The organism is uncultured Bacteroides sp., assembly GCF_958445495.1.
Taxonomy (GTDB): domain Bacteria; phylum Bacteroidota; class Bacteroidia; order Bacteroidales; family Bacteroidaceae; genus Bacteroides.
This window is the reverse complement of record NZ_CAUCSQ010000039.1, coordinates 1-40,518: the sequence shown is the minus strand read 5'-3', so window position 1 is coordinate 40,518 and position 40,518 is coordinate 1. Positions and strand designations below refer to the sequence as shown.

The following is a 40,518-nucleotide window of genomic DNA, read 5'->3' as shown; positions in this document are numbered from 1 at the left end:
CCGCTACTGCCACTCGCCAGGCTTATAAATTTTACTTTCATGTTTTATCCTCTTTTTTAAAATGCAAAATGCCGCCAACTTTTACGGCAAAGTGACGGCAAATATACGTAAAAAAGGAGATATTTATCGAGAAGATTTCTTCTTTTTGTCGATGGATTCGGTGATTTTCGCAAATAACAGCAATGCGACAGCAGCAATCAATCCGATAGCAGCAAAATAATACCATATATAATGTGCGTTCACGCTAGCAGCCTCCCACGCGGCATGCGTTTCGAATAAAGCAGGATCAGGACAATATTCGGTCAATAAAATCCCGGCCAACCCGAAACCAAAGATAGAAGACAGAAAAGAATGCAAATGGCTGAATCCCAAATACATTCCCTCTTCACCTTTAGGAGCCTGCAAAGAGAAATATTCCAGATAGCGCGGCGAAATAAAACATTCGGCAAGCGCTTGGACAATAATACCTGCAACCATCATGAGAGTGATATTGCTCATTCCTGCAACCATGTCATTCCCCAACAAATTACCACAGGCCATCAATAAAGCTGAGACAGGAATTAAGAACATACCGACATTCATTGAAGTAATCGCACTGCGTTTCGCCATTAAACGTGTTATAAAACTGACACAGCATACCACGACAAAAGGATTCACATTGGCAATCCAACCGGGCTTTGCCGTTTCGCCGGCCATACGGATAACATATTTGGGCATAGTAGCATAAAGTTGCTGCTGAACCATCCAGAACCCGGTGACAATCAAAATAAGAATCAACAAACGCCAATTAGTGATTATCCGCATAAATCCCTGTCCTATTTCACGCAGGCTTTTCCCTTCTCCGGCCGTATGTGCAGACCTGTAGAGAAAAATAACAGCAAGCAAAGCAATAACTGTCATCGTCCCGGAAAAATAGTTAATATAAATATACGCCTGTTCACCGATTATATTCCGTAAAGGGTCAATAACAGTCTTACCGGTGAAAGCGCCGATATTAACCATCATGTAAAATATCGAATACCCGCGTGCGCGTGTCGCCTCCGTTGTCTCCTTAGCCACAGAAGCGGAAATAATGGATTTTATAAAAGAGCCTCCCACCATAAGCACAAACAAGACAGGAACGATAAGCCACCGGATGTGGCTATCGGGCAAACCGGTGAACCGAGTGACAGCACCATAACTTACCAACCCCGCCGTTTCCAGTAATGTAGGCAATATGCCCAATCCCAGATATCCGGCAGACAATAATGAAAAAGCTATAATCATTGATTTCCGGAAACCTATCTTATCCGCGTACGCACCGGAGAAAATAGGGAGCAAATACAATCCTCCGGAAAAAAGTCCCGAAATCATACTTGCTTCAAAATCGTTAAAACCTAAAATAGAAGATAGATAAATAGTGAGAACGATAAAAACGGCATAATATGCCATACGTTCAAACAGTTCGACTGTGCTGCTGACCCAAAAAGCTTTTGTAAAGCCTTTCGCAGCATGCTGAGGGGAATTGTTCATGGATTTATACTTTTTATTAAAATGTTAATTCAACACAAAGATACGTTTTTTTGGCATACTGTCCGTATCTTTGCCTAAAATTAGGTATTTATAAATTATGATTATAGCTGTTGATTTTGACGGAACGATTGTAGAACATCGCTATCCGCGTATCGGTGAGGAAATTCCGTTTGCTGTTGAAACATTGAAATTGTTGCAACAAGAGAAACATCGTTTGATATTGTGGAGCGTGCGAGAAGGTGAATTGCTGGACGAAGCAGTGGAATGGTGCAGAGCCAGAGGGTTGGAATTTTATGCGGTGAATAAAGATTATCCGGAAGAGCAGAAAGACCATCAGGGTTTTTCCCGAAAACTAAAAGCCGATTTATTCATCGACGACCGCAATCTGGGCGGTTTGCCCGATTGGGGAGTTATCTATGAAATGGTTAAAGAGAAAAAGACATTTGCAGATATATACAGCCAGAATGAGAAACCTCCTTTGAAGAAAAAGAAAAAATGGCTGCCTTTTTAGATACTATATCAGCGAAACCATTACGTCCCGATAGACAAACAACGGTACGTTAGCAGTTATATGCCTTACCGTTACGTTACTCTGCCAATTTCTATCTCCCCTGAATGAACATATTTTTATAATTAACAGTCAACCGTTTGAACGATAAAATAAAATCACAACCCAAAGAACCCGACATCAGTTGATTTGTTTTTGAATTGGATTTTGCCACATCAATATTATACAAAACGACAGGACTTCCCGCAACAGTAAAACTGAATTCAGGCAGAGTAACAACTTTGAACTCGGAAATACCGCCAAACCCTCCCCTTTGTGAAGCATGTTCCTCCAAGCCGGCTACGGCTTCCGGAAATTGTTCAAAAAAATAAGAGCCGAGATTGGATTTCACATTACCAGAATCGAAAATAACATCGAAAGATTTTCCTTCGTATCCGATTCTGACATGCGGAGTGTTTGATGCCAGATACATATTGGGCCGGCTATCGCTTATCTCCGACGGAAAAATAAACGAACCCGATTCATTATCTATAATGACTTCCTGAACATCCCTGATGAAATGATATCCGAGTACCCCACTGTATGAAAATACGGAATCCAACCGAGAATCCGGAGGAGCCACCATAAAGACAGGATGATGATACGTCATTTCGCCAATTCTCAATGAATCGGCAGTTGCAAGTTTCACGAAACCTATAGCCGAACCGGAAACCGGTATAGAGTCAGATACAATCTTCAGCCCAACCTCTTCCGCATACTTTTCAGTGACAAAATTACCGAAAGAACATCCCGTATCAAAAATAAAATCTTTAACCACTCCGTTTACTTCAACCGGTATATAAATATGATGGCCTTTACCGACAGAATCAACCTTCATCGGTACGACAACATTACGGTCAGGCCTTGATAAATACGGAACAGGAACATCAGCAAGCGACTTGCCGACACGTTCAATGAATATAAAGCTATAAAGGGATTCAAACGGCAAAACATCTTTGAAAGAATTTACAAGACCTTCACCGGCTTTCCCAGCTTCCGCATACCGGCCGAGGTTAAGCAAATTCATTGCACGTATGGAAGCTATGCCAAGCGAAGTCTCAGTCCCCAACTCCTCTTGATGAAACTGCAATAAGCTATCCATCGCCGTAGCTGCGACTTCAAGCTTGTTAAATCCGATAGCAAGTTGATTTTTTGCAACCAAATGTAACACATCTATACTCACAGAATCTTTGAGCTTCGGATATTCTTCCATCAACAAAAAGAGATCATTCTTATTCAATATCTCTCCCAGTTGCACGTCTGCCTGAGTCTGCGCACACACCCTATGACCGGCAAAAAATGAAACTGAAAAAAGTAAAGTAAGTATAATCTTAATATTCATGCTTTCTTATTTTATACTTATCATTTATTCCCCGTTCATCTTATGCCCGCTATATAACCACTGAGAAACATTCTATTATGATTTTTCTCCTTCCCATTTTTCCCTGAATGCCCATAATTGATCTATAGTCGGATGAAATGTAGGATTTTCCCAGTTTCTGGAAATCATCGTTATTAAAGATTCCAGATAAAGTTTACCATTGATTATGGTAGTACATTTGTCTATCTTGTATTTCCCGGTCGGATAATTTTGGGTTTCAAGCATTCTTTTTCCCCAATTCAGCAATTCCTGAACCGATTCACTATCATAAGTATGTTGTACCATTTTTTCATATTTTTCCACAAAGATACGAAGTTTATTAATTTACGGATAAAACTGTTTGCGTATTTTTCATTACTCATACATTAAATTATCCAATCTCCACAGCCGTATGTCAACACACAACAATTCCAAAAACAAACGAATCTGCAAACAAAACCCGAATATTCTACGTTTAAAAAGTAAACTTAAAAAAAGAATGACTTATGATTTATAGCTTTTTATTCCCCACAAAACCAACTGCTACCAAAATTTCCTTACTCCTATTAGTAGTACGCATAATTTTCGGGATACTATTAATGAACCACGGCATACAAAAATGGAGTAACTACCAAGAACTGTCAACAGCATTTCCCGACCCGTTAAACATAGGAAGTCCTTTATCCCTCGGACTCGCGGTTTTCGGCGAACTCGTCTGTTCAATGGCATTCATTGCGGGTTTCCTATACCGTCTTGCAATGCTTCCGATGATATTCACAATGGCAGTAGCCTTTTTTGTGATTCATGCAAATGACCCGTTTGCAGCCAAAGAGCTGGCTTTTGTTTATTTAACCCTATTCATATTAATGTATATTACCGGTCCGGGCAAGTTCTCAATAGACCATATCATAGGTAACGAATTACAACGAAGAAAACCCAAATGACACAAAAATTTAAAATGATGACCTTAATTAACTGAAAAATACTATATTTGCATACATAACAGAGATATTACAAACATTTTTATTAATTAAAAACATTACGACATGAAAAGAGAGAAACTTTCTTTAGTTGCAGCAGTGCTACTCAGTGGCAGTTTATTATTCAGTTCTTGTGTAGGTTCATTCGGATTATTCAACCGCTTATCATCTTGGAACCAGTCAATCGGAAGCAAATTCGTAAACGAACTCGTATTCCTCGCATTCAACATCATTCCGATTTATGGAGTATCTTACCTGGCAGATGCCCTAGTTATCAATTCCATTGAATTCTGGAGCGGTTCCAATCCGATGGCTAATATAGGCGACGTAAAAAAAGTAAAAGGAGAAAACGGCAATTACATGGTAAAAACACTGGAAAACGGCTACTCTATTACTAAAGAAGGCGAGACAGCTTCTATGGATTTGATTTACAATAAAGAAGCCAATACATGGAATGTAGTTGCAAACGGCGAAAGCGCGGAACTCATAAAAATGAACAATGACGGTACTGCCGATTTGTTCCTGCCCAACAGCGAAAAAATGAATGTAACTTTAGATGCCCAAGGTATGATGGCAGCCCGCCAGGCTACCATGAGCAATCTCATGTTTGCAGCCCGCTAATAATAAAAAAAAGAATATATAACAGGTTATATCGAAACAAAGAGAATGCATGATAACAGCCAATCTATTCAGATATAACCTGTTATTTTCATCATTCCCGCCATACTGTTTTCCATACTATGAACAAAATACTCACACTGGCTCTTTTAACGGCAACATGCATTTGTTTATCGTGTCGGAAACGGAATCCTCAAACCCAACCGGAACAAACCGCCGTCAATTTCTGTGAAACATTCTACAATCTCAACTATCCGGCTGCCAAAGAATGGAGCACTCCCTCCTTCCTGCCCTACCTCAGCTTTCTGGCCTCCAACATCAGCCAGGCTCATTTAGACCAACTCAAAGGACAGGAAACCGCCACAGCCTCCGTCATAGCATCGAGTGAGATTACTCCCCGCTCCGAAACGGTAACCATAATCTGCCAAATAAACAATGCGCTTACCGTCAATCCGATTGATGGAGAAATAAAAAGAATATCTTCCCTGCAAGACACCCTTCGCCTGCTAAAAGAAAATGACAAATGGCTGGTCAGAAAGGATATCCCACAGCAAAATGAAAGGCGAAATCACGACTGAACTTGGGATGGATAATGGGAAAATGCTCCTTCTTGGTATTAAAAACAGGATTAACAGCTTTCATACCCCCGTCAAAACGAAGAATGAAAAAGTCCAAATCAAGCCGAAGCCCCAATCCGTAAGCTACCGCAATCTGTTTATAAAACCTGTTAAACTTAAAAACGCCTCCCGGCTGATTCGCATAATCCCGGATAGTCCAGATATTACCGGCATCGATAAAAGCAGCTCCCTGAAATTTCCAAAACAGCTTACTCCGATACTCAATACTGGCATCCAGCTTAATATCTCCGGACTGGTCCAACAGATTGCCGTTACCGGGAAAAGCCCCCGGCCCCAAATCACGTACACTCCATCCGCGGACACTATTAGCCCCCCCTGAAAAATACTGTTTCTCGAACGGAATCGTTTTTGCATTGCCGTAAGGAATAGCTATTCCTATACCGGCATGAAATGCAAAAGAGTTCCGGTGATCGATTCTTATATTTTTTGCAAAATCGAACTCCCCCTTTACATATTGAGCATAAGGAATACCGAGAATGGCATATTCCCCGTTGGCATTCTTCCGGATATTTGTAATCTTAGACAATGCATACATTATATTCCCGGCAGATTCAAAATTAAAACGGATAGAATATGAATTAGTGGCAATCGTATTGTTTACGACAGAACCACCTACACTGTTGTAATTATAACTATACCCCATATTTATAATCAACCGGTCCTGATAGTTATATTGCAAAATATGGTTTTGCCCCTTATTAATATAATCTTCCTTAAACCTTTCGGAAATTCGAGGTAAATAAAGGAAACCGATATTAATCAAATCAATGCGGTGCTGTATCTTCTGGCGTTGCGTCCATTTATAACTCCAGTTGGCGGAAGCCATCGTACGCAGGAACTCCGGACGCAACTGATAATTATACTGCAATCCGAATTCCGTAGTAGCCCTGATTTTCCGTTTAAAATCAGAAGAAAGGAAAGGAAATAGAAAATTGGGGAAATTGATACTTGTCTCTACGCCGTACTCCGTATAGTTGTTATTGGAATAACCCGCCTGAAGCCCGGAAATGACCTCATAAGCACCGCGGAACTTAATCATAAAAGTTTCTGAACCGCGAAAAAGGTTCCGGTTTTGGAAAGTCACGGAAGCCGCCGCTCCCAAGTCGCCGGCCGAATTGGTCCCTTCCACCTCGAAAGCCATAGACTTATGCTTGCTTTTAGTCAACATCACATAACAGTCAAGCTTTGCAGAATCTCCCGCCTGCGTCTCAACAAAACGGATATTAGTATATTTCAATGCCGACAACCGCCCGAAACTGGAATATGTCTGCTGGATATCATGCTCATTATACAAATCGCCGGGAGCAAAACGGAGATTATCCACAAGAACTTTAGGACGCAGATAAAGCTTATCTTTATAATAAATCGGAAAACCGTTATAATGCACAGAATCATTAACCTCTATGCTGCTCAATGCGGAAGACTGCAAAACATCATAATCCGTAATAAAATTGATTTTATTAATCCAATATTGCGGATGCGTCGTCGATGAATCGTTCACATGCACCTTGTAAGGATGCAGATGCTGTGTCAAATCGACCTTGTAGGTATTGCGTACAGTGTCCGCCGTATAACCTATATAATCCTTATTGAATTTATAATAACCATTCCTGAGCAACTTGTCCGTAATCCGTTGCCTCTCCGCATCCAGCACGTTTACATCAAAATACATATTCTCTTTCAACAAACTTCTTGCCGAATCCTGTTTCAGAAGAGAGGCGATTTTAGAATCACCGATATCATGCTTTATAGACTGGACGATATACGGCTTTCCTGCCGTTACGTCATAATACAGTTTTATTTTCTTCTTTTTCACCTTGGTCGAGCGTTTGACCGTCGCCGCCATATATCCCATGTTACGCACGGCTTTTGTGATTTCCTCCTCAGAACGTCTCGCCTCTTCTTCATTGTATATCACAGGAGCATCCCCTATCCTTCTCAGAAATTTATTCCCCCACTTAGTAGAGTCCCGTCCCGAAAGATTATAAACATACAACTGTGTCTTAATCAGGCTAAACCATTTAGCATTAGGATTCTGGCGAACATACATCCGCAAAGACGAAGGCCGGATATTTTTTTGGTCCGTACGAATCTTTACTTCATCCAACAAATACGAACCGTCCGGCACAAACTTTGTGGCAGTACACGAAGCCAGTGACAGGATAGCGGCAGAAGCAAGTAAGTAAAGAAAATCTCTCCTCATACGGTTTTTACATCGATAGCGCAAAATGCGCTTACAAAGATAAATTATATTTTCTGACGGGAAAAATAAATTAAGAAAAAGAGAGGAAAGTAAGGATAGATTGGAAATATCTTTATAGCTTTGTTGCAAAATTAGATTTATGATACCGTTAAGTAAAAACAAAATAAAATACATCCGCTCACTGGAATTAAAGAAAGTACGTAAGGAGGAACGGGTATTCCTTGCCGAAGGTCCTAAGCTGGTAGGCGATTTGCTCGGTCATTTCCCCTGCCGTTTTCTGGCTGCTACCGACTCCTGGTTAAAAGGGCATCCGAATCTCAAGGCAGACGAAATCGCCGAAATATCTCAAGAAGACCTTTCACGCGCCAGTTTGCTGAAAACCCCGCAAGACGTACTCGCTATTTTTGAGCAACCCCAATATTCCCTGAATCCGGAATCCGTCCGCCATTCCCTTTGTCTGGCATTAGACGATATCCAAGACCCCGGCAACTTGGGAACCATCATCCGCCTGGCCGACTGGTTCGGCATTGAACATGTCATCTGTTCACAAAACACGGTGGACGTTTATAATCCCAAGACAATACAAGCCACTATGGGAGGAATTGCAAGAGTAAAAGTACATTACACCTCTCTCCCCGGTTTCATCCGTTCACTCGACAAAGACATACCGGTATTCGGTACTTTCCTGGACGGAAAAAACATGTATGAACAACCCTTGTCCGCCAACGGGCTGGTTGTCATGGGAAACGAAGGAAACGGCATAGGAAAAGAAGTGGAGAGCCTGATTAATAGAAAACTGTATATCCCCAATTATCCGCAAGGCCGGGAAACAGCCGAATCGCTTAATGTAGCCATAGCTACCGCAGTAATCTGTGCCGAGTTCCGCCGACAGGCTGCATGGAAATAAAATCAAACGGATAGAACAATACGGGAAACAATGCTTCCCCACTTCCACAAAATCCATTGAATGTTTTTTTAAAACATAAAGGAGATTGATTTAAAACAACCGGATGGTTTATTTGAAACACCGGAATGGTTTTAAAAACCATTCCGGTGTTTTTTAAGTCCTCAACCTGGGCGGCAGAGAGTAAGGCAATCACCCCCGGCATCCATTCAACCGACTCGACCTCTTCCGTCAACGGGAATATAGCCCGGACAGTTCCTTCAGCGGTTACCTCTACCACCTGTTGCCTGATAAACCCGACTTCCGGTAAAAACAAATAATGAGATGCAAAACGTTTCATGCCATCCGCAGATTATTGATTCCGGCGCCTTTGCTGTTGCTGCCGGCGTTGATTCATCTGCCGTTCCCTCCTCTGCTCTATCCTTTCCTGCTGGATATGCCGTTCAACCTCAATCTGTTCGGGTTTCTTCTCGCGTTGTGCCTTCGTACGGCGACGGTTCAACTCTTCCGGTGTCAGACGTTGGACTTCATCCTTATTGCCTGCTGCCGGCCTATTACGTAAAGAATCCGCTTTTTCTTTGTCCGAGACCTTCTTCAAAGAATCCCTCTTCAAAGCTTCCGCTTTATTTAAAGAATCACGAACGGCAAATGCGAGCGTATCTCTGCAATGATAGCGAGTCATTGTAAAACGCTCCGCTAACAACGCTCCGCCTTTCTGCTCTCCCAACACCGGATAGTAAATGAAACCTTTTATTTCTTTCATTTGTCCCAAAGTATCCGCAAACAGGCGAATCTGTTGAATACCCGCTCCGGTCACAGTCTTCCAACAGCTAATCGTATCTTTCTCATAAATAACCTGCATCGCCATAGCGACAGCCCTCAAAGAATCCGCAACCAACGGTTCCAAGAAACTGTACCGCACTTCCCACACCAAAGTATCCCGGTCTTTATAATTGGAATCGGTAGGCAAAACAAATGCATACCGGTTATTCATTACCTTACCCGTCAGACGAACCATGCGCTGCCACGGCCAGACATCAATGCTGTCGCCCTGCTTAGTCATTTTCGGCTTCTTATCACGCTTGGCAATCAAATCGCCGACAAGTTCCTGTTCATCTTTCAGACGCTTCTTTACTCTTTCATAAATTTTCGATAAAATCTCCGTGTTACGTGTGTACCAGACCATAGACGAGTCAAAGACAGCCCGTGTTGTCCCGTATTTCTTAAAAACGGCATCAATATATAACGCTTTCTTATAGTTTTCGTTGTAAGGAAGATTGTCTCCCATGGATTTTGCCAGATGATAGTCATATAACAAATTTTCCATCTCCGATTCCGGAATCACATCGCCCGGCCTTTTCACTTTACACCCGGCTACCGCAAGCGCAACCATGCAAATAACACACAGATGAAACCGGAATTTACTTCTCATGGCCCTCAATCTCTTTTTTAGCGCTTTTTTTATCCAATGAATGATAAGACTCATTCAAATACTTACTGTAAAAAAGCAATAAAGCAATGATGCCACAGCTAATGGCAGCATCCGCAAAATTAAAAATCGGGCTGAAAAATATGAAATGTTCCCCGCCGACAAATGGCATCCATGCAGGCCAGTTCGTATCTATGATAGGAAAATAGAACATATCCACTACCTTGCCATAAAACCAGGTAGAATATCCTCCGTTCTCAGGCATGAAACTGGCAACTTGCGAATGAGTGCTTTCATTGAAAATAACTCCATAAAATACACTATCTATGATATTTCCCAAAGCACCGGTCAAAATAAGGGCTACACAAACGATATACCCGGTTTTAAAGCCCTTCTTTATTATTTTATAAAGATACCATCCTATCAATATCACTGCGACAATCCGGAAAGTGGTCAGAAACAACTTGCCGAAAATTTCCATACCGAAAGCCATTCCGTTATTTTCGGTAAAATAAATATAAAACCAGTCTGTCACACGTATGCTTTCGTGCCAGTACATATTCGTCTTTATCCAGATTTTAATCACCTGGTCGATAATCAATACGGAAAAGATAACGGTTAAGGCAACCGTCCCCTTCGTGAATAGTTTCTTCATGTGTACATTATAAATTAAACATAACGAGCTACAAGTGCCGTGCGTAAACATTACGCAGCTACTTGTAGCCCATTACCCGTAGCCTGTCTTGCTATCTATTATTTTTTACCGCTATTTTTAGCCTCGATACTCAATGTAGCATGAGGAACAGCGCGCAAGCGTTCAGCCGGAATCAATTTTCCCGTTTCACGGCAAATGCCGTATGTTTTATTCTCGATACGCACCAAAGCAGCCTGTAATCCCTGGATAAACTTCAACTGCCGTTGCGCCAAACGGGTCGTTTCCTCTTTGGAAAGCGTATTGGCTCCTTCTTCCAACACTTTATACGTGGGTGACGTATCGTCGGTATCATTGCCGTCCAGTCCCATCAGGCTTTTTTTCAACTGTTCATAGTCACGTTGCGCTAATTCCAGTTTCTCCATAATAATGGCACGGAATTCTTCGAGCTCCGCATCCGAATATCTAGTCTTTTCTGCCATAATTTTACATATTTAAAAGGTTAATCGCATATTATTTATAGTATTAGTCTTTTATCACGTTCACAAACAGCGAGAAATCGTCAAAACTAAGCTCCGTACCGTCTTTCACCTCATCTGCAAGTTGAAGGGAGGTTGCCAGAACTTGGTTACAAATATAAGTATTATATTCATTTACCGCATCATCTGTTTGCGTATTTTTCGAGATTGTCACTTTTATTTTGTCAGTAATCTCAAAACCGTTTGATTTACGTATATTTTGTATGCGGTTCACCAATTCACGGGCGATACCTTCCCGACGCAACTCTTCAGTGATGGTAACCTCCAGCGCCACAGTCAGCCTGCCTTCATTGGCAACCAGCCATCCCGGAATATCCTCACTGATAATTTCTACATCCGATATCTCGATAACGGCTTCCGTACCGTTCAGGTCCAATGCATATTTCCCGTTCTTTTCCAGTTCCGCGATTGCCTCTTGCGACAGTTCCGCAACGGCGGCGGCTACGGATTTCATCTGCTTGCCGAATTTCGGTCCTAACTTCTTAAAGTCACACTTCACCTTCTTCACTAACACGCCGGCCGCACCGTCAACGAATTTAATCTCTTTGACATTCACCTCATTCATGATTAAATTCTTCACAGCCTCGATATGTTCTTTCTGTTCCTCGTCCAACACGGGTATCATGATACACTGCAACGGCTGGCGCACTTTAATGTTTACTTTACGGCGTAAGGCCAATACCATGGAAGTAACATCCTGTGCCATCTGCATGCGCGCCTCCAATTCCTTGTTTATCATCTCCTCCCGATATTCCGGGAATTTAGCCAGATGGACGGAAACCACCTTGTCACGTCCTGTCGCCGCAATCAAATCCAGATACAAACGGTCTGCATAGAACGGAGAAATAGGAGCCATCAACTTGGCAACCGTCTCAAGGCAGGTATATAATGTTTGATAAGCGGACAATTTATCTTGTGTAAATTCACCGCCCCAGAAGCGTTTACGATTTAACCGGACGTACCAGTTAGACAAATTGTCATTGACAAAATCAGAAATCAAACGTCCTGCCTTAGTCGGTTCGTATTCGTTATAGCAGGTATCCACTTCTTTTACCAGCGTATTCAATACGGACAGAATCCAGCGGTCGATTTCCGGACGTTCCGCCATCGGCACATCGGCCTCCTTGTATTCAAATCCGTCTACATTGGCATAAAGCGCAAAGAATGAATAAGTGTTGTATAAAGTACCGAAAAACTTACGGCGGACTTCTTCAATACCGTCTACATCAAACTTCAGGTTATCCCACGGAGAAGAATTGGTAATCATATACCAGCGCAACGGGTCGGAACCGTATTTTTCAATCGTACTGAACGGATCGACGGCATTTCCCAAACGTTTGGACATCTTATTGCCGTTTTTATCCAACACCAAGCCGTTAGAAATCACGGCTTTATAAGAAACACTATCAAACACCATCGCAGCGATGGCATGCAACGTGAAGAACCATCCGCGTGTCTGGTCTACTCCTTCCGCTATAAAATCTGCAGGATATACCTGGCGGCCGTCCAATAATTCCTTGTTTTCAAACGGATAGTGAATCTGGGCATAAGGCATAGCGCCCGAATCGAACCAGACATCAATCAGGTCTGTCTCACGTTTCATCGGCTTTCCATCCTTAGACACCAGAATGATATCATCCACATAAGGACGGTGCAAATCTATCTTATCATAATTTTCTTCCGTGTATTCACCCGGAACAAATCCTTTGTCCTTATACGGGTTCGATTTCATGAATCCGGCGGCAACAGCCTTTTCTATTTCATTATAAAGCTCTTCTACGGATTCGATGCACTTTTCGTCCGTATTGTCTTCCGTGCGCCAGATAGGAAGCGGCGTTCCCCAATAGCGCGAACGGCTTAAATTCCAGTCATTCAGGTTTTCCAGCCATTTTCCGAAACGCCCGGTTCCGGTAGATTCAGGTTTCCAGTTGATAGTCTTGTTCAGTTCTATCATACGCTCCTTGCAGGCCGTAGAACGGATAAACCAGCTATCCAAAGGATAATATAACACCGGCTTGTCGGTACGCCAACAATGCGGATAATTGTGAACATGTTTCTCAATCTTGAAAGCCTGCTTGTTGGCTTTCATCATCATACAGAGAACAATATCCAAAGATTCGGCGGCTTGGGCGGCTTTCTCGTCGAATTTCCCGTCTACCGTAAATTGCGGGTCATAAGCATTCTTTACCCATGCCCCCTGGTATTCCCCGTATTTATCCACATCAACGCACTCTTTAACGAATCTTTCGTCCAATTCATCCAGCAAATAGAATTTACCGGTCAAATCTACCATGGGACGGGTTTCACCTTTCCGGTTAATCATGAAAAGCGACGGGATTCCCGCAGCACGTGCCACATAAGCATCATCCGCACCAAACGTCGGCGCGATATGGACAATACCCGTTCCGTCTTCTACCGTGACATAGTCGCCCTGGATTACACGGAATCCTTTATCACTGGCTTTCCACGTTCCGTCTTCAGTTATCTCCACCGGTTTCACCCAAGGAATAAGCTGTTCGTATTCCATGCCGACCAGTTCCGTGCCTTTATATTCGGCAACGACCTTAAACGGAACCAGTTTATCTCCGGGCTTATAATCTTCCAATGCCAAACCGGCGGCTTTCGGATTGAAAAGAGTAGGCAACAGAGCTTTTGCCAGAACAACGGTAACGGGTTCCCCGTTATAAGCGTTGTACGATTGGACAACCACATAGTCAAACTTCGGACCTACGCAAAGCGCCGTATTTGAGGGCAATGTCCAAGGGGTGGTTGTCCATGCCAGGAAATAGGGAGTCCCCCATCCTGTCATTTCCGGTTTGGGATTCTTTATCTTGAACTGGGCAACGACCGTCGTATCCTTCACATCACGATAACATCCCGGCTGATTCAACTCATGAGAACTCAATCCGGTTCCGGCAGCCGGCGAATACGGCTGAATCGTATATCCTTTATATAATAATCCTTTTTTATATAACTGTTTTAAAAGCCACCACAGAGTTTCGATATAACGGTTGTCATAGGTGATATAAGGATGTTTCATATCTACCCAATATCCCATTTGATGGGTCAGGTCTTCCCATTCTTTGGTAAACTTCATCACATCTTTCCGGCAGGCGGCATTATATTCGGCTACGGAGATTTTTTTACCGATATCTTCTTTCGTGATTCCCAACGCCTTTTCCACTCCCAGTTCCACCGGAAGCCCGTGGGTGTCCCATCCGGCTTTACGCTTCACCTGGTAACCTTTCATCGTTTTGTAACGGCAGAATATATCCTTAATGGTACGCGCCATTACATGGTGGATACCCGGCATGCCATTGGCCGAGGGAGGCCCTTCAAAAAACACGAATGAAGGACAGCCGTCACGTTCTGTCATACTCTTGGCGAAAACCTGGTTTTCATCCCACTTCTTCAATACATCTTTGTTTACCTGTGAAAGGTCAAACTGCGAATATTCAGTAAATCTCTTACCCATAGCTATATCTACGATTTTACTTTTACAATTTACAATTTGAGGGGAATCCCCATTTTTAAGGGTGCAAATTTACAAAAACATTTGTTTAATTGAGCAAAAAGCAATGACTTTTAATCAGATTCGTGTGAAGTTAATGATTATAAATGACTGCCGGCATAAACAAAATGAAAAGCCCTTTGTTCTAGTGAAAAATTAAAAGACACTCAGTTATGAATTACAGTATCAGTATTTTATTCAGGGCAATCCCATTGGCAATGGCTATCTTCTGCTTCGGATACGGGGCGTTCATCTATGGTTACGGGGATGCGGGAAACCGCGTCATAGCAGGTCCCGTCGTGTTTTCACTAGGTATGATATGCATTGCGTTATTTTGTACTGCCGCCACCATTATCCGGCAAATCATACATACTTATAATGAAACGGCAAAATACGCTTTACCGGTTATCGGCTACTTGGCAGCCGCATTGACTGTTATCGGCGGAATTTGTATTTTCAGCATGGCTTCTTCTCCCTCCGCTTTCGTTGCAGGCCACGTAATAGCCGGTGTCGGGTTCATTACGGGATGTGTAGCCACTGCCGCGACTTCATCCACCCGGTTTTCTTTGATTCCGGGCAATTCTAAAAGTACAGGAAATAAAGTGCCTGAAGGGGCATTCACATCGGGACAAGAACGGACACTGGAGATTGTCGCGACTGTCATTTCACTCATCGCCTGGATATGGGCATTTGTTTTATTAGGAAACAGCCATGTCCACCCCGCCTATTTTGTTGCAGGACACGTAATGGTAGGCCTTGCATGCATTTGTACCAGCTTAATTGCATTGGTAGCCACCATTGCCCGTCAAATACGCAACGTTTATTCGGAAAAGGAACGCCGCCAGTGGCCGCAGCTAGTTTTGTTAATGGGTTCCGTCTCTTTTATATGGGGGCTTTTTGTCATCTTTGCCGATTCAAACAGCACAAACGGGACTACCGGTTATATCATGCTTGGCCTCGGCTTGGTATGTTACAGCATTTCGAGCAAAGTAATCCTTTTGGCAAAGATATGGAGGCACGAATTCAAATTAGCCAACCGTATTCCGCTAATTCCGGTATTAACGGCATTAGCCTGTTTGTTTCTGGCTGCTTTCGTGTTTGAACTCGCTACTGCACATGCGGATTACTTCATTCCGGCACGTGTATTATCGGGACTCGGAGCCATCTGTTTCACCCTGTTTTCCATCGTCAGTATCCTCGAAAGCGGTACCTCTGGAAAGGGCTGAACAAGGCACTTTGTTGGTTTAAAACCAAGACCCCGTTGGTTTTAAACCAACGAGGGTTTCCTTTAAAAGGAACGGTAGTTTCCTTTTAAAGAAACAAAACACCCCCGTTTTACCTCTTTAGCCGCACTTCATATACATCGTTTCTACGGTCTTTCAGGTTACGGACACTACCGTAAGTATGGAGTTCGTTCAGTAAATCCAAATCGACATCCGATACCAATATCATTTCAGTATTAGGGGTTGCCTCCGCTCTTTTTCCGTCTGTCGGGAAAGCGAAATCGCACGGCGTAAACACGCCTGACTGGGCATACTGGATATCCATATTATGCACACGGGGAAGGTTTCCCACGCTTCCTGCAATGACTACGAAGCATTCATTCTCGATAGCGCGCGCCTGTGCGCAGACACGGACACGGGAATAGGCATTTTGCGTATCCGTCAGGAAAGGCACGAACAATATCTGCATTCCCTGGTCCGCCATCAGGCGGGAAAGTTCCGGGAATTCGACGTCATAACAAATTAAAACGCCAATCTTCGCACAATCCGTATCAAATGTCTGCAACAGTTTACCGCCGCTCAATCCCCAGCTCTTGATTTCGTCCGGAGTGACATGCATCTTTTCATACATTTCATAGGTCCCGTCACGGCGACAGAGGAATCCTACATTATAAAGCAGCCCGTCTTCCTTTACGTATGGCATACTTCCCGTTATGATATTGATATTGTAACTGATTGCCAGATTGATAAACCGTTCCCTAATTTCATCCGTATATTTCGCCAGCCCGCGAATAGCCTGCGATTCGCCCTTATCGTTGTACTTCGACATCAGAGGCGCATTAAAATATTCGGGAAAAAGAACAAAATCGCTTTTGTAATCCGATACCGCATCCACAAAAAACTCGACTTGCTCAAACAGGTCGTCCAATGTCTTGTAACTGCGCATCTGCCATTGTACCAAGCCTACGCGGACGGTAGTTTTCGGATTGATATATTCTTGTGTAGGCGGTTGGTAATAGATGTTGTCCCATTGCAGCAAACAGGCATAATGTTTGGACTCTTCGTCATTCGGCAGATAATTAGTCATTACCTTGCGCACATGGAAATCATTTGATAGCTGAAAGGTAAGCACGGGGTCGTAAATTTCGCGTTGACGTACTCGTTCGATATATTCTTTCGGACGCATTTTATCGGCATATTTATGATAGTTCGGAATGCGTCCTCCGAACATGATGGCTTTCAGATTCAATGTTTCGCAAAGTTCCTTGCGATATTCGTACATACGGCGCGCCAGCCGCAAACCGCGATATCCCGGATGGATGAACACTTCGATGCCGTACAGGATATTCCCTTTGGGATTATGCGTATTGAACGTTTCTTTACCTGTCACCTGGGCATACGTATGGTCGTTCTTTACTTTATCATAATCAACAATAATGGAAAGGGCACAACCTACTATTTTATCGTCAACGACCGTGACAATCTGCCCTTCCGGGAAAATCTTGATTAGCTTCTGAATCTGCTCGCGGGTCCAGAAGACATCGCTTCCGTCAGAATAGACGCGCGTAAACGATTGGGACAGTTGTGCATAATCTTCCATTTGCAGATTGCGTATCTGCACTTTATTAATCTTAATCGGATGTTGTTCCATAATCATACGTGTTTTATAAAAGACGGTGCAAAGGTATAGCTATTCCTTCAATTGTGTTTTCAAACCAAGAAATATTTAACTGGCTTTGTTAAGATATCTTATAACCGGGATGCATGCTTGCCGCTGTTTCTCCGGTCTGCCGCGATGCAGGTTCCGGAGCCATTCATGAAAGAAATACATAAACGATTATGGCACCATGCCATTGGCATGATGCCACAATCCGATAGAATCATGCCAAGATGCCGAAGTCATAATGGCACGACGAAATTATACAAGCCCTTTTTATTTTTTCTTCTTCCAAAGTTTGCTCATATCTTCCAATGTCTTGCCTTTCGTCTCAGGTACCCAACGCCATACAAAAATGGCGGCAATTACACAGATAATCCCGTAAAGGCTATACGCAAACATCGGGCTGAAATCGTATAATGCCGGGAAGGTGGAAGATACGATATAGTTGAATATCCATTGGAAAGCGACAGCGATAGCAACAGCTTTGCCTCGAATGGTGTTCGGGAAGATTTCCGCAATCAATACCCAGCAAATCGGTCCCCATGACATCATGAAGAATGCCGCATATACAATTACCGAGAGTACCGGAACAATGCCTTTAACCGCCATACTGTCACACATCGCCACTGCAAACGCTCCTACGGCCATACCTACGGAACCGATAACCAACAAGGGTTTACGTCCGAAACGGTCTACTGTAAAGATAGCGACTAATGTAAACAGGATATTTACGATACCCATGACTACGGTCTGCATCATACCGCCTCCTTCCGCACCCGCATTCTCAAAAATACGAGGGGCATAATAGAGCACTGCGTTAATGCCGATTGCCTGTTGGAACACGGAAAGCAAAATGCCGATAACAATCACCGCCACCCCATATGTAAAGAGTTTTTCGGTCTTTTCATGGGCGGTAGCTTTTATCTCGTCAAGAATCTCTTTCGCCTTCGTTCTGCCATTAATCTTTTCCAAAATGGAAAATGCCTTTTCTTCCTGTTGTACCAATACCAGATAACGAGGGGTTTTCGGCACAAAGAACAACAATAAACCGAAAAAGGCAGCCGGGAAGGCTTCCGAACCGAACATATAACGCCATCCTTCCTGCACGGTCCACATATCAGATTCCGGACTGACAGACAAGACTCCGGCGGCATCTTTCAGAATGACAGGATTCTGATGGTCGCCCATAATCAGATAATTTACAAAATAGACAACTAACATGCCAAAAATAATGGCAAACTGATTGCACGAGACAAGTGTGCCGCGAATATCTGAAGGGGCTATCTCTGCAATATACATCGGACATACGGCTGAAGCCAGACCTACACCGATACCTCCTAAAATACGATACCAGTTAAATGCAACCAGTAAATCCAAATCCGGTTTTCCATACTCGAAAAATAAAAATTCCGGGTAGTAAGACCCTAATGCCGAAAGGAAGAAAAGTACGGCGGCAAGCCTCAAGGAGTTACGACGCCCCAAACGAGAAGCGAAAACACCGGAAACAGCGCCGCCGAGTACACATCCGATTAATGCACTGGACGAGGTTATTCCGTGCATCACCTTATTATATTGGAAATCTGAGGCTGAAAGGAAAAATGCCTCCAGGCCTTTTTCCGCCCCGGAAATAACTGCCGTATCATATCCGAAAAGCAGCCCGCCCAGAATGGCGACGGAGGTAATCGAATACAGGTAGAGTTTACTACCTTCGTTCGTTGTATTAATCATGGTTATTAAGTAGATAAGTAGTGTGTAGTAGTTGGACAGGATAATAGTAAGGCGATAAAGCTGCAGCTCTACCGCCTTATTACTCGAATTTCAATTAGCAATACATATTCAGGATGGCTTCGTAAAGTTCCTGTTTGCCACTGGTTTGTTTCGGTTCGCCTTTCGTCTTGGCGTAAGCGACAACTTCTTCAAGAGATAATTTGCCTTCTTCGAATTCTTTGCCTTTGCCGCTATCGAACGATGCATAACGGTCGGCCAGCATCTTTTTATACGGAGATTCGTCCAATAAAGCCGCAGCACTTTCCAATGCGCGCGCCATGGCATCCATACCCGCAATATGGGCAATGAAGATATCTTCCAAATCAGTGGAATTACGACGAGTCTTGGCGTCAAAATTCGTTCCGCCGTTACCTAAACCGCCGTTACGGATAATTTGCATCATTGCCTGTGTCAGTTCATAATTATCAATCGGGAACTGGTCTGTATCCCAGCCGTTCTGATAGTCGCCACGGTTAGCGTCAATAGAACCCAGCATGCCATTATCTACAGCTACCGCCAGTTCGTGTTCGAAAGTATGGCCGGCCAGCGTTGCATGGTTTACTTCGATATTTACCTTGAAATCTTTGTCCAGGCCATGGGCTTTCAAGAAACCTATCACTGTTTCCGTATCTGCATCGTATTGATGTTTGGTGGGTTCCATCGGTTTCGGTTCTACAAGGAACGTCCCTTTAAACCCGCGGGCACGGGCATAATCGCGGGCAATAGTCAACATTTGCGCGAGGTGTTCTTTTTCACGTTTCTGGTCTGTATTCAAAAGGGACATATACCCTTCACGTCCACCCCAGAATACATAATTCTGCCCGCCGAGTTCGATAGTTGCATCAATTGCATTTTTTATTTGGACGGCGGCACGGGCCACTACGTCAAAATCCGGATTCGTCGCCGCACCGTTCATATAACGGGCATGGCCGAATACATTAGCAGTGCCCCACAACAGCTTGATACCGGTTTCAGCCTGTTTTTGTTTTGCATAAGCTACGATTTCTTTCATATTGGCTTCATATTCTTCGATGCCGGAGCCTTCGGATATTAAATCCACATCATGGAAACAATAGTATTCAATACCCATTTTCTGCATAAATTCAAACCCTGCATCCATTTTATCTTTTGCGGCTTGCACCGCGTCGGCATTCGCATTCCACGGGAATTTTTTTGTTCCTCCGCCAAACTGGTCGCCTCCTTCGGCACATAAGGTATGCCACCATGCCATAGAGAATTTCAACCAATCTTTCATCTTTTTGCCATTGATTACTTTCTCTGCGTCATAATAACGGAACGCCATAGGATTCTTGCTATCTTTGCCTTCAAATTTAATTTTTTCAATTCCTGGGAAAAATTCTTTTGTTGCCATAATTCTTTTCAATTTTAAATCGGTTATCTATTAATATTGTACTGTCATTATAATCATTCAAATGGAAACGGGATTGCCTCCTTGTCATCCATCGACTTTTCCAAGCGGCACTTCCATCGTGAATATGCATCTGCATATTCCTGATGTCCAGCCATATCCGGTTCTATTACATTTAATTTATCAAGTGTTGCAAACGCCTCATTATTGTCTTTATAGATGCCTGCGCCAATACCTGCACCTTTAGCGGCTCCAACGGAACCGTCCGTATCATAGAGTTCGATTGTGGCTCCCGTCACTCCGGCCAGAGTCTCACGGAACACAGGGCTTAAAAACATATTCGCATGTCCGGCATGGATTTTTTTTACAGGGATTCCCATCTGTTCCATGATATCGATGCCGTATTTGAAAGAGAATACAATGCCTTCCTGTGCAGCACGGATAATGTGTTGTTTACCATGTACATTAAAATCTACTCCGTAAATGCTACAACCTATTTCTTTATTATTCAACATACGTTCAGCCCCATTTCCGAAAGGAAGGATGCTGATGCCTGCACTGCCCACCGGAGCTTTGGAGGCTAACGCATTCATTTCATTATAGGACATTCCTTCGGAAGCGACATTACGCTTTACCCATGAATTAAGAATGCCCGTTCCGTTAATGCAAAGCAATACTCCCAAACGGGTCTGCCGTTCCGAATGGTTCACATGTGCAAACGTATTGACGCGCGACTGACAATCATAATTCACTTCTCCGTTCACACCGTAAACAACCCCTGATGTCCCTGCCGTGGAGGCAATCTCTCCCGGATTGAACACATTTAATGAAAGGGCATTGTTCGGTTGGTCGCCGGCGCGATAGGTTATCGGTGTTCCTTCTTTTAATCCGAGTTCTTCCGCAGCCGCCGCATTCACCCTCCCCTGCTCCGCAAAAGTCGGCTTGATTTCGGCAACCAATGAAGCATCAAATCCGTAATAGTCCATCAGGAAACCGGCTATCCGGTTATTCTTGAAATCCCAGAACATTCCTTCCGAGAGGCCCGAAACTGTCGTACAGATTTCTCCGCTCAGTTTCATAGCGATATAATCTCCCGGCAACATGATTTTATAAATCCGTTCATAGACAGCAGGTTCGTTTTGTTTAATCCAGGCTAATTTGGAAGCTGTAAAATTGCCCGGTGAATTTAATAAATGGGAAAGGCATTTTTCTTCTCCGATGGCCTCAAACGCTTTTTGTCCATAGGGCACAGCACGAGAATCGCACCAGATAATAGAGGGACGCAACACATGCTGCTCTTTATCCACACATACCAGTCCATGCATCTGATAAGAAATGCCAATTGCCTTAATTTCAACGGCATTGATACCGGAATCATTCATAACAGCTTGTGTAGCCAATTTCAGGTTCTCCCACCAACTATCCGGTTCTTGTTCCGCCCACCCGGGATTCACTGCAATAATCTTCGCCTCCGTTTTCGGGAAAAATGCTGATGATACGCATTTACCCGTTTCAGCGTTTACCAGACTCGCCTTCACAGATGAGCTGCCTATGTCATAACCTAATAAAAACATGATAAACTGATTTACTATTACAATTATTTTATTTAATCTTTTTCAATTCTTACCTTGGGCTTCGTTTTCGATATTCCGTATTTATCGCCTTACCTTATTATATATTTTCTTGTCGAATTTATAATAACGTGCAGCGCGGTGGGCTACTCCCTGTTGTTTTTCTTCCAAAGGCACTACATATTCCATCATTGCTATTTTTTTATGGAAATTGCGTACATCCACTGATTTGTCATATACTAACTCAAAAAGAGTCCTCAATTGCGAGGCCGTAAACTTACGCGGAAGCAGTTCGAATAATATGGACGGATTGAATTCTACAAATTGCCGGATATATGTCATCGCTTCTTTGATAATCAGGTTATGGTCGAATGCCAATGTTTTCACTTCTTTCAAAGCTACCCAACAAGCTTGGTGGTCGTCCAGGTTTTTATCTAAAGTCCGGTCTATCTTCACCATTGACAAATAGGCGATTGTCACAATACGTTCCACTTTCGACTGCATCGCCCGTTCCAGCCAACGTACATCTTTGGGATTACTCGTCCTGTTTTTGGAACCGAATGCTTTAAATTGCATCAGATTTACATTTTTAAGACCTGTCAGTTCATATAAGACCCGTTGGGCTGCTTCATCCAAATCTTCATCCATATAAATAAGACTTCCGGGAAGTTTCATGTCATGATATATTTCCCCGTTATCCTCACCCGCACGCTTTACCAGCAGGACTTTTAATTGTTCTCCGTCAAAACCGATCACTACACAATCTACCGATATATGATTGTTGGCTAAAGGCGTATTTTTTTGTATGTTCTGCATATCCTTTTTTTAAGACTGCACAAATATAGGGGCTGTAGATTATCGGAACAACATTTTTCAATATGCTATAAAACACTGTTTTTCATATAAATACATATCATATATCATACAATATGGTTACTTAATGTTATCTTCTAAATTACAATATGTATTTCAGCCTTTTTTCACAATAGTAATTGTACAAAATACAAAAACAAGGTTGACACTTTATTATCAGTGCTTTTCATAATCTATTCACTTTGTCCGGGAAAAGATACTTATTGTATTTTAAATGATATGTCATTTTGTACCTTACTGTTTTTTATTTTATCTTTGCAGTGAATTTATTAAAAAATCTAAAATGGAACATCATCCGGTTGTTTTATCCATCGCCGGCTCGGATTGCTCGGGAGGAGCAGGCATTCAGGCGGACATTAAAACCATATCAGCTTTAGGAGGGTATGCAGCATCTGCAATCACCGCCGTTACTGTTCAAAACACATTGGGGGTATATGCGGTACAATCAATACCGCCTGAAATCATCCGCGGACAGATAGAAGCTGTCATAGAGGATTTGCAACCGGCGGCTATAAAAATAGGCATGGTGAATGATATCCAAACTGTCCGTATCATTTCCGGCTGTCTGCAAAAATATGCAACGGAACATGTTGTATATGACCCGGTCATGGTATCCACTAGCGGACGTAAACTGATGACGGACGAAACCGTAGGGGAAATAAAAGAAAAATTAATTCCATACGTCACTTTACTTACTCCCAATCTGGACGAAGCAGCAGTCTTAACGGGAAAAAATATTCACAATGTACAAGAAATGCAGGAAGCCGCAAAAAAAATGGCGGATGATTACCGGATTAGTATATTAATAAAAGGCGGACATCTGGAAGGTGAGAAAATGTGTGATTTTTTATATACGCCGGAGCATCTTCGGCACACATACGAAGAAAAGAAAATAGATAGCGGTAACCTGCACGGAACCGGTTGTACCCTATCTTCGGCCATCGCCACCAATCTGGCAAAAGGCTATCCCATGCTGGAGGCGGTTTTACATGCCAAAACGTATATAACACAAACCATTATCGCAGGAAAAGAATTACACATCGGCCACGGAAATGGCCCATTGTGGCATTTCCCCGTTCCACAAAATAATAATTCACAAGGTAATAATTCATAAATTCATTATTTTCCGTAACTTTGCAAGGACAATCAAAAATCAATTAAATAATAAGAATATGAAAGCATTCGTTTTTCCCGGTCAAGGTGCTCAATATGTAGGAATGGGCAAAGACTTATATGAAAATTCAGCTTTAGCAAAAGAACTATTTGAGAAAGCAAATGATATTCTGGGATATCGCATTACAGACATTATGTTCAATGGTACAGACGAAGACCTGCGCCAGACTAAAGTTACACAGCCTGCCGTATTTCTACACTCTGTAATTTCAGCTCTTTGCATGGGCGACAATTTCAAACCGGAAATGACTGCCGGCCATTCACTCGGTGAATTCTCCGCATTGGTAGCCGCAGGAGCTTTGAGTTTTGAAGATGGTTTAAAATTGGTTTATGCACGTGCTATGGCAATGCAAAAAGCATGCGAGGCCACTCCTTCCACAATGGCTGCCATTATTGCATTGCCGGATGAGAAGGTAGAGGAGATTTGCGCATCTGTAAATGCAGAAGGTGAAGTTTGCGTACCGGCGAACTATAACTGTCCGGGACAAATTGTTATTTCCGGCTCTGTGCCAGGCATTGAAAAAGCTTGTGAGTTAATGAAAGCTGCCGGAGCCAAACGCGCCCTTCCATTGAAAGTAGGCGGTGCTTTCCATTCTCCGTTAATGGACCCGGCGAAAGTCGAACTGGAAGCTGCCATCAATGCAACAGAATTCCACACTCCCAAATGCCCGGTATATCAGAATGTGGATGCACTGCCTCATACTGACCCCGCAGAAATCAAGAAGAATCTGGTAGCTCAACTGACTGCTTCCGTACGTTGGACTCAATCTGTTAAAAATATGATTGCAGACGGTGCTACAGATTTTACGGAATGTGGACCTGGTGCGGTTTTGCAAGGTTTGATTAAGAAAATTGACGGTACAGTCAACGCCCATGGCATTGCATAAGGCACGAATACGGTTTTTATAAAAATGTACACAGGCTTATTCAAGAAGCCATAAATAAAAAACACTCTTGCCGCACTGTCGGACAAGAGTGTTTTTATTTAATCTGAAAAACGTTTTACATTCGTCTTCAATGGGTTCAGTCATTACATTCCTTTTTTTATTCCTAATTTTATCAATATCACATTTACGGGATATGCGAAGAAAAATCCGAAAAGCATGGCTATCTGCATCATAAACCAGAATATCCATGTATTTTTGGGTAAGGGAACACCGGCAAACAATACGAAATGGACAATTATCATCCAGCTATACATACCTGCCTGCCAAGACAGCAAGGAAAAAAAATCTGCTTTAAAAGCATGCCCCAATGCTCCTCCGAAAGATATTTTTTCCATTTCACGGATGGCATAGAATTGAAAGTAGATTCCGATAATCAAAGCTAATATAAAATCAAGCACCCAATTACCGATAAGTTGACTACCGGCAACAGTCACGGGAATATAATTAGTGAACCATTCTCCGACAATATCTGCCAATGTGCAACCTGCTCCACAGTGTAAAGCCGATAAGATTACCGACTGCCAACGAGGGGTTTTCATTTTCTTCATCGTCATATCTGTTTCCATCCCTTTCATAGACGGCATGTCCATTCCCATTCCAACCTCTCCTGCCTTCACCGGTTCACTCTTTCCTAATTTATTATAAGCCCATAAAGCGAAATAACTTCCCCACAATGCCGTCAGTATCCAAACGGCATTCATTATTTTCATAGGTTGCGGACGACGTGCCAGGTCCAATGCTATATGAGCTGCAATTCCAATACCTGAACACACAAAAAATACAGCAATCAAATTGAGCATAGTTATATGTTTTAAAACCTCATCCTACAACAACATTCATTCGTGAAAGTTCAATTCAGCTATTTCTTTGACTTACCCTATCGTCGAGATTCCATAAAAAAAGAGGGTATGTCGGTTTCCCAACATACCCTCTCCTATGGCTTTGTTCAGTCTTAATTCTTCGGTAAGGCTTCTTTTACAACCATTGACCGGCCTACATATTCAGCACCGTTCAACTGTTTAATAACATTATTGGCTTCCGTATCATCCGGCATTTCAACAAATGCGAATCCTTTTGATCTTCTAGTTTCACGATCTGTAATCAATTTTACAGAAGCTACTGTTCCATACTCTTCCATTACGTTTCTCAAGTCTGATTCCTTAACATTATAGCTAAGATTTCCAATGTACAAATTCATAAACACAAATATAAAAAATTAATAATTCAATAAGAAAGTTATCGGAAAATCTTAAGTTAGAAATGGATATACTCAAATAAATGAGGAGATTCACGTAAAATAATCAAATCGTAATAAACCTTATTATTGTTGTTGGTTGCAAAGGAAAGCATTATTGGTGATTTTCCAGCATATTCCTCCCTTTTTCTTTCCATAAAACATCTTTTTTATGAAATTAGGCCAAATATTAACCATTATTCTCTCCTTTTACCATGCTAAGAGCGTGACGCCTAACGAAATAAAAAATCCGATAAACAGCAAACGGACTTATTCTCATCAGTATTTTCACCGGCATTTTCACCAAGATTTCCGTGAACGGAATTCTTTAGGAGCCATTCCGGTATTTTTTTTAAAAAAGCGGGTCAAATATGACTGGTCGGCAAAGTTCAACTGTTCGGCTATCTCCGTTACTGACAAATAAGGCTCATTCAAAAGAACTTTAACCTCTGCCAGCAATTGTTCATCTATCACTTGTTTAGGAGTTTTCCCGTTGAGATATTCAACAGTCACTTTATACAAATAACGAGATGAAATGCACATTTTCTCTGCATAAAACGTAACCTGGTGTTCCTGGGTACTATATTCCCGTACCAATTGCAAAAACTGGTGGCAAAGAATCTGTTTCCTGCTGTAATGGCTATTGAGCGCAAGTTTCTCCGGTATCGTATTAAATAACCACATCAGCAGGCTTTGCAGAAAATTATACTCTTGCTGTTGTCTGAATTGGGACGTAGTATTATTTTCAAACAGCATTTGTGCCACATCCATCCATAGCATAATCTCCCTCCAGGTTTTCTGGCTCCTTTCATCTTCCGTATGGTGATAATAAGGATGTTCATGTGTATAATTGAAATAAGGAGTATCGACCGGCAACATCGCTTTTAGAAAAACATCTTTGGGAAACATCAACAGACGCGCTTTAAAATCGGCTGACACATGTATTACTTGTATCAGGCCTCCCGTCAAGAAAATCAGTTCTGTTTGCTCATTAAAAACATACTGCTCTACTCCGGTCGAAATAATGCTTTCTCCTTGCACACAGATTAAATAAATGCCGCATTTGAAATGGCATGGATTCTGTTTCAGAGATGAAAGAGCGGTTTCCTCATATCTGATTGTCGTCGTATCGGAAGGTAGTAAGTCGTCAAACATAACACGTTATTCTGTTTTACGCAACAAATGTAGATATATTTTGCGGCATTTGGTAATAATGTTCCTAATATGAAATGTTTTGTATGATTTAATACAAGTTTTATTTCATGCTTGTAAGGTAATTTTGCAGCCGGATTAAAAAAGACTATATACATGCATAAACAGAATTCAAAGATATTCATATTAATCTTTCTTGGCACTTTAAGCGCTTTCGGACCGTTCGTTATGGATATGTACTTGCCTACTTTACCCGCAATGTCAGACTTCTTCCACACCACTTCTTCCATGATACAGTTAGGGCTTACTGCAAGTATGGTCGGACTGGCTGCTGGACAACTGGTTTTCGGTTCATTAAGTGACAAATACGGGCGGCGTCCTCCTTTGCTGGCGGCAATGGTTTTATTCTTATTATCAACTGCCGGTTGTATTTTTGCCCAGACGATTTTACAGTTTATAGTTTTACGTTTCATACAAGGAATGGCGGGAGCCGGCGGTGTAGTTATTTCCCGTTCCATAGCCACTGACAAATATTATGCGCACGAACTTGCCAAAATGCTGGCAATCATCGGCGCCATTAATGGAATAGCGACTGTTATAGCTCCGATTGGAGGAGGGCTGCTGGCTAATATTGCCGGCTGGCAGGGAATATTCTGGTTTCTGTTTTTGTTAGGAATCATTTTATTGGCCGGAAGTATTCATCTTCATGAATCATTGCCTGAAGAACAAAAACAATGTGTCCGATGGAAGGATATGTATCATAATTTCAGAGTTGTACTACGCAATCGTCAGTATATCTGTTACATCTTGCAATATGGCTTCACCATAGGGGTTTTATTTACCAATATATCTTCTGCGCCTTTCATTATGCAGGAACATTACGGGCTTTCTCCCCTGTTTTTTAGCATTTGTTTCGGAATAAATGCTATTGCCATGGTTATCTCATCTGCTATTGCTGTCAGGTTTCCAACGATGGAACAGGCATTACATACGGGAAGCTACGGAATGTTATGTATATCGGCATTGACTTTGATATTATTTTATTTAGGATGCAATTTTTGGATTTATGAGATATTAATTTTCAGTTTACTCGCAATGGTAGGAATAACTTTTACAGCTTCCAACACACTGGCTATGGACTGTGAACGAAAAAATGCCGGCGTTGCTTCGGCACTTTTAGGAGCAACCGGCTATGCGTTCGGAGGAATCGTATCTCCTTTGGCAGGTATCGGCAACATCATGTTATCTACCGCCGCTTTATTTCTCATCGGCTCATTATGCTCATATCTGTGTATGCGATATGCATTACTGCATCCGGCTTCGCCAATGGTTTATAAAACCGGTTGTCCTTGAACTGTTCCTAAAAGAAGAGGACGGTAACCGGTACACCGGACTTGCAGTTTAAAGATTCGAAGTGTTTACATATAAATTAAAACAAGTCCGGCATGTTCTTGCTATTCCAAACATACTAAACTTGTTTTAATGCTTTATGATGCTAAAGGATTACCCGCAATGGAAATATTTATGGACTAAATCCAACATTTCCTGCGGTTTCTTTTCTAAATCAGCACGTAACGTTTCATCTTTATAACCGCGCAGTTTACTGATAATACCATTTATCATGGCCGGACTGAATACATTGTATTTTTCAAAGACAGCCCTCTGCCGTTCCAAGCAATCTGCCGAAGCGGCACAACTATCAGGCAACTGGGTCAGCATTTTTAGTTTATCGGCATTTTCTTTTTGATGAATATTCACATTCACATAAGTTTTCTCCGCAACTTCCAAAGCATTTGCCATTTCAAATCCATGACGGCAGGCAACAGCCAGTCCGGCAAGTAATTGATATAAATCTGCCGAGCCATCCGGCGAACGCATTTCTACCGTTTGTTTTTGACTGGTATCAAAGGAACTTTCCGTTTCCAACGGATTTGCCAACACGCACATATCCGTTTTGGCAGCCCATCCTAACGGTACACGTACCAACACTGAACGGTTCCTGTCTCCCCAACATACATTAGTCGGCGCCTCCTGATGGGGAACAAGACGAAAATAAGAAGTGGGATTCGTATTCCCAAAAGCGGTAATTGACGGAGCCAGTTCCATCATTCCTGCAATAGCCTTACGAGCCGTATCCGACAGAATACCGTCTTTCAACATCTGGTTTTTTCCATCTTTCATGATACGCATGTGAATATGTAGTCCCGAACCGGCTTTACCGGTCGTAATCTTGGGTGCAAATGTGACATTATATCCATATTTATATCCCAAGTTACGAATTACCCATTTGGCAATCATCAATTGGTCGGCTGCCTGTTCTACATTTACAGGAAGAAATTCTATTTCATTCTGTTCATAAATATATCCGTCTAAAGTAAAATTGCCGACTTCCGAATGTCCGTACTTAATTTGTCCTCCAGCCTGTGCAATATATGACATGCACTGTGTACGGAATTCATTGAATTTCGCATAAGGCCCCGATTCATGATAACCACGCTGGTCTGTTGCGGGAAACATGCCTGTATCAGGTGCTATGACATAATATTCCAGTTCTCCCATTGCCTGAAATTCCATTCCGGTCACATCTGTAAATGCATGACTTGCCTTGCGAAGCGTATGTTCCGGCGAACTCTCCAACGGCTCTCCATCCTTATTAAAAAAGGAACAAAGCAGAGATAAAGTCGGGATTTCGGCAAACGGGTCGATAAATGCCGTACGGAAACGGGGAATGACATAGAGGTCGCTGCTTCCCGCTTCGATAAAAGGGAAAAGGCTGGAACCGTCTACACGTTCTCCGCAGGTAAGGATAGCTTCCAAGTAAGCCTCATTGTTAATAACAAAATTTAAAGTTTTCAGGCGACCGTCTCCCGCAGGATACATGAAATTGAGCATACGAATGTTATTCTGTTTGACAAACGAGATAATATCCGCCTTAGTAAATTCAAAAGCCGGTTTCTGAAGAAATGCGACTAACTGGTTAGCGTTCATTAATAGTTCTTGATTCATAATCGGTTGTTTTTCATTGTTATACGATTAAAACGGTTCTCAACCGCCAAAGATAACAAATACTGCTATTTGAACAAACTAAAAAATGAATAATTGCCTACTTCAATGAAAAAAACATTTTTTATTGCTGAAAAACAGAACCGTCCACTCTCTGAGAATCCCCCTGACCGCACTTTTAATTGTATGCAGAAAGAAACTTTCTCCAATCGGACGTGAAACAGATGATTTCGAGTTATGATTTAAAAAACTAACCGCATGTTCCTTTTGCTATCAATAAATTCATTAAATTCGTAGCGAATTAAAAGAAAGTGAAAATTCATGGAGGTATATACAAATAACTGGACTAATCGGAAATATCAAATAGGTTATGCTTTAAGCGGAGGATTTATCAAAGGCTTTGCTCATTTGGGTGTGATGCAGTCTCTTCTGGAACATGACATTAAACCGGATATTATTTCCGGTGTAAGTGCAGGAGCGCTTGCGGGAGTATTTTACGCGGATGGAAACGAGCCTCATAAAGTACTTGACTATTTTTCCGGACACAAGTTCCAGGATTTAACCAAACTGGTAATTCCCAAAAAAGGTTTATTTGAGCTTTGTGAATTCATGGATTTCCTCCGGACAAATTTAAAAGCGAAGAATCTGGAGGAGTTGCAGATTCCTCTAATCATCACGGCAACCGACCTCGACCACGGCCGTATGGTACATTTTCATCGAGGTTCCATTGCCGAACGGGTGGCAGCCTCATGTTGCATGCCTGTCATGTTCGCTCCGGTCAACATCGAAGGAACGAATTATGTAGACGGCGGGTTATTAATGAACCTCCCGGTTTCTACTCTTCGCAGGATTTGTGACAAAGTAGTAGCCATCAATGTAAGTCCTATTATGGCACAAGATTATAAAATGAATATTGTCAGCATTGCTATGCGCTCATTCCATTTCATGTTCCGAGCCAATACTTTTCCCGAAAGGGAGAAATGCGATTTGCTGGTAGAGCCGTACAATCTTTATGGATATAGCAATACAGAATTGGAGAAAGCAGAAGAAATATTCGAACAAGGATATAATGCCGCAAATGAAGTTCTGAACCGGCTATTGGCTGAAAAAGGAAAAATATGGAAGTAATTATCGTATTTGAAGTTAATATGAATATAAAAAACGATTCTATATGAATGACAGAAATAAAATAATCATCTATCAAGTATTTACCCGTTTGTTTGGTAACAATAATAACCATTGTGTTCATAACGGAGATATTGCAACCAATGGTTGTGGAAAAATGGCCGATTTTACTCTCAAGGCGCTTGGGGAAATCAAGAAGCTGGGTACGACCCATATCTGGTACACAGGAATTATCGAGCATGCCACACAAACCGATTACCGACGCTACAACATCAGTCCAGACCATCCTGCTATCGTGAAGGGGAAGGCCGGTTCTCCTTATGCAATCAAAGATTATTATGACGTAGACCCGGACCTTGCCAATGATATCCCCGGACGAATGAAAGAATTTGAGAATCTTGTACATCGCACGCATCGTTCCGGGCTGAAAGTTATCATCGATTTTGTTCCCAACCACGTAGCGCGCCAATACCATTCGGATGCACAGCCTGACGGAACAACGGAATTGGGGGCCAATGATGATTCTACTCAATCTTTTAGCCCTTATAATAATTTTTATTATATCCCCCAATCCGAACTTCGCGCCCAGTTTGATATGAAGGCCGGCGCACCTGAACCTTATCATGAGTCTCCAGCCAAAGCTACCGGTAACAATCGCTTTGACGCTACTCCCGATATTACAGACTGGTATGAGACAATCAAACTGAATTACGGAATAGATTATCAAAATGGGGGGACATGTCATTTTTCTCCAATTCCGGACACATGGATAAAAATGTTGGATATTCTCTTATTCTGGGCGTCAAAAGACATTGATGGCTTCCGTTGCGACATGGCGGAAATGGTACCTGTAGAATTTTGGGGATGGGTTATACCTCAAGTGAAAAACGTTTATCCGGACATTCTTTTTATAGCAGAAGTTTATAACCCTAACGAATATCGTAACTATTTATTCCGCGGAAAATTCGACTATTTATATGATAAAGTAGGTTTATACGATACGCTTCGCAATGTAACCTGTGGATATGGTTCCGCCACTTCTATTACTTACTGCTGGCAAAGTTTGAACGGAATAGAGAAAAGAATGCTGAATTTCCTTGAGAATCATGATGAGCAACGCATTGCTTCCGATTTCTTCGCGGGTAATCCGCATAAAGGAATTCCGGCACTCATTGTTTCCGCTTGTATGAACACCAATCCTATGATGATTTATTTCGGACAGGAATTTGGAGAATCAGGAATGGACAATGAAGGTTTCAGCGGTAGGGACGGACGGACGACCATATTTGACTATTGGAGCATAGATACTATCCGCCGGTGGCGTAACGGGGGAAAATTTGACGGTAAGATGCTGAATGAGGAACATACATACTTATATAATATTTATCGGAAAGTATTGACTTTATGTAATGAAGAACAGGCCATTGCAAAAGGTGTTTTCTTTGATTTAATGTATGCCAACCAAAATGGATGGCGTTTCAATGAACACAAGCAATATACATTTATGCGCAAATACCGGAATGAGTTATTGCTCATTATTGCCAACTTTGACAGGCAGACGGCAGATGTGGCTATTAATATTCCTCCGCATGCTTTTGACTTCCTGCAAATCCCCCAAACGGAAACTTGCCAGGCTATCGACTTATTAACCGGTACAAAAGAGGAAATCTGTTTACTGCCTTACAAGGCTACGGAAACATCAATTGAAGGATATAATGGAAAGATACTGAAAATTACATTTTAAAAAATCGGAATTACTGCTTTCTATTATAGGTTGCGTTAAATAAAAAATTATTTCCCGATGTCTCTTTATTCCGAATGTATCGGAAAGTCTTTTCTTGTAGAGGTAAAAGAGGTGTTTCCAATATATTTGGAATAAAGAGAGCGAGAAAATGAATGTTTTCTCTGGATACAATTTTATTTTAATATCCCTACACACAAACAATTCTCCCCGAAAGCTGTTTAGTATGATAAAATAATATCTTTTAAACTAAAAGCTTATGAAGAGATTTTATATTCCATTGATTTTATTGATATTATCTATCTCTGTCTTCGCAATCACCCCTCCCCACAATGTATGGATGACATTTAAAAAGATGTATCCTATTGCAAATGATGTAGCTTGGTCACAAGACGACGGATACTATGACGCTAACTTCGTTATAAACGGATTCACTAAAAATGTATGGTTCAACGCCGAAGGGGAATGGGAAATGACGCAGACAGACCTCGTCAGCCTCGACCGATTGTCACCTGCCGTTTACAATGCTTTTACATCCAGCTCTTACGCCGATTGGGTAGTCGATGATGTCACTATGACAGAGTTTCCAAAATGGCAAGCGATTATTGTCATTAAAGTAGGACAAGACAATGTTGACATTAAATACCAGTTATTTTATACTCCGAAAGGAATACTGCTAAAAACACGGAATGTCAGTTATATGCATGACATTTTAGGACCTGGAACATTTCTATAGAGTTACACAATACTACAATAAACAGGAAAATACCCAATCAAGATATTATCCTCAATAGTTATAGATTGTGTAACCGGCATCATATGAAAAAGCCATACCAAACTCTTCACTTTTTGCGAGTTGTGATATGGCTTTTTTACCATCGGTGTGACAACCTTGTTTCAATTTAATTTTTTTCTTCTTTGAAACGAGGTTTCAACAAGCCTGCTGTCCTTTTTGTTTTCAAAAGTTCTTATTTTTTCTTCCTCAATACAACAGCGGTACGTGCAGGAATATAAAGTTTCAACCACTCTTTTTTCTCTTTCTTATACAACGGGTCGGCAATAGTAAAATGAACGACGGAATCGTCCGCAAGGCCATTACCGCCAAATGCTACATTATCCGTATTCAATATTACTTCATAAGCTCCAGGAGATACTAGGAAGCCGTAATCCGTGAATGATTGTTTGGGGTTGAAGTTAAAGACAAAAATCAAGTCTTTACGTCCGTAAGCCAATACCTGGTCACCGTCATTATGCCATATTTCCTGAATGGGGGTTGCCTGGAAATCTTTCACACTCTTGATAACCTTCAACATTTCTTCATCAAAGTCTCCCATATAATGGTAAGCCAGATTTTTATTATCTACCAAATCCCATTGGCGACGAGCATACTTACAAGACCATCCGTTGCCTTCACGCGGGAAATCAATCCATTCAGGATGGCCGAATTCATTTCCCATAAAATTCAGATATCCTCCGTTTATCGTAGAAGAGGTCAATAGGCGAATCATCTTATGCAAGGCAATTCCACGGTTAACTACATAATTTTCATCTCCCTTCTGCATGTGCCAATACATATCCGCATCAATCAAACGGAAAATAATTGTCTTGTCTCCTACCAACGCCTGGTCGTGGCTTTCCGCATAAGAAATTGTTTTCTCATCCCGGCGACGGTTGGTTACTTCCCAAAACATACTGGAAGGTTTCCAGTCCTCATCTATCTTTTCTTTGATTATCTTAATCCAGTAATCCGGAATGTTCATTGCCATGCGATAATCAAACCCATAACCTCCATCTTCAAACTTCGCCGCAAGCCCGGGCATACCGGAAACTTCTTCGGCTATCGTTATCGCCTTCGGATTAACTTGGTGAATCACTTCATTAGCCAACGTCAGATAACATATGGCATTGTCATCCTGATGTCCGTTAAAATAGTCTCCATAATTACAGAAAGCTTCTCCCAACCCATGGCTAAAATAAAGCATGGACGTCACTCCGTCAAAACGGAATCCGTCAAACTTATACTCTTCCAACCAGAATTTACAGTTGGACAAAAGAAAATGAATGACTTCATTTTTACCGTAATCAAAACAAAGCGAATCCCAGGCCGGATGTTCACGACGCCCCCCCGGATAGAAATATTGATTGGGATCACCTGCAAAATTTCCTAATCCCTCGACTTCATTTTTCACGGCATGCGAATGGACAATATCCATAATCACAGCGATTCCCATACTATGGGCTGTATCAATCAGCTCTTTCAACTCATCCGGAGTACCGAAACGGGAAGAAGCTGCAAAGAAACTAGACACATGGTAACCAAAACTTCCATAATAAGGATGTTCCTGAATAGCCATAATCTGAATGCAATTATACCCTTCTTTGGCAATGCGTGGCAACACTTTTTCACGGAACTCATTATAAGTTCCTACCTTTTCTTCTTGTTGGCCCATTCCGATATGGCATTCATAAATCAATAGAGGACTGGTGTTGGGTTTGAAAGTCTTTTTCTTGAATTTATAAGGTTTCTCCGGGGCCCACACTTGGGCACTGAAAATTTTAGTCTGTTCATCTTGAACAACACGTGTAGCCCAAGCAGGGATACGCTCTCCTTGTCCACCGTCCCAATAGACGTTCAACTTATACAAATCCCCGTGACGGATAGCATCTGCCGGAAGATTAATCTCCCAATTGCCATTTTTCAGTTTTTTCAATTTATAAGCCGCCTTTTCCTCCCAATTGTTAAACGTACCTACCATATAGATATGGCTGGCATTAGGAGCCCACTCGCGGAAAGTCCAGCCTTTATCTGTACGATGTAACCCAAAATAAAGGTAACCCGATGCAAAATCCGACAAAGTTTGTTTTCCTTTGCCGGTTAATTCAGCTTCTTTGTCCAGGACATGTTGATGCCGTCCTATAATGGCATTAGCGAAGGGTTCCAACCAAGGATCGTTCTTAATAAGATTCAGTGTCTTTTCCATATCAGAATTAAATTAGGATTATGCTTTTACTTTTATAATTATTTTCTTCACTCCATCCGGGGTAATACCAGGAGCATGTCCGTCTTGCGGAAAAAAGATGGCAAACATCCCCGGCTTCACAGCAATATAAGTCTCCGCCAATCCTTCAAAGAAAGTTATATCTTTCTCCACATTATAGGAAGCATCCGCCGGAACACAATCTTTTGCAGCAGTATATCCCATAATTTCTGTCCCTGACAACGGAATCTGAATATCAATAAATTCCTTATGAGTTTCCAACTTGGCTTCCTCTTTGGTTTTGGGTTTAGTCTGCGTGACATTTACCAATAAATCTTTTCCTTTTAATTCGGTCTTGCCTATTTCTAAAGTCTGGAGTTCGCGGGATTTCAGGAACTCGACAGCTTGCACAAACAAAGGATTTAAAGCCACATATTTTTCCAGTTTTTCTAAAGTATCTACTACCATATAAGCAAAATTTTAAAGTTTATATTCTAAGTATTATTCAAAATCGTCAATTGTGTAATTGATAAAATCTGCAAACCGCTTAAATTGACGGAATACTTTATCTATCTGCTCCAACACATCCGACCGAGTGAAAAAGTCATCAGGAACATAATATGAACAAACATATTCTCTGCACTTCAAATAATCGATATATTTAAAGTCTTTCGGAAAACCTTTAGGAGCCGTTTTCAGAAAGTCTTCTCCTATTACCGGAAAATATTTTTTAAACTCCGGGTCTTCCACTATTGAAACAAATTCCTCAATATTGTCATAGATGGATTGTCGCACTGCTTTCAATACATTAGAAGGCAAGCATAAACTGCCCCCGGCAAGCATAGAGCCACCCGGTTGCAAATGTACATAATAACCGCAATGGTCGGATTTCTTTCCTTTCGAATTGATATAGCCACCGAAATGTATTTTATACGGAGTCTTATCCGCCGAGAATCGTGTATCACGATAAATACGATATGTACAATCTTTAGGCTGAATTCCCCGAACAGATTCGTCAAACAGGGAAATACGGGCGATAACCGCTGCTAGGAAATTTTCAAATTCGGCACGGGCCGTTTCATATTCCGCCCGATGTTTATTGAACCAATCACGATTATTATTCGCTGAAAGTTCTTTTAAAAACTGAAAGATAACAGGTATGTTCATCTTTATCATTTTCTATTATTACTCTACAAACGTACAAATTTTATTTCATATAAACTACAAAACATAACAAAAGGACATAAAAAAAGCATCGGTCTGATAAAACCGATGCTTTAACACATTTATCAAAAAAACAGACTCTTCTGTCCATGACGTACTTTAGCTTTCACAAGTGGAGTACAATCTCTTTTAATTAATCTTATATCTAATACTATGAAAAACACATAAATATAACAGATGACCCAAAGACTTTGTTCAGCGACTCTCTCATATTTTCCGTTAAATCCGGTTTATAGAATTAAATGTTTCTCATCAACCGGTATCAAGATTCTCCCTAACCGATTATTGCATTAAATAATATAATCAGAAAATGTTTCCTTAATTGTGTTACAAAATTTCCTTTTTCTAAATCATTTCTATATACACAGCCTGTTGCATCTGAAATAATGAATGTAAGGAAAAACTATCACGTATCCGACAAGGAAGATATGAATGGGAAGAGTACCTTAGGCAACTTTTCTGTGTAACAAGATTATTCTTTGCATATACTCTTTTTTTTCGATAAAGGCAAATACGGATAAAAAAAGGGTTGCCTCGGTGTCTATCGGGCAACCCTTTCTTATTATACCAAATTAGTCAAATTACTTCATTGCACCTTGTACTTGCGGAATCATTTTTTTCACATTAGCATTTTCCGGAGATACTTTAGCAGCTTCTTCCAAATAATCCAAAGCTTCTTTAAATCTGGCTGTCGCTTTTTCTTTCTCTGCAGCATATTTGTCTGCATCCGAATTTGCCAAAGGAGTTGCTTTTTTCAGAATATTAGCTCCGTCATTATAGCACAATACTCCTAAACTATACAAAGCATTTGTCTTATATGTCTTATGGTCTAAAGGTATTACCTTTTTAAAACACTTTTCTGCTTCTTCCGCCTTACCTGCTTTCTGGGCAGCAAGTCCTGCTTTTAAATAATGCAAACCATAATTCTTAATCATCGTCTTATTTTTCGGATCGACTTTCAGCCCTTCTTCTAATGTAGCTACGTATTCATCAGTTTTTTTCATTGCATCTAAAGCCAAAGCCTTACGAGCATACGCATTACCAATATTGAACTTTTTCTGGATGGCAATATCAAAATAAGTCACTGCTTCAGCATATTTTTTCACTTCATCGGCTGCTATGCCACAATAATAGGCTGTTGCAGAATCCTGATTATTAGTCTGTTTCAAATATTCGCTGAACTTGGCATAAGCTACAGGATAATTTTTAGCGTTAAATGCGTCATTCCCTTCTTTCTTGATTTGATTAGGGTCGGTTTGGGCAAAAATGTTAGTTACTGCAATGCAAAATGCAAATAAAAAAATCAATTTCTTCATAACTTTATGTGTTTTTTAGTTGTTTATCGTCCAAAAGTATAAGGAATAAAAGAAAGAAGCAACTCTATTTTGGATTTTTTGAGCTTTTTGAAACCTATATAACGTTCGTTATTCTTCGTAAAATCTACTCTCAGTCCTTATAAACAAAATCAAAAACAGGACTTTAGCATTTAATCAGGGAATAAGTTATTGATAAACAAAGAGTTTTACAAATAACCCATTTCTTTTTAAGTTTATAATGTTTTATTCCCCGAATATTCAATTCTTCCAACTCATTATAAATAATTCTTTGATTATAGAAAGATATTTTCTCAAAAGAGATAGAGACATCAACACGTCCTAAATACTTATCTAAAATAGATATCACAAAATAACAGCTTTAGTTTATATAAGGCACTGACTTATAATGACAAAGAAAAACATTAATAAAAAAGTCACAATTTATTTTTGATTTTTCATAAAAAGCACTACCTTTGCATCCGCAAATAAGGCTGGTTCCGTAGCTCAGCTGGATAGAGCAACGCCCTTCTAAGGCGTGGGTCCTGCGTTCGAATCGCAGCGGAATCACGAAAAATCGATAGTCCATACAAAGCTATCGATTTATTTTTTTATTATAACTAATTAGGGATATTCAGTAAATGTCCCTAAAAAGTAAAATAGCATATGAAGATGACAGACCATAATCACTTCATATGCTATTTTTATTTTAATTTTCCTGTGTTTTATCGGATAAACTTATCCGGCAGGCCATGACATTCCGGAAGAAGTCCGACGACCTCTTCTGATTCTGTCTGTAAAATCATGTCATGCCGCTTTATTCAGCCTTTTTTTGATTTTCTCTATCATCAGTACGGCATTTGCCGTATGTATTCCGAAGAAAATCCACAGGATTTCCGTCTTCCTGTTCCGCGCCTTTATTCTTGAGAGTGAGTAATGCTGTTTCTGAGTGCCGAAGCTACCTTCAAGCCTGGTGGCTCTCTCCCTTGAGAGTTCACGTCTGAGAACCTTTCTCAATGCCTCGTCCTTTGCCGCCCTTCCCTTGCGTACGAAGGAAGTGGATATCCCATATTTCGTACAGAACTTCCTGTTGGCATTGTTGGCGTATATGGAATCGGCAGCCACACATCTTACCCTCACATTCATCAGCTTCTGCTGCATACGGATACAGTCCTTCAGGCGTATCCCCTCATTGAACGCCTTGAAAGAGAGGTGCCCGATAAACGAGATACCGTCTATCTGTATGTTACCCGCCTTTGCACCGAACTCAAC

36 protein-coding genes and 1 tRNA gene are annotated in these 40,518 nt (G+C 41.5%); 13 read left to right on the top strand and 24 right to left on the bottom strand.

Going from position 1 to position 40,518, the window contains the following annotated elements; genetic code table 11:
- Positions 1 to 123 precede the first annotated feature (123 nt).
- A complete protein-coding gene (locus Q5076_RS13225; RefSeq protein ID WP_303014073.1) occupies positions 124 to 1,512 on the bottom strand; it encodes a peptide MFS transporter in 1,389 nt (462 codons plus the stop codon).
- Positions 1,513 to 1,609: 97 nt separating this feature from the next.
- Between Q5076_RS13225 and Q5076_RS13220 the strand changes: the two genes are divergently transcribed.
- Positions 1,610 to 2,023 carry a BT0820 family HAD-type phosphatase gene (locus Q5076_RS13220; RefSeq protein ID WP_303014072.1) on the top strand — a complete coding sequence of 138 codons (414 nt, stop codon included), beginning with the start codon at positions 1,610 to 1,612 and terminating at the stop codon, positions 2,021 to 2,023.
- 91 nt (positions 2,024 to 2,114) lie between these two features.
- Here the strand turns inward: Q5076_RS13220 and Q5076_RS13215 are convergent, their stop codons facing one another.
- Positions 2,115 to 3,401, bottom strand: coding sequence for a retropepsin-like aspartic protease (locus Q5076_RS13215; RefSeq protein ID WP_303014071.1), 1,287 nt, complete (start codon positions 3,399 to 3,401; stop codon positions 2,115 to 2,117).
- 75 nt (positions 3,402 to 3,476) lie between these two features.
- Positions 3,477 to 3,725 carry a hypothetical protein gene (locus Q5076_RS13210; protein WP_303014074.1) on the bottom strand — a complete coding sequence of 83 codons (249 nt, stop codon included), beginning with the start codon at positions 3,723 to 3,725 and terminating at the stop codon, positions 3,477 to 3,479.
- 200 nt (positions 3,726 to 3,925) lie between these two features.
- Between Q5076_RS13210 and Q5076_RS13205 the strand changes: the two genes are divergently transcribed.
- The 3 genes from Q5076_RS13205 (at position 3,926) to Q5076_RS13195 (ending at position 5,595) form a co-directional block, all read left to right on the top strand.
- Complete coding sequence (locus Q5076_RS13205) at positions 3,926 to 4,363, top strand: DoxX family protein (protein WP_303014070.1); 438 nt, start codon at positions 3,926 to 3,928, stop codon at positions 4,361 to 4,363.
- A 102-nt stretch (positions 4,364 to 4,465) separates the two neighbouring features.
- A complete protein-coding gene (locus Q5076_RS13200) occupies positions 4,466 to 5,020 on the top strand; it encodes a DUF3332 domain-containing protein (protein WP_303014069.1) in 555 nt (184 codons plus the stop codon).
- A 119-nt stretch (positions 5,021 to 5,139) separates the two neighbouring features.
- Positions 5,140 to 5,595: a hypothetical protein gene (locus tag Q5076_RS13195; protein ID WP_303014068.1), complete on the top strand. Its 456-nt coding sequence runs from the start codon at positions 5,140 to 5,142 to the stop codon at positions 5,593 to 5,595.
- On the opposite strand, the gene Q5076_RS13190 is transcribed toward Q5076_RS13195, so the two are convergent.
- Positions 5,549 to 7,858 carry a BamA/TamA family outer membrane protein gene (locus Q5076_RS13190; RefSeq protein WP_303014067.1) on the bottom strand — a complete coding sequence of 770 codons (2,310 nt, stop codon included), beginning with the start codon at positions 7,856 to 7,858 and terminating at the stop codon, positions 5,549 to 5,551. The two genes, Q5076_RS13195 and Q5076_RS13190, sit on opposite strands and share 47 nt — an antisense overlap.
- A gap of 139 nt (positions 7,859 to 7,997) precedes the next feature.
- On the opposite strand from Q5076_RS13190, the gene Q5076_RS13185 reads away from it, so the two are divergent.
- Entirely contained in the window at positions 7,998 to 8,765 is a 768-nt protein-coding gene (locus tag Q5076_RS13185) for an RNA methyltransferase (protein WP_303014066.1), read from the top strand.
- On the opposite strand, the gene Q5076_RS13180 is transcribed toward Q5076_RS13185, so the two are convergent.
- The 5 genes from Q5076_RS13180 to ileS form a co-directional block, all read right to left on the bottom strand.
- Positions 8,716 to 9,102: a hypothetical protein gene (locus Q5076_RS13180; protein ID WP_303014065.1), complete on the bottom strand. Its 387-nt coding sequence runs from the start codon at positions 9,100 to 9,102 to the stop codon at positions 8,716 to 8,718. The genes Q5076_RS13185 and Q5076_RS13180 overlap by 50 nt on opposite strands.
- A gap of 12 nt (positions 9,103 to 9,114) precedes the next feature.
- Positions 9,115 to 10,194, bottom strand: a complete 1,080-nt coding sequence (locus Q5076_RS13175; RefSeq protein WP_303014062.1) for a DUF4296 domain-containing protein — start codon at positions 10,192 to 10,194, stop codon at positions 9,115 to 9,117.
- The gene (locus tag Q5076_RS13170) at positions 10,184 to 10,846 is read right to left on the bottom strand and encodes a lipoprotein signal peptidase (protein WP_303014061.1); all 663 of its coding nucleotides are present in this window, start codon (positions 10,844 to 10,846) and stop codon (positions 10,184 to 10,186) included. The genes Q5076_RS13175 and Q5076_RS13170 overlap by 11 nt, the downstream gene beginning before the upstream one ends.
- Before the next feature lie 98 nt (positions 10,847 to 10,944).
- On the bottom strand, positions 10,945 to 11,325 hold the full coding sequence (locus tag Q5076_RS13165) for a TraR/DksA C4-type zinc finger protein (protein WP_004295883.1): 381 nt from the start codon (positions 11,323 to 11,325) through the stop codon (positions 10,945 to 10,947).
- Positions 11,326 to 11,368: 43 nt separating this feature from the next.
- On the bottom strand, positions 11,369 to 14,857 hold the full coding sequence (gene ileS, locus Q5076_RS13160) for an isoleucine--tRNA ligase (RefSeq protein WP_303014055.1): 3,489 nt from the start codon (positions 14,855 to 14,857) through the stop codon (positions 11,369 to 11,371).
- 209 nt (positions 14,858 to 15,066) lie between these two features.
- Here ileS and Q5076_RS13155 point away from each other — a divergent pair, with 209 nt between their 5' ends.
- Positions 15,067 to 16,119: a DUF2776 domain-containing protein gene (locus Q5076_RS13155; protein WP_303014053.1), complete on the top strand. Its 1,053-nt coding sequence runs from the start codon at positions 15,067 to 15,069 to the stop codon at positions 16,117 to 16,119.
- 109 nt (positions 16,120 to 16,228) lie between these two features.
- On the opposite strand, the gene Q5076_RS13150 is transcribed toward Q5076_RS13155, so the two are convergent.
- The 5 genes from Q5076_RS13150 to Q5076_RS13130 all read right to left on the bottom strand — a co-directional run bounded on the left by Q5076_RS13150 (position 16,229) and on the right by Q5076_RS13130 (position 23,299).
- On the bottom strand, positions 16,229 to 17,767 hold the full coding sequence (locus Q5076_RS13150; protein ID WP_303014051.1) for a carbon-nitrogen hydrolase family protein: 1,539 nt from the start codon (positions 17,765 to 17,767) through the stop codon (positions 16,229 to 16,231).
- Positions 17,768 to 18,049: 282 nt separating this feature from the next.
- Positions 18,050 to 19,504 (bottom strand): D-xylose transporter XylE, encoded by a 1,455-nt coding sequence (gene xylE, locus Q5076_RS13145; RefSeq protein WP_303014046.1) that lies wholly within the window; start codon positions 19,502 to 19,504, stop codon positions 18,050 to 18,052.
- A gap of 94 nt (positions 19,505 to 19,598) precedes the next feature.
- Complete coding sequence (gene xylA / locus Q5076_RS13140; RefSeq protein ID WP_303014044.1) at positions 19,599 to 20,915, bottom strand: xylose isomerase; 1,317 nt, start codon at positions 20,913 to 20,915, stop codon at positions 19,599 to 19,601.
- 53 nt (positions 20,916 to 20,968) lie between these two features.
- Positions 20,969 to 22,486, bottom strand: a complete 1,518-nt coding sequence (locus Q5076_RS13135; RefSeq protein WP_303014041.1) for a xylulokinase — start codon at positions 22,484 to 22,486, stop codon at positions 20,969 to 20,971.
- 81 nt (positions 22,487 to 22,567) lie between these two features.
- A complete protein-coding gene (locus tag Q5076_RS13130; RefSeq protein ID WP_303014040.1) occupies positions 22,568 to 23,299 on the bottom strand; it encodes an NUDIX domain-containing protein in 732 nt (243 codons plus the stop codon).
- Positions 23,300 to 23,639: 340 nt separating this feature from the next.
- Here Q5076_RS13130 and thiD point away from each other — a divergent pair, with 340 nt between their 5' ends.
- Entirely contained in the window at positions 23,640 to 24,470 is an 831-nt protein-coding gene (gene thiD / locus Q5076_RS13125) for a bifunctional hydroxymethylpyrimidine kinase/phosphomethylpyrimidine kinase (RefSeq protein WP_303014038.1), read from the top strand.
- Positions 24,471 to 24,528: 58 nt separating this feature from the next.
- Complete coding sequence (fabD, locus tag Q5076_RS13120; protein WP_303014037.1) at positions 24,529 to 25,416, top strand: ACP S-malonyltransferase; 888 nt, start codon at positions 24,529 to 24,531, stop codon at positions 25,414 to 25,416.
- 143 nt (positions 25,417 to 25,559) lie between these two features.
- Here fabD and Q5076_RS13115 read toward each other — a convergent pair whose 3' ends face one another.
- The 4 genes from Q5076_RS13115 to Q5076_RS13100 all read right to left on the bottom strand — a co-directional run bounded on the left by Q5076_RS13115 (position 25,560) and on the right by Q5076_RS13100 (position 27,865).
- Complete coding sequence (locus Q5076_RS13115; RefSeq protein WP_303014035.1) at positions 25,560 to 26,276, bottom strand: DUF4396 domain-containing protein; 717 nt, start codon at positions 26,274 to 26,276, stop codon at positions 25,560 to 25,562.
- A 152-nt stretch (positions 26,277 to 26,428) separates the two neighbouring features.
- On the bottom strand, positions 26,429 to 26,674 hold the full coding sequence (locus Q5076_RS13110; RefSeq protein WP_303014032.1) for an RNA-binding protein: 246 nt from the start codon (positions 26,672 to 26,674) through the stop codon (positions 26,429 to 26,431).
- Positions 26,675 to 26,730: 56 nt separating this feature from the next.
- The gene (locus Q5076_RS13105) at positions 26,731 to 26,868 is read right to left on the bottom strand and encodes a hypothetical protein (RefSeq protein WP_303014031.1); all 138 of its coding nucleotides are present in this window, start codon (positions 26,866 to 26,868) and stop codon (positions 26,731 to 26,733) included.
- A 142-nt stretch (positions 26,869 to 27,010) separates the two neighbouring features.
- A complete protein-coding gene (locus Q5076_RS13100; RefSeq protein WP_303014030.1) occupies positions 27,011 to 27,865 on the bottom strand; it encodes an AraC family transcriptional regulator in 855 nt (284 codons plus the stop codon).
- A gap of 153 nt (positions 27,866 to 28,018) precedes the next feature.
- On the opposite strand from Q5076_RS13100, the gene Q5076_RS13095 reads away from it, so the two are divergent.
- Positions 28,019 to 29,215 carry a multidrug effflux MFS transporter gene (locus Q5076_RS13095; RefSeq protein WP_303014027.1) on the top strand — a complete coding sequence of 399 codons (1,197 nt, stop codon included), beginning with the start codon at positions 28,019 to 28,021 and terminating at the stop codon, positions 29,213 to 29,215.
- A 150-nt stretch (positions 29,216 to 29,365) separates the two neighbouring features.
- Here the strand turns inward: Q5076_RS13095 and Q5076_RS13090 are convergent, their stop codons facing one another.
- Positions 29,366 to 30,868 (bottom strand): glutamine synthetase family protein, encoded by a 1,503-nt coding sequence (locus Q5076_RS13090; RefSeq protein WP_303014026.1) that lies wholly within the window; start codon positions 30,866 to 30,868, stop codon positions 29,366 to 29,368.
- Positions 30,869 to 31,186: 318 nt separating this feature from the next.
- Here Q5076_RS13090 and Q5076_RS13085 point away from each other — a divergent pair, with 318 nt between their 5' ends.
- The 3 genes from Q5076_RS13085 (at position 31,187) to Q5076_RS13075 (ending at position 34,467) form a co-directional block, all read left to right on the top strand.
- A complete protein-coding gene (locus tag Q5076_RS13085; RefSeq protein ID WP_303014024.1) occupies positions 31,187 to 31,993 on the top strand; it encodes a patatin-like phospholipase family protein in 807 nt (268 codons plus the stop codon).
- A gap of 43 nt (positions 31,994 to 32,036) precedes the next feature.
- Entirely contained in the window at positions 32,037 to 33,734 is a 1,698-nt protein-coding gene (locus Q5076_RS13080; protein ID WP_303014021.1) for an alpha-amylase family protein, read from the top strand.
- Positions 33,735 to 33,990: 256 nt separating this feature from the next.
- The gene (locus Q5076_RS13075; RefSeq protein WP_303014019.1) at positions 33,991 to 34,467 is read left to right on the top strand and encodes a PepSY-like domain-containing protein; all 477 of its coding nucleotides are present in this window, start codon (positions 33,991 to 33,993) and stop codon (positions 34,465 to 34,467) included.
- Between the two features lie 232 nt (positions 34,468 to 34,699).
- On the opposite strand, the gene Q5076_RS13070 is transcribed toward Q5076_RS13075, so the two are convergent.
- The 4 genes from Q5076_RS13070 to Q5076_RS13055 all read right to left on the bottom strand — a co-directional run bounded on the left by Q5076_RS13070 (position 34,700) and on the right by Q5076_RS13055 (position 39,249).
- A complete protein-coding gene (locus tag Q5076_RS13070; RefSeq protein ID WP_303014018.1) occupies positions 34,700 to 36,712 on the bottom strand; it encodes an alpha amylase C-terminal domain-containing protein in 2,013 nt (670 codons plus the stop codon).
- Positions 36,713 to 36,730: 18 nt separating this feature from the next.
- Entirely contained in the window at positions 36,731 to 37,177 is a 447-nt protein-coding gene (locus tag Q5076_RS13065) for a YhcH/YjgK/YiaL family protein (RefSeq protein WP_303014007.1), read from the bottom strand.
- A 33-nt stretch (positions 37,178 to 37,210) separates the two neighbouring features.
- Positions 37,211 to 37,885, bottom strand: a complete 675-nt coding sequence (locus Q5076_RS13060) for a DUF2461 domain-containing protein (protein WP_303014005.1) — start codon at positions 37,883 to 37,885, stop codon at positions 37,211 to 37,213.
- 629 nt (positions 37,886 to 38,514) lie between these two features.
- Positions 38,515 to 39,249, bottom strand: a complete 735-nt coding sequence (locus Q5076_RS13055; protein ID WP_303014002.1) for a hypothetical protein — start codon at positions 39,247 to 39,249, stop codon at positions 38,515 to 38,517.
- A 493-nt stretch (positions 39,250 to 39,742) separates the two neighbouring features.
- On the opposite strand from Q5076_RS13055, the gene Q5076_RS13050 reads away from it, so the two are divergent.
- Positions 39,743 to 39,816 (top strand) — tRNA-Arg (locus Q5076_RS13050).
- A 237-nt stretch (positions 39,817 to 40,053) separates the two neighbouring features.
- On the opposite strand, the gene Q5076_RS13045 is transcribed toward Q5076_RS13050, so the two are convergent.
- Positions 40,054 to 40,518, bottom strand: a 465-nt coding sequence (locus Q5076_RS13045) for a transposase (RefSeq protein WP_303013996.1), incomplete at its 5' end; no start/stop codon positions are given.

What these genes read in the sequence shown, in the direction of transcription:
- Q5076_RS13225 (WP_303014073.1), bottom strand. Translation starts at nt 1,512, where the DNA reads ATGAACAATTCCCCTCAGCATGCTGCGAAAGGCTTTACAAAAGCTTTT.
- Q5076_RS13220 (WP_303014072.1), top strand. Translation starts at nt 1,610, where the DNA reads ATGATTATAGCTGTTGATTTTGACGGAACGATTGTAGAACATCGCTAT.
- Q5076_RS13215 (WP_303014071.1), bottom strand. Translation starts at nt 3,401, where the DNA reads ATGAATATTAAGATTATACTTACTTTACTTTTTTCAGTTTCATTTTTT.
- Q5076_RS13210 (WP_303014074.1), bottom strand. Translation starts at nt 3,725, where the DNA reads ATGGTACAACATACTTATGATAGTGAATCGGTTCAGGAATTGCTGAAT.
- Q5076_RS13205 (WP_303014070.1), top strand. Translation starts at nt 3,926, where the DNA reads ATGATTTATAGCTTTTTATTCCCCACAAAACCAACTGCTACCAAAATT.
- Q5076_RS13200 (WP_303014069.1), top strand. Translation starts at nt 4,466, where the DNA reads ATGAAAAGAGAGAAACTTTCTTTAGTTGCAGCAGTGCTACTCAGTGGC.
- Q5076_RS13195 (WP_303014068.1), top strand. Translation starts at nt 5,140, where the DNA reads ATGAACAAAATACTCACACTGGCTCTTTTAACGGCAACATGCATTTGT.
- Q5076_RS13190 (WP_303014067.1), bottom strand. Translation starts at nt 7,858, where the DNA reads ATGAGGAGAGATTTTCTTTACTTACTTGCTTCTGCCGCTATCCTGTCA.
- Q5076_RS13185 (WP_303014066.1), top strand. Translation starts at nt 7,998, where the DNA reads ATGATACCGTTAAGTAAAAACAAAATAAAATACATCCGCTCACTGGAA.
- Q5076_RS13180 (WP_303014065.1), bottom strand. Translation starts at nt 9,102, where the DNA reads ATGAAACGTTTTGCATCTCATTATTTGTTTTTACCGGAAGTCGGGTTT.
- Q5076_RS13175 (WP_303014062.1), bottom strand. Translation starts at nt 10,194, where the DNA reads ATGAGAAGTAAATTCCGGTTTCATCTGTGTGTTATTTGCATGGTTGCG.
- Q5076_RS13170 (WP_303014061.1), bottom strand. Translation starts at nt 10,846, where the DNA reads ATGAAGAAACTATTCACGAAGGGGACGGTTGCCTTAACCGTTATCTTT.
- Q5076_RS13165 (WP_004295883.1), bottom strand. Translation starts at nt 11,325, where the DNA reads ATGGCAGAAAAGACTAGATATTCGGATGCGGAGCTCGAAGAATTCCGT.
- ileS (WP_303014055.1), bottom strand. Translation starts at nt 14,857, where the DNA reads ATGGGTAAGAGATTTACTGAATATTCGCAGTTTGACCTTTCACAGGTA.
- Q5076_RS13155 (WP_303014053.1), top strand. Translation starts at nt 15,067, where the DNA reads ATGAATTACAGTATCAGTATTTTATTCAGGGCAATCCCATTGGCAATG.
- Q5076_RS13150 (WP_303014051.1), bottom strand. Translation starts at nt 17,767, where the DNA reads ATGGAACAACATCCGATTAAGATTAATAAAGTGCAGATACGCAATCTG.
- xylE (WP_303014046.1), bottom strand. Translation starts at nt 19,504, where the DNA reads ATGATTAATACAACGAACGAAGGTAGTAAACTCTACCTGTATTCGATT.
- xylA (WP_303014044.1), bottom strand. Translation starts at nt 20,915, where the DNA reads ATGGCAACAAAAGAATTTTTCCCAGGAATTGAAAAAATTAAATTTGAA.
- Q5076_RS13135 (WP_303014041.1), bottom strand. Translation starts at nt 22,486, where the DNA reads ATGTTTTTATTAGGTTATGACATAGGCAGCTCATCTGTGAAGGCGAGT.
- Q5076_RS13130 (WP_303014040.1), bottom strand. Translation starts at nt 23,299, where the DNA reads ATGCAGAACATACAAAAAAATACGCCTTTAGCCAACAATCATATATCG.
- thiD (WP_303014038.1), top strand. Translation starts at nt 23,640, where the DNA reads ATGGAACATCATCCGGTTGTTTTATCCATCGCCGGCTCGGATTGCTCG.
- fabD (WP_303014037.1), top strand. Translation starts at nt 24,529, where the DNA reads ATGAAAGCATTCGTTTTTCCCGGTCAAGGTGCTCAATATGTAGGAATG.
- Q5076_RS13115 (WP_303014035.1), bottom strand. Translation starts at nt 26,276, where the DNA reads ATGCTCAATTTGATTGCTGTATTTTTTGTGTGTTCAGGTATTGGAATT.
- Q5076_RS13110 (WP_303014032.1), bottom strand. Translation starts at nt 26,674, where the DNA reads ATGAATTTGTACATTGGAAATCTTAGCTATAATGTTAAGGAATCAGAC.
- Q5076_RS13105 (WP_303014031.1), bottom strand. Translation starts at nt 26,868, where the DNA reads ATGGAAAGAAAAAGGGAGGAATATGCTGGAAAATCACCAATAATGCTT.
- Q5076_RS13100 (WP_303014030.1), bottom strand. Translation starts at nt 27,865, where the DNA reads ATGTTTGACGACTTACTACCTTCCGATACGACGACAATCAGATATGAG.
- Q5076_RS13095 (WP_303014027.1), top strand. Translation starts at nt 28,019, where the DNA reads ATGCATAAACAGAATTCAAAGATATTCATATTAATCTTTCTTGGCACT.
- Q5076_RS13090 (WP_303014026.1), bottom strand. Translation starts at nt 30,868, where the DNA reads ATGAATCAAGAACTATTAATGAACGCTAACCAGTTAGTCGCATTTCTT.
- Q5076_RS13085 (WP_303014024.1), top strand. Translation starts at nt 31,187, where the DNA reads ATGGAGGTATATACAAATAACTGGACTAATCGGAAATATCAAATAGGT.
- Q5076_RS13080 (WP_303014021.1), top strand. Translation starts at nt 32,037, where the DNA reads ATGAATGACAGAAATAAAATAATCATCTATCAAGTATTTACCCGTTTG.
- Q5076_RS13075 (WP_303014019.1), top strand. Translation starts at nt 33,991, where the DNA reads ATGAAGAGATTTTATATTCCATTGATTTTATTGATATTATCTATCTCT.
- Q5076_RS13070 (WP_303014018.1), bottom strand. Translation starts at nt 36,712, where the DNA reads ATGGAAAAGACACTGAATCTTATTAAGAACGATCCTTGGTTGGAACCC.
- Q5076_RS13065 (WP_303014007.1), bottom strand. Translation starts at nt 37,177, where the DNA reads ATGGTAGTAGATACTTTAGAAAAACTGGAAAAATATGTGGCTTTAAAT.
- Q5076_RS13060 (WP_303014005.1), bottom strand. Translation starts at nt 37,885, where the DNA reads ATGATAAAGATGAACATACCTGTTATCTTTCAGTTTTTAAAAGAACTT.
- Q5076_RS13055 (WP_303014002.1), bottom strand. Translation starts at nt 39,249, where the DNA reads ATGAAGAAATTGATTTTTTTATTTGCATTTTGCATTGCAGTAACTAAC.